This window comes from Pseudomonas sp. NFR16, assembly GCF_900108875.1.
Lineage (GTDB): Bacteria > Pseudomonadota > Gammaproteobacteria > Pseudomonadales > Pseudomonadaceae > Aquipseudomonas.
Genome location: NZ_FNYJ01000002.1, coordinates 57,672 through 103,920, shown reverse-complemented (window position 1 = coordinate 103,920; position 46,249 = coordinate 57,672). Strand labels below are relative to the sequence as shown.

The 46,249-nt window shown below is 59.8% G+C and carries 38 protein-coding genes and 3 tRNA genes (1 of these 41 running past the window's edge); 24 read left to right on the top strand and 17 right to left on the bottom strand.

From position 1 onward, the window contains the following. Positions 1-688: 688 nt before the first annotated feature. Together BMZ10_RS09130 and BMZ10_RS09125 are read right to left on the bottom strand one after the other, a co-directional pair. Positions 689-2,269: a rhodanese-related sulfurtransferase gene (locus tag BMZ10_RS09130; RefSeq protein ID WP_093460434.1), complete on the bottom strand. Its 1,581-nt coding sequence runs from the start codon at positions 2,267-2,269 to the stop codon at positions 689-691. Next, entirely contained in the window at positions 2,266-2,874 is a 609-nt protein-coding gene (locus BMZ10_RS09125) for a cysteine dioxygenase family protein (RefSeq protein WP_093460431.1), read from the bottom strand. The genes BMZ10_RS09130 and BMZ10_RS09125 overlap by 4 nt, the downstream gene beginning before the upstream one ends. A 201-nt stretch (positions 2,875-3,075) precedes the next feature. On the opposite strand from BMZ10_RS09125, the gene BMZ10_RS09120 reads away from it, so the two are divergent. Together BMZ10_RS09120 and BMZ10_RS09115 are read left to right on the top strand one after the other, a co-directional pair. Then, complete coding sequence (locus BMZ10_RS09120) at positions 3,076-3,981, top strand: LysR family transcriptional regulator (protein WP_093460428.1); 906 nt, start codon at positions 3,076-3,078, stop codon at positions 3,979-3,981. A 140-nt stretch (positions 3,982-4,121) separates the two neighbouring features. Next, the gene (locus BMZ10_RS09115) at positions 4,122-4,922 is read left to right on the top strand and encodes a class II aldolase/adducin family protein (protein WP_093460425.1); all 801 of its coding nucleotides are present in this window, start codon (positions 4,122-4,124) and stop codon (positions 4,920-4,922) included. Positions 4,923-5,023: 101 nt separating this feature from the next. On the opposite strand, the gene BMZ10_RS09110 is transcribed toward BMZ10_RS09115, so the two are convergent. Further along, entirely contained in the window at positions 5,024-6,109 is a 1,086-nt protein-coding gene (locus BMZ10_RS09110) for an LLM class flavin-dependent oxidoreductase (RefSeq protein WP_093460422.1), read from the bottom strand. 296 nt (positions 6,110-6,405) lie between these two features. Between BMZ10_RS09110 and BMZ10_RS09105 the strand changes: the two genes are divergently transcribed. Then, positions 6,406-7,455 (top strand): ABC transporter substrate-binding protein, encoded by a 1,050-nt coding sequence (locus BMZ10_RS09105; RefSeq protein WP_093460419.1) that lies wholly within the window; start codon positions 6,406-6,408, stop codon positions 7,453-7,455. A gap of 45 nt (positions 7,456-7,500) precedes the next feature. Here the strand turns inward: BMZ10_RS09105 and BMZ10_RS09100 are convergent, their stop codons facing one another. The 4 genes from BMZ10_RS09100 to BMZ10_RS09085 all read right to left on the bottom strand — a co-directional run bounded on the left by BMZ10_RS09100 (position 7,501) and on the right by BMZ10_RS09085 (position 9,622). Beyond that, entirely contained in the window at positions 7,501-7,911 is a 411-nt protein-coding gene (locus tag BMZ10_RS09100; protein WP_093460416.1) for a PA2817 family protein, read from the bottom strand. Positions 7,912-7,975: 64 nt separating this feature from the next. Then, positions 7,976-8,179, bottom strand: coding sequence for a hypothetical protein (locus tag BMZ10_RS09095; RefSeq protein ID WP_093460413.1), 204 nt, complete (start codon positions 8,177-8,179; stop codon positions 7,976-7,978). 190 nt (positions 8,180-8,369) lie between these two features. Continuing rightward, entirely contained in the window at positions 8,370-9,122 is a 753-nt protein-coding gene (gene lpxH / locus BMZ10_RS09090) for a UDP-2,3-diacylglucosamine diphosphatase (RefSeq protein ID WP_093460410.1), read from the bottom strand. Next, positions 9,119-9,622, bottom strand: coding sequence for a peptidylprolyl isomerase (locus BMZ10_RS09085; RefSeq protein WP_093460407.1), 504 nt, complete (start codon positions 9,620-9,622; stop codon positions 9,119-9,121). Before BMZ10_RS09085 ends, lpxH begins: the two co-directional genes overlap by 4 nt. Positions 9,623-9,906: 284 nt before the next feature. On the opposite strand from BMZ10_RS09085, the gene BMZ10_RS09080 reads away from it, so the two are divergent. Continuing rightward, a complete protein-coding gene (locus BMZ10_RS09080; RefSeq protein WP_093460404.1) occupies positions 9,907-11,604 on the top strand; it encodes a glutamine--tRNA ligase/YqeY domain fusion protein in 1,698 nt (565 codons plus the stop codon). Between the two features lie 24 nt (positions 11,605-11,628). After that, positions 11,629-13,011, top strand: coding sequence for a cysteine--tRNA ligase (gene cysS / locus BMZ10_RS09075; RefSeq protein WP_093460400.1), 1,383 nt, complete (start codon positions 11,629-11,631; stop codon positions 13,009-13,011). 245 nt (positions 13,012-13,256) lie between these two features. Here cysS and BMZ10_RS09070 read toward each other — a convergent pair whose 3' ends face one another. After that, on the bottom strand, positions 13,257-15,098 hold the full coding sequence (locus BMZ10_RS09070) for a sigma-54-dependent Fis family transcriptional regulator (RefSeq protein ID WP_093460397.1): 1,842 nt from the start codon (positions 15,096-15,098) through the stop codon (positions 13,257-13,259). 344 nt (positions 15,099-15,442) lie between these two features. On the opposite strand from BMZ10_RS09070, the gene BMZ10_RS09065 reads away from it, so the two are divergent. The 6 genes from BMZ10_RS09065 to BMZ10_RS09040 all read left to right on the top strand — a co-directional run bounded on the left by BMZ10_RS09065 (position 15,443) and on the right by BMZ10_RS09040 (position 21,584). Further along, the gene (locus tag BMZ10_RS09065) at positions 15,443-16,537 is read left to right on the top strand and encodes an ABC transporter ATP-binding protein (RefSeq protein ID WP_093460394.1); all 1,095 of its coding nucleotides are present in this window, start codon (positions 15,443-15,445) and stop codon (positions 16,535-16,537) included. Then, the gene (locus tag BMZ10_RS09060; RefSeq protein WP_093460391.1) at positions 16,537-17,667 is read left to right on the top strand and encodes an ABC transporter ATP-binding protein; all 1,131 of its coding nucleotides are present in this window, start codon (positions 16,537-16,539) and stop codon (positions 17,665-17,667) included. The genes BMZ10_RS09065 and BMZ10_RS09060 overlap by 1 nt, the downstream gene beginning before the upstream one ends. Continuing rightward, positions 17,660-18,526 (top strand): carbohydrate ABC transporter permease, encoded by an 867-nt coding sequence (locus BMZ10_RS09055; RefSeq protein ID WP_093460387.1) that lies wholly within the window; start codon positions 17,660-17,662, stop codon positions 18,524-18,526. Before BMZ10_RS09060 ends, BMZ10_RS09055 begins: the two co-directional genes overlap by 8 nt. Positions 18,527-18,554: 28 nt before the next feature. Beyond that, entirely contained in the window at positions 18,555-19,355 is an 801-nt protein-coding gene (locus BMZ10_RS09050; RefSeq protein WP_093462481.1) for a carbohydrate ABC transporter permease, read from the top strand. A 12-nt stretch (positions 19,356-19,367) separates the two neighbouring features. After that, on the top strand, positions 19,368-19,640 hold the full coding sequence (locus tag BMZ10_RS09045) for a DUF2160 domain-containing protein (protein WP_093460384.1): 273 nt from the start codon (positions 19,368-19,370) through the stop codon (positions 19,638-19,640). A gap of 171 nt (positions 19,641-19,811) precedes the next feature. Then, a complete protein-coding gene (locus tag BMZ10_RS09040; protein ID WP_093460381.1) occupies positions 19,812-21,584 on the top strand; it encodes an ABC transporter substrate-binding protein in 1,773 nt (590 codons plus the stop codon). Positions 21,585-21,659: 75 nt separating this feature from the next. Here the strand turns inward: BMZ10_RS09040 and folD are convergent, their stop codons facing one another. Next, the gene (folD, locus tag BMZ10_RS09035) at positions 21,660-22,514 is read right to left on the bottom strand and encodes a bifunctional methylenetetrahydrofolate dehydrogenase/methenyltetrahydrofolate cyclohydrolase FolD (RefSeq protein ID WP_093460378.1); all 855 of its coding nucleotides are present in this window, start codon (positions 22,512-22,514) and stop codon (positions 21,660-21,662) included. Between the two features lie 308 nt (positions 22,515-22,822). On the opposite strand from folD, the gene BMZ10_RS09030 reads away from it, so the two are divergent. From BMZ10_RS09030 to BMZ10_RS08990, 9 genes are all read left to right on the top strand, one after another. Then, a tRNA-Arg gene (locus tag BMZ10_RS09030) sits at positions 22,823-22,899 on the top strand. A gap of 61 nt (positions 22,900-22,960) precedes the next feature. Continuing rightward, positions 22,961-23,036, top strand: a tRNA-His gene (locus BMZ10_RS09025). Between the two features lie 57 nt (positions 23,037-23,093). After that, positions 23,094-23,178 (top strand) — tRNA-Leu (locus BMZ10_RS09020). A gap of 376 nt (positions 23,179-23,554) precedes the next feature. Further along, positions 23,555-24,865, top strand: coding sequence for a trigger factor (tig, locus tag BMZ10_RS09015; protein WP_093460375.1), 1,311 nt, complete (start codon positions 23,555-23,557; stop codon positions 24,863-24,865). Between the two features lie 90 nt (positions 24,866-24,955). Then, on the top strand, positions 24,956-25,597 hold the full coding sequence (clpP, locus tag BMZ10_RS09010; RefSeq protein ID WP_093462477.1) for an ATP-dependent Clp endopeptidase proteolytic subunit ClpP: 642 nt from the start codon (positions 24,956-24,958) through the stop codon (positions 25,595-25,597). Between the two features lie 106 nt (positions 25,598-25,703). After that, positions 25,704-26,987, top strand: a complete 1,284-nt coding sequence (gene clpX / locus BMZ10_RS09005) for an ATP-dependent Clp protease ATP-binding subunit ClpX (RefSeq protein ID WP_093460373.1) — start codon at positions 25,704-25,706, stop codon at positions 26,985-26,987. Positions 26,988-27,170: 183 nt separating this feature from the next. Next, on the top strand, positions 27,171-29,567 hold the full coding sequence (lon, locus tag BMZ10_RS09000; protein ID WP_093460370.1) for an endopeptidase La: 2,397 nt from the start codon (positions 27,171-27,173) through the stop codon (positions 29,565-29,567). 139 nt (positions 29,568-29,706) lie between these two features. Next, positions 29,707-29,979, top strand: coding sequence for an HU family DNA-binding protein (locus tag BMZ10_RS08995; RefSeq protein WP_003183171.1), 273 nt, complete (start codon positions 29,707-29,709; stop codon positions 29,977-29,979). 243 nt (positions 29,980-30,222) lie between these two features. Further along, positions 30,223-32,097: a SurA N-terminal domain-containing protein gene (locus tag BMZ10_RS08990; RefSeq protein ID WP_093460367.1), complete on the top strand. Its 1,875-nt coding sequence runs from the start codon at positions 30,223-30,225 to the stop codon at positions 32,095-32,097. A 273-nt stretch (positions 32,098-32,370) separates the two neighbouring features. Here BMZ10_RS08990 and fabI read toward each other — a convergent pair whose 3' ends face one another. The 8 genes from fabI to gloB all read right to left on the bottom strand — a co-directional run bounded on the left by fabI (position 32,371) and on the right by gloB (position 43,315). Beyond that, the gene (fabI, locus tag BMZ10_RS08985; RefSeq protein ID WP_093460364.1) at positions 32,371-33,165 is read right to left on the bottom strand and encodes an enoyl-ACP reductase FabI; all 795 of its coding nucleotides are present in this window, start codon (positions 33,163-33,165) and stop codon (positions 32,371-32,373) included. A gap of 18 nt (positions 33,166-33,183) precedes the next feature. After that, on the bottom strand, positions 33,184-34,794 hold the full coding sequence (locus tag BMZ10_RS08980) for an ABC transporter ATP-binding protein (protein ID WP_093460361.1): 1,611 nt from the start codon (positions 34,792-34,794) through the stop codon (positions 33,184-33,186). A gap of 1 nt (position 34,795) precedes the next feature. Continuing rightward, positions 34,796-35,815, bottom strand: coding sequence for an ABC transporter permease (locus BMZ10_RS08975; protein WP_093460358.1), 1,020 nt, complete (start codon positions 35,813-35,815; stop codon positions 34,796-34,798). A 1-nt stretch (position 35,816) separates the two neighbouring features. Further along, positions 35,817-36,890, bottom strand: a complete 1,074-nt coding sequence (locus BMZ10_RS08970; RefSeq protein WP_093460355.1) for a microcin C ABC transporter permease YejB — start codon at positions 36,888-36,890, stop codon at positions 35,817-35,819. A gap of 1 nt (position 36,891) precedes the next feature. Then, positions 36,892-38,772 (bottom strand): extracellular solute-binding protein, encoded by a 1,881-nt coding sequence (locus tag BMZ10_RS08965; RefSeq protein ID WP_093460352.1) that lies wholly within the window; start codon positions 38,770-38,772, stop codon positions 36,892-36,894. Beyond that, complete coding sequence (locus BMZ10_RS08960; protein WP_093460349.1) at positions 38,769-40,598, bottom strand: extracellular solute-binding protein; 1,830 nt, start codon at positions 40,596-40,598, stop codon at positions 38,769-38,771. The genes BMZ10_RS08965 and BMZ10_RS08960 overlap by 4 nt, the downstream gene beginning before the upstream one ends. 221 nt (positions 40,599-40,819) lie before the next feature. After that, a complete protein-coding gene (locus tag BMZ10_RS08955) occupies positions 40,820-42,436 on the bottom strand; it encodes a LysM peptidoglycan-binding domain-containing protein (RefSeq protein WP_093460346.1) in 1,617 nt (538 codons plus the stop codon). A gap of 99 nt (positions 42,437-42,535) precedes the next feature. Then, positions 42,536-43,315 carry a hydroxyacylglutathione hydrolase gene (gene gloB, locus BMZ10_RS08950; protein WP_093462473.1) on the bottom strand — a complete coding sequence of 260 codons (780 nt, stop codon included), beginning with the start codon at positions 43,313-43,315 and terminating at the stop codon, positions 42,536-42,538. A gap of 111 nt (positions 43,316-43,426) precedes the next feature. On the opposite strand from gloB, the gene BMZ10_RS08945 reads away from it, so the two are divergent. From BMZ10_RS08945 to BMZ10_RS08930, 4 genes are all read left to right on the top strand, one after another. Then, a complete protein-coding gene (locus BMZ10_RS08945) occupies positions 43,427-44,185 on the top strand; it encodes a class I SAM-dependent methyltransferase (RefSeq protein WP_093460343.1) in 759 nt (252 codons plus the stop codon). Between the two features lie 41 nt (positions 44,186-44,226). Beyond that, positions 44,227-44,679 carry a ribonuclease HI gene (gene rnhA / locus BMZ10_RS08940; protein WP_093460340.1) on the top strand — a complete coding sequence of 151 codons (453 nt, stop codon included), beginning with the start codon at positions 44,227-44,229 and terminating at the stop codon, positions 44,677-44,679. A gap of 237 nt (positions 44,680-44,916) precedes the next feature. Next, positions 44,917-45,678: a DNA polymerase III subunit epsilon gene (dnaQ, locus tag BMZ10_RS08935; protein ID WP_093460338.1), complete on the top strand. Its 762-nt coding sequence runs from the start codon at positions 44,917-44,919 to the stop codon at positions 45,676-45,678. A gap of 77 nt (positions 45,679-45,755) precedes the next feature. Then, positions 45,756-46,249 carry the 5' portion of a GNAT family N-acetyltransferase gene (locus BMZ10_RS08930; protein WP_093460335.1) on the top strand. The gene runs 73 nt beyond the window's last position, so 494 of the gene's 567 nt are visible here — the first part of the coding sequence; it begins with the start codon at positions 45,756-45,758; its stop codon lies beyond the right edge, outside the window.

Genomic DNA, 46,249 nt, shown 5'->3' with positions numbered 1-46,249 from the left:
GGGCCAGCTTCAGCCGGGAAGAGGTCGGTGCATGCTGTAGAGATGTAGCGTCTGGAAGTCAGCGTTCATGAGCAAGCTTGCCCCACAGGTTTGTGGCCTGGCTCGATACCCCGTCAGCCCCGAGTACCCCCGTAGGAGCGCGCTTGCCCGCGATTGGCCGGTGTGTCCGCCGGACATGCTTCGGCTGTAAACCAGTCTTCGCGGGCAAGCGCGCTCCTACGGGAGTGGAGCGTGCCCGGAGCGTTCGGGAATACCCGGAGATCTCTGTGGGAGTGAACCAACTGTCTTTAACAGCCCCTCGATCAATGGCGTGACGCCCGACGCTTCCCGGCTGAAGCCGGTCCTACGAAAAGCTCGCAGCGTCTGTAGGACCGGCTTCAGCCGGGAAGAGGTCGGTGCATGCTGTAGAGATGTAGCGTCTGGAAGTCAGCGTTCATGAGCAAGCTTGCCCCACAGGTTTGTGCCCTGGCTCGATACCCGTCAGCCCCGAGTACCCCCGTAGGAGCGCGCTTGCCCGCGATTGGCCGGTGTGCCCGCCGGAGATGCTTCGGCTGGAAACCAGTCTTCGCGGGCAAGCGCGCTCCTACAGGAGTTGGGCGTGGCCGGAGCGTTCGGGAATACCCGGAGATCTCTGTGGGAGTGAGCCTTACATCGCGGCAGGCGCTCATGCAGCCTTCTGCTCAGAGCGTCAGATCACGTGGAAACCGTGTGTGCCGTCTCGACCCAACTGCTCGACCAGACCGAACTCCCAGTCCAGATACGCCTGCATGGCTTCGCGGGGTGCCTCAGTGCCTTCATAGGGCCGACGATAGCGGTCGATGCGCGGGGAGGCCAGATGGGTTTCACCTTGTTCGAGCTCGTACCCGGCAGCCATCCAGCTGGCGGTACCGTCCTTGAGTAAAAATACCGGCTTGCCCGTCAGCGCCTCGACTTCGGGCACCGCCAGACGCGCCAGCTTGCTGCTCCCGCACGTCAGGACGTAGCGCTCGGCCGCAGGAATTTTACGCAGGGCATTGGACAGGTCGGCGCGCAAGGTCCACCAGGCGCCGGGGATGTGCTGCTTCACGTAGTTGGCGCTGGCGGTGAAGTCGAGCACGGCCACACCGGCATGCTGCTGCCATTGGCGCAGGGTGTCGGCGGTGATTTCTTCCACTTGCCAAGGTGTGGGGACGGGCGCATTCCAGGCGCCTTTTTCGCTGAAGTCGCCTGCTCGCAGGTCATCGATCACGAACACTTCCCAGCCCAGTTGGGCCAGCCATGAGGCCGACATGTTCGCCCGCACGCCGTCGTCATCCACCAACACGATACGTGCGCCGCGCACGCTGGCGTAGTGATCGGTCTCCTGCACCAGCTGCCCGCCCGGTGTCGAGCGCGCGCCCGGCACGTGACCGGCTTCATATTCCTCCGGCGTGCGCACATCGAACAGGTACGTGGTGCGCGCGGTATCAGCCTGCCAGGCTTTCAGTTCGGCGCGTCTGGCGCGCTTGACGCCGGCACGGTCGGCGACATGACGCGCATCGGAACGCGCGGTTTGCCGGGTTGCCTCTTTGACCTCGGGAAAGCGGCGCGACTGGCCATGATCCAGTGTCTGGCCTGCCAGCAGCCAGCCGATGGTGCCATTGCGCAGCGCCGAGATCGGGTTGGGCAGGCCCGCGTTGACCAGCGACTGGGTGCCAATGATGCTGCGGGTGCGACCTGCGCAATTGACGATGATCCGGGTCTTGGGATCCGGCGCCAGCTCGCGCGCGCGCAGGACCAGTTCGGCGCCGGGCACGCTGACACCGGTGGGAATGCTCATGGTCTGGTATTCATCGAACCGGCGCGCGTCCAGCACTACCACATCGGCCTTGGCATCGAGCAGCTGTTTGACTTCTTCGGCCGCCAGCGACGGCGTGTGCCGGTGATGCTCGACCAGCTCGCCGAACGCCTTGCTTGGCACGTTGACGTCGATGAACAGCTCGCCGCCGGCGTCGCCCCAGCCCTGCAGTCCGCCTTCGAGCAGCTTCACGTTGCTGTAGCCCAGCGATGTCAGCCGCTCCAGCGCCACCTCGGCCAGGCCTTCGCCATTGTCATAGAGCGTGACGGCCGTGTCGCGACGTGGGATGCGGGAAAAGACCTCCAGTTCCAGTTTGGAGAGGGGAATGTTGGCGGCGAACAGCGGGTGAGATTCGGCGAAAGGCGCCTCCTCGCGCACATCCACCAGCGCGACTTCCTCCCGCGCCAACAGGGCTTTACGGATGTCGCTGAACGATCTTGTGCTTTGAGTCATTGGGCTTGGTTCTCTTTGGACAGATCCCAGATGTTCGGGAGATAGGCGTTGGAATAGCCGGAAATAAACAGTTTTTCGCTGCCGTCGGGTTGGTAGACGGCACGCTTCACGGCGCCGATGTTGGCGCCATAGACGTGGATGCTGACGGACACCTGGTCGTCGAACGCGTTGCTCACCTGATGAATGTCATTGCTGCGAGGCGAGAGGGCTTCGACGTGGCCGGGTTCAAGGCGGATCGGCGCCCCTTGCTGTTCGAGCCGGCCATCGGCGCTGCGCGCGAATCCTTGAGAATACTCGGCGCCGCGCAACATACCGATCAGGCCCCAGACGCGATGGTCGTGAATCGGCGTGCTTTGACCCGGTCCCCAGACGAAACTGACGATGGAGAAACGTTGGCGCGAGTCGGCGTGCAGCAGAAATTGTTGGTAGCGCACAGGGTCAGGCACGGCGAACTCGTCCGGCAGCCAGTCGTCGTGGCTGACCAGTTGCCCGAGCAGTTTGCCGCCGCGATGCAGCAGATCACCCTCGCGGGGATTGCCATCGATCAATTCAGCCAGAGCGCCAATGAAGGCCCTGAGTCGTTCAGGGTGTCGAGGGTGAGTCATGTCGGCTCCGGGCAGTTGAGGATGATCAATATAAGCATAATCCGCGTGCTTAATATGCTAATTATTGATGATTAGGTTATAACGAAAAGGCATTTGATAACCCTTGGGCAGGGTGTTCAGGGCGGGCCGCACTATCCAGAGGCCGCAATTGGAATTATGCTTTTTGCCTATCTCCTTCCTATTTTTCCATGTGCGATCTGAATGAAAATTGATGATATCGATGCCTTCGTGGCTGTGATTCGCTGCCAGTCGATCAGCCATGCCGCCGAGTTGCTGGACCTGACCCAGCCTGCGATCACCCGTCGCGTGCAGAACTTCGAGCAAGCGTTGGGCGTCGAGCTGTTCGACCGCAACACCAAGCCGCTGAAGCCGACCCCCATGGGCACGCAGGTGTATCAGAAGTGTCTGGCGATCCTGCGGGAAATGGATTCATTGCGTGAGCTGGTGGCCAGTGACACGCCGCCCAGCGGCCTGTTGCGTCTTGGTGTGCCGCAGACCATCGGCGACGTGGTGCTGCTTGACGCCCTCAAACACCTGCGTGGGCAATTTCCCGACCTGCGTGCGCAAGTGGTCACCGGCTGGGGCAGCCATTTGATCGGCAAGATCGAGAACGGTGAGCTGGACGCCGCTGCGGCGCTGTTCCCGGCCGGCAAGATTTTCCCTGAGGGCATCATCGGCGAATCCATCGGCAAGATGGAGCTGGTGGTCGTTTGCGAAAGGAGCGCCGTGCCGAAGAAGCCGGTCAAGTTGGCCGACTGTTACGAACAGGGCTGGGTACTCAATCCCGATGGCTGCGGATTTCGCGCAGGCCTGCAACGCACCCTGACCGATCAGGGGCTGAGTCTGAAGGTCAATCTGGAGACCTTCGGCACCGAATTGCAGTTGGGGCTGGTGGCCGACGGCATGGGCCTGGGGCTGGTGCCGCGTCCCTTGCTGGAGCGTAGCGTCCATCGCGATCTGCTGGCGGTCCTGCCGCTCAAGGACTTCAAACCGGTCATGGATCTGTGGCTGATGTATCCCCGGTTTCTGGGCAACCTGCAAGGGCCGGTCGCCTCGTTCGGCAGTCTGGTGGCTGGCTCGCTGAAGCAATCGCAAAACGCAGCGTGACAATCTGCAGACGGGTGAAGGACTGGCCGCATAATAAAAAATATTGATAATTAGCTTAGACTAAAATGTGATTTTAAAAGATTTTTCCAAGCGCTTAGGCTCCTTTGATACATCTGTATCGGATCATCAGGGAGTCATGCATGAGCAACGTCAGTAGTTTGCCCGTCCAAACCGGTTCAACCCATGTGCGCGACCGGGTCAGTGCCGAAGAGTGGGAGGTGCGTGTCAAGCTGGCCGCGGCCTACCGCATCGCTGCGCTTAAACGATGGACCGACCACATCTATACGCATTTTTCGGCGCGGGTTCCGGGGCCGGACGAGCATTTCCTGATCAACGCATTCGGCCTGCTGTTCGACGAAATCACAGCCTCCAATCTGGTCAAGGTGGACATCGACGGCACCATCGTCGATGACCCGACCGGTCTGGGCATCAACCACGCAGGCTATGTGATTCACAGTGCCATTCACGCAGCGCGTCCTGATCTGCAAGCGGTCTTGCACACCCACACACGGGATGGCGTTGCGGTGTCTGCCCAGAAAGACGGGCTGTTACTGATCTCGCAGCACTCGCTCGGTTTTTCGGGGCGTGTGGCGTATCACGGCTACGAAGGCATTGCGCAAGATCTGGGCGAGCGCCAGCGCCTGGTGGCCGACCTGGGCGACAAGAACGTTATGATTCTGCGCAACCACGGTCTGCTCACGGCAGGCCTGAGTGTGGAGCATGCGTTTCAGCTGCTGCATAACCTGGAATACGCCTGCAACATACAGATTGCCGCCCAATCGGCCGGCAATGCCGAGCTGATTTTCCCGCCGGAAGACGTGGTCAGGAAAGTCGAAGAACAAGCCAAAGTCTTTAAAAGCGGCACGGGCCCCGGCGTGGCACGCCACTGGAATGCCTTGATCCGCGAGCTGGATCGGCACGGCACCGCGTACCAGGAGTGAGCGTGGCGGGGCAGGCGACGAAAACTCCATCGCCTGACCTTCCAATTCGCGAATGTGTTGGCGCCAGAAACGATCAGGGTCAGGCGAGGGCGTGAATGCGGTCAAGCCACCTTCTCGTTCTCCCGGTCACGCCTGGCCACCAGTTCGCGGGTCAGCGGAATGAGCTTCTTGCCGTAGTCGATGGCATCGTCGAGCGGGTCGAAGCCGCGGATCAGGAACGTCGTGATGCCCAGGTCGTAGTAATCGAGCAGCGCCTCGGCGACCTGTTCCGGCGTCCCGACCAGCGAGGTGGAGTTACCTTTGGCGCCCAGCAGTCCGGCGATTCCTGTCCACAGGCGCTTGTCGAGTCGCGCTCCTTTGGCGGCGGCGTCCAGCAACCGGCGCGATCCTTCGTTGGCCGGCTCGCGGCGTTGAAAACCGGACGCTTGAGCCAAGGCTTTCGCCCGTTCGAGGATACCGTCGGCGCGGGCCCAGGCTTTTTCCTCGGTGTCAGCCAGAATGGGGCGCAGTGACAGGCTGAAACGTACCGTGCGGCCGTGCTTGGCAGCCTCTGCGCGAACCTGTTTGACGATGTCTCTGACTTGCTCGTACGTTTCGCCCCACAACGCGTAGACATCGGCATGCTTGCCCGCGACTTCGATCGCCGCTTGCGATGCGCCGCCGAAATACACCGGGATGTGCGGCTTCTGCGGGGATTTGACCAGCGAGTGCGCACCCTCGAACTGATAATAAGTGCCTTTGTGGTCAAACGGCTTTTCCGCTGTCCATTCCTGCCGCACCACGCTCAGGTATTCGTCGGTACGCGCATAGCGCTCATCCTTGCCGATAAAGCTGCCGTCGGCGCGCAATTCCTGATCGTCACCGCCCGTGATGATATGCACCGCGATGCGTCCGCTGTTGAACACGTCCAGCGTGGCGAATTGCCGGGCAGCGACGGTGGGCGAAATGAAACCGGGGCGGTGAGCGATGAGAAACTTCAGTTTTCGCGTCACGCTCGCGGCATGCGCTGCGACAAATGCGCTGTCGGGGCTGTTGGAGTGATAGGCGACCAGTGCGCGATCGAATCCCGCTTCTTCGTGGGCCCGCGCAACCTTCTCCACGTATTCGGGTTGAATCGTCTCGCCACTGCGGGGGTGGATTTCCGATCCCGGTTGAGTGGCTATGTAGCCAATGAATTCGACGCTCATGAACGATTCCTTGTGCTGTGTTGGATTGACTGATGGCCGCACGCGCGGGCGTTCGCGCGTGAGCATCCACGCAACATAGGGGCATGAGGCAGCGGTGTGAAATTCGATTTGGCACTAAGCTAATTATAAAAATAACGCATTAAAACTGGTCATAAGATCAAAATAATTAAGCATTAGCTTATCTCCAAGAGGAATTTCACTTGGCTTTCTTATGCCATTACGCTGGCATTCCTCAACAGGGTTGGCGACGTCTTGCGCCAGTCCTGCCTCTCCGCTGTCTGCAAGGAAGTCGATTCATGGGACGTTTCAACAGGGGGCAAGCCCGTCGCGTCATCGCCGTGCTGTGTTCTATCGCGCTCACGCTGCTGGCCGGATGCGACGAGCCCGGGCCACGGCAGGCCTCCGCCGCACAGGCCACTGACTGGTCGAAGGTCGAGCTGATCCTGGGCGATCAGGCCAAAGGCTTGCGCACCATCGTTGAAGCGTCGAAGGCCTTTGACGGAGCGCCGTACCAGATCGAATGGGCCAATTTTCAGGGCGCTGCGCCCTTGTTCGAAGCCTTGCGCGCAGGCGCCGTCGATCTGGCTCCGGCTGGCGACACGCCGGTTCTGGCTGCGGCCACGGGCGGCACGCCGTTGCGGATCGTCGCGGTCAGGCGTGGACAGGGTCGCAGCATCGGCATCCTCGTGCCGCAGGATTCAGACATCAAAACGATCGCGGACCTAAAAGGCCGTAGCGTGTCGATCTCGTCTGCGCGAGGCAGTATTTCCCAGTACCTGCTGATTCGCGCGCTGGAAAATGCCGGGGTCAAGGAATCGGACGTGAACATCGGTTTCGTCATGCCCACCGACGCGCTGTCGGCGTTCCATGCCGGCAAGATCGATGCATGGGCGACGTTCGGCATTTATCAGGCGTTCGCCGAGGAAAGCGGTGCGCGGCTCTTGATGAGCGGAGAGGGGATCAACACCGGACTGACGTTCATCACCGCGTCGGACGCCGCTTTGGCCGATAAGGTCAAGCGTCAGGCGCTCAACGATGTGTTGCAACGCCTGGCCAAGGCATTCGAGTGGGCCAAGGCCAATCCCGAGCAATACGCCCAGGTCTTTTCCACGGCCAACAACGTACCGTTGGCTGTGTCGCAACGACTGCAGAGTTGGGGGATCGAATCACTGTTGCCGCTGGAACAGTCGGATATCACCGCGCTGCAGGGCGTGGACGATCTGTTCGTCGAAAAGAAACTGTTCCCCAAGCCGGTGCAGGTGTCCGAGCTGGTGGACCGAGAGGTGTTTCCGAGTGCGCATGGGGTGCTGTTGAAGCAGGTTGCGGAAGGAGCAGGATCGCGTTGACCTCTCAGGTCAACGCGATCCTGCCGGTATTCCCGGCGTTACGGATCAGTGTTTCGGCGCGTCCTGACCCATCGCCAGTAGTTGTTTTTCCTGATTCCAGTCGAACGGCTCTTCGTTCTGCTCGGCCTCGTAGCGACGCTCTTCCAGGGCCGTGTACAGGTCGATTTCTTCGTCAGGCATGAAATGCAGGCAGTCGCCGCCGAAATACCAAAGCAGGTCGCGGGGCACCAGATGCGCGATCTGCGGGTAGCGCTGGATCACCTGGCAGAGCAGGTCCTGACCCAGATACTGGCTTTCGATCGGCTCTTGCGGCAGCAGGCTGATCAATTCGTCATAGCGCTCCAGAAACAGCGCATGACTTTCCTCGGGAACCTGTTCGGCTTCTCCCAGCGCGACCAGGATGCCGCGCAGGTGCGTCAGCAGGTTCAGAGTGTGGTCGAGATTGGCGTCGGCCATGGTGAGGTCCTCAGAGACAAAAACAGGCGCGGGAGTATAGATCCCTGAGGAGCCTGCCGCTATCTCAATGCCACAACCCGGCCAGATATCGATGACCGGCTTCGGTCAGGGCAAGGTGGGCGAAGGTCCGGTCGCGGCTCGGTTGCCGAGTGACAAAACCGACGAGCAGAAGTGTCTGCAGGGTCTGGGTCGGTCTGCCGCTCTGAATGTCCTCCCCCGAGGCGATTTCAGCGAGCATGCAGCGATGAGTCATACGTTGATCGATCATGATGCGTCCCCTTTGTGTTTTCTTGTTGTTACCTGGGAGTGTAGGGCAATTCTTTGTGAAGTGCAGGCTAGAGCGTCTTTTTTGAGGTGCCGCTAATCGCCAAATTGACCGATCGGCATCGGCGTTCAAGCAAGCCACCGGCCTGACCGGCTGCAGGCCGGATCAGAAGTGCGGTGCGATGGGGTGCTGATCAGCTTGCTGGCAAGGCCAGCGGCTGTTGCGGCGCGAAGGCGAACGAGGTCAGCTGGAAGCCCTGCTCATCGACTTGCAGCGCCCATCCTTCACGATCCCAGTCGCCGAGCACGATGCGCTGGGCGGTCTCGTCACCGATCTGCAGCTTGTGAATGGCAGGGCGATGAGTGTGGCCGTGAATCAACGTTTTCACGCCGGATTCGCTCATGATTCGCGGGACTTCTTCAGGCGTCACGTCGACGATGTCATTGGCTTTCATGCGGGTCTGCGCGCGGCTTTCGCTGCGCAGCTTGCGCGCCAGCTTGTGGCGGGTGGCGAGCGGCAGGTGGCGCAGGATCCACAGCGTCAGCGGATTGCGCAGATAGCGGCGCATGCGCATGTACGCTTCATCGCGCGTACACAGGCTGTCGCCATGCATCAGTAACACCGGCTCGCCGTTCAACTGTACCACGCTGGGATCGGGCAGCAACGTGCAGCCGGCGGCCTTGCAAAATGCTTTGCCGATCATGAAATCGCGATTGCCGTGCATCAGGAACACCTGCGTGCCGCTGTCGCTCAGGGCGCGCAAGGCTTCGCAGATCGAGCGCTGGAAGGGTGACATGGCGTCGTCGCCGATCCAGGCTTCGAAGAAGTCGCCGAGGATATAAAGCGCCTCGGCGCCACGCGCGCGATCAGCCAGCAGATCCAGAAACGCCCGGGTGATGTCCGGGCGTTCTTCTTCCAGATGCAGATCGGAGATCAGCAGTATCACTCAACGGTCTCGGCTTTCTCGATGATCACGTCCTCAGCCGGCACGTCCTGATGACCCGCTTTGGATGTGGTAGCGACACCTTTGATGGCATCGACGACATCCTGGCCTTCGATCACTTCGCCGAAGACGGCATAGCCCCAGCCCTGAACTGTCTTGCCGCTGTGGTTGAGGAAACTGTTGTCGGCGACGTTGATGAAGAACTGCGCCGATGCCGAATGTGGCTCCATGGTGCGGGCCATGGCCACCGAGTACTTCTTGTTCGGCAGGCCGTTGTCGGCCTCGTTCTGGATGCTCGGGCGCTTGTCTTTCTTTTCTTTCATGCCGGGCTCGAAACCACCGCCCTGGATCATGAAGTTACCGATGACGCGGTGAAAGACCGTGTTGGTGTAGTGACCGGCGTTCACGTACTCAAGGAAGTTGGCGACCGTCAACGGCGCTTTTTCAGCGTTCAGTTGCAGGACGATCTCGCCCTTATTGGTGGTCAGTCTGACTTTGGACATGTTCGAAATCGCTCTTGTCTGATTCGTGGTGGACGTGTCGATCGTGGCGTCGGGCTACTTGAGCGTGGTTGCAGGTGCCGCCGATTCGACTCAGGCGCGCAGTTTACAGAGGGTAGCCGCTTGCCGGGTAGTCGCGATTGCGTCCGGCGGCCCGCACGGGCCGGGCGCCCCTCCCGGCAGTTTTGTCACAGCATGCTGTCAGGCTCTTGACAGGTTCGGCTATGATAAGCGCTTTGATTTATTCGGCCTACCCTGGCCAAGACAGTTAGGTTTTCAAGGATCCTATGAGCAAGCCCACTCAAGACGCCGCTGCGAATTCAAAGGCAGGCCCTGCAATTCCAACCAACTTCCTGCGCCCGATCGTGCAGGCGGACCTGGATTCGGGCAAGCACACCAAGATCGTGACCCGCTTTCCGCCTGAGCCCAACGGGTATCTGCACATCGGTCATGCCAAGTCGATCTGCGTGAACTTCGGTCTGGCTCAGGAGTTCGGCGGTGTCACGCATTTGCGCTTCGATGACACCAACCCGGCCAAGGAAGACCAGGAATACATCGACGCCATCGAGAGCGACGTCAAATGGCTGGGTTTCGAGTGGGCTGGCGAAGTGCGTTACGCCTCCCAGTATTTCGATCAATTGCACGACTGGGCTGTCGAGCTGATCAAGGCTGGCAAGGCGTACGTCGATGACCTGACGCCCGAGCAGGCCCGCGAGTACCGCGGCACGCTGACCGAGCCGGGCAAGAACAGCCCGTTCCGCGAGCGCAGCGTCGAGGAAAACCTGGACCTGTTCGCCCGCATGAAGGCCGGTGAGTTCGAAGACGGCGCCCGCGTGCTGCGTGCCAAGATCGACATGGCCTCGCCGAACATGAACCTGCGCGATCCGATCCTGTATCGCATTCGCCATGCTCACCACCACCAGACCGGTGACAAGTGGTGCATCTACCCGATCTACGACTTCACCCATGGTCAGTCGGACGCCATCGAGGGCATCACTCACTCGATCTGCACCCTGGAATTCGAAAGCCATCGTCCGCTGTACGACTGGTTCCTCGACAACCTGCCGGTGCCGTGCAAGCCGCGTCAGTACGAATTCTCGCGCCTGAACCTGAACTACACCATCACCAGCAAGCGCAAGCTCAAGCAACTGGTCGACGAGAAACACGTCAACGGCTGGGACGACCCGCGCATGTCGACCCTGTCGGGCTTCCGCCGTCGCGGCTACACACCGGCGTCGATCCGCAATTTCTGCGAAATGATCGGCACCAACCGTTCCGACGGCGTGGTGGACTTCGGCATGCTCGAATTCAGCATCCGTCAGGACCTGGACGCCAACGCTCCGCGCGCCATGTGCGTGCTGCGTCCGTTGAAGGTCGTGATCACCAACTACCCGGAAGACAAGGTCGATCACCTCGAACTGCCACGTCATCCGCAGAAAGAAGAGCTGGGCGTGCGCAAACTGCCGTTCGGTCGTGAAATCTACATCGACCGCGATGACTTCATGGAAGAGCCGCCAAAAGGCTACAAGCGTCTGGAGCCCAATGGCGAAGTGCGCCTGCGTGGCAGCTATGTGATCCGCGCTGACGAAGCGATCAAGGACGTCGACGGCAACATCGTCGAACTGCGCTGCTCGTATGACCCGGACACGCTGGGCAAGAACCCGGAAGGTCGCAAGGTCAAGGGCGTGATCCACTGGGTCCCGGCCGCTGAAAGCATCGAGTGCGAAGTGCGTCTGTACGATCGCCTGTTCCGCTCCGCGAACCCGGAAAAGGCTGAGGACGGCCAGACGTTCCTGGACAACATCAACCCGGATTCCCTGCAGGTCCTGACCGGTTGTCGGGCTGAGCCGTCGCTGGGCGAAGCCGCGCCGGAAGACCGTTTCCAGTTCGAACGCGAAGGTTATTTCTGCGCGGACATCAAGGACTCGAAACCGGGCAAGCCGGTATTCAATCGCACAGTGACCCTGCGCGATTCCTGGACCTGATGCTGTACTTGTAAGGGGCACAACGTGCTGTCGATCTACAACACGCTCACCAAGAGCAAAGAAGTCTTCAAGCCGCTGGATGGCAACAAGGTCCGCATGTACGTCTGCGGCATGACCGTCTACGACTACTGCCATCTGGGCCACGGTCGCAGCATGGTGGCGTTCGATCTGGTGACCCGCTGGCTGCGTTTCAGCGGTTACGACCTGACTTACGTGCGCAACATCACTGACATAGACGACAAGATCATCAATCGCGCCCGCGACAACGGCGAGGCGTTCGACGCCTTGACCGCGCGCATGATCGATGCGATGCACGAGGACGAAGCGCGCCTGAATATCCTCAAGCCGGACATGGAGCCGCGTGCCACCGACTACATCGGCGGTATGCACGACATGATCCAGAGCCTGATCGACAAGGGCTACGCCTACGCGCCGGGCAATGGCGACGTGTACTACCGCGTCGGAAAATTCCTCGGTTACGGCAAGCTGTCGCGCAAGAAGATCGAAGACCTGCGCATCGGTGCGCGGATCGAAGTCGACGAAGCGAAAGACGACCCGCTGGATTTCGTCCTGTGGAAAGGCGTCAAGCCGGGCGAGCCCAGCTGGGAATCGCCATGGGGCCCCGGCCGTCCGGGCTGGCACATCGAGTGCTCGGTGATGTCCACCTGCTGCCTGGGTGAGACGTTCGACATTCATGGCGGCGGCAGCGATCTGGAGTTTCCGCACCACGAAAACGAAATCGCCCAGAGCGAAGCGGCCACCGGCAAGACTTACGCCAATGCCTGGATGCATTGCGGCATGATCCGCATCAATGGCGAGAAGATGTCCAAGTCCTTGAACAATTTCTTCACCATTCGCGACGTGCTGGATAAATACCATCCGGAAGTGGTGCGCTACCTGCTGGTGTCGAGCCATTACCGCAGCGCGATCAACTATTCCGAAGACAGCCTAAAAGAATCCAAGGGTGCGCTGGAGCGGTTTTACCACGCACTCAAGGGTCTTCCGGCTGCCGAACCTGCCGGCGGCGAAGCCTTTGTGGAGCGTTTCTCGGCGGCGATGGACGATGACTTCGGCACGCCCGAAGCGTGTGCGGTGCTGTTCGAAATGGTCCGCGAGATCAACCGCCTGCGCGACAGTGATGTCAACGCGGCGGCAGGTCTCGCGGCACGCTTGAAGCAACTGGCAAGCGTGCTGGGCGTGTTGCAGCTCGAAGCCGACGACTTCCTGCGTGCGGGTGCGGAAGGTCGCGTCGATGCCGCCGAGGTGGAAGCCTTGATCGCCGCGCGCCTGCAGGCTCGTGTCGACAAGAACTGGGCCGAATCCGACCGCATCCGCGATCAGCTCACCGCCATGGGCGTGGTGCTGGAAGACGGGAAGGGCGCAACGACCTGGCGATTGGCGGATTGATCTTCAGGGTCTGATATAAAGCCATCGCGGGCAAGCGCGCTCGTACAGGTATCACATGCCAACTGTAGGCGTGTGCTTGCCCGCGGTCGCGTCGGGTCTGCTCATTCCCACGCTTCGCGTTGATCATTCCCACGCTCCGCGTGGGAATGCATCTTCTGACGCTCCGCGTCACATTCGACGCAGAACGCCCAGGTGGCGTACCACGGCAAGCGTATGAACGATCAGGAAACGCTGCGCCCCCCGAATCAGAATCCCTGCTCCCGAAGCCGCTTGTAGAGCGTATTCCGGCTCACCCCCAGCCGCTTGGCCAGCTGCGAAATATTCCCGCCCGCGGCCTGCAACAACTCGCTCAACTCCTCCGGCGTGTTCAGCACGGCCTTGCGGTTGAAGGCTGTCTGCGCCTCGTCGCTGTCGCTTTCCAGCTCCAGATCAGCAAAGAAATCCTCTGGCAGATGCTCGGTCGAAATCGGCTGATCGTCAGCGAGCGCCAGTGCGACCTGGATCACGTTACTCAACTGGCGCAGATTGCCTGGCCAAGGGTGTCGTTCAAACAACGCCAGCACGGACGGCTCAAAGCCCGCGGTCTGTTGAGGCTCGCGATGCTGCTCCCAGATTGCCTGCACCAGCGCGACCTTGTCGGTGCGTTCGCGAAGGGGCGGCAACTCCAGGTTCAGCCCGCTGATGCGGTAGTACAGATCCTGCCGGAAGCGCCCGCTCTGTACCTGTTCGCGCAATGAGCAATGGGTTGCGGAAATGATCCGGATGTCCACGGGGAACAGTTCGCTGCTGCCCAGCGGCTGCACGCATCGTTCCTGCAACACCCGCAGCAAACGTGCTTGCACGGGTAGGGGCATGTCACCGATTTCATCCAGAAACAACGTACCTTTGTCCGCCTTGCGGATCAGACCGATGCTGCCTTTATGGTGCGCGCCGGTGAACGCGCCTTTTTCGTAGCCAAACAGCTCGGCTTCCACCAGCTCCGACGGGATCGCCGCGCAGTTCACGGCAATGAACGGCTGAGCGGCCCGGGAGCTTGCGCGGTGCAGCGCCTTGACGAACACCTCCTTGCCTGCGCCGGTCTCTCCCAAGATCAGCAGCGGGACATTCTTTTCCAGCAGGCGCTGGGCCTGGCTCGCAGCCTTCGCCACTTTCTCATCGCCGAAACCGGGCGTGCCGACGTCTTTAGCGTCAGGTTTTTTCGGGGTCGGCACCGGGCGAAGTTTCAGCACGGGGGCCTTCGGACGCTTGAGCAGGCAGTGAAAGCGGTTGTGCCCGGACGCTTGCAGCGCGAAGGGCTGGCCTTCCGACTGATCGAGCAAGTGCGTGATGGGTGCCTTGAACAGGTTTTCGATGTTGGCCTGCAACAGGCTCACGCCCAGCAGCGTATCGGCCCGGCGGTTGGCGCACAGGATGCGGCCGGTCTCGTCGAAGACCAGCAGCCCGGCCCACTGGCTGTCCAGGTTGTTCAGGCCGGTGTTGAACGTCAGCTGAAAATGGCTGTGCTGAAACTGATCGAGGATCAGCCGGTTTTCGATGGTCTGGCTCATCATCTTCACCATCCCCAGCGTATGGGACGGCGGCAGGAAGCTGTCGCTGGACACATCGAGCACGGCGATCATCCGCCGTGAAGCATCGAAGATCGGCGCGGCGGAACCGGTCATGAAGCGGTTGGCCTTGAGGAAGTGTTCATCGTGTTCAATGTGAACGGCCTGCTCACACGCCAGCGCGGTGCCGATCGCATTGGTGCCCACGCCCTGTTCCAGCCAGCTGGCGCCTGCGACGAAGCCCATTTGTTGGTCGGCCTCGACGAAACGCTTGGTGCCCCACGAATTGAGCACCTGGCCTTGCTGGTCTGCCAGCAGAATCAGGCAATTGGAGTTGCTGAGGATGTTCTCGTAAAACGGCAGCACCTGTTGATGAGTGGTCTGCACCAGCGAGTGATGACGCTCCAGCAACTGGGAAACCTGATGCTGTGCAAGGCCGCCGAAAGCGGGACGGGACTGATGGTCGAGGCCGAACTGACGGCAGCGGGCCCAGGAGTCCTGAATGATGGTGTCGTGAGCGAGGGATGCGCCTGGTGTGGCCATGTAGATGGCTCCGTCCGAGTACTTTTATTGTTTTTGGGATACGGCGTTCATGCCGAGCATCCGTGCCCGAAACGTCCCTCCATTGTTGTTCACGATTGTTCAAAGTCAATGTTCATTTTGTTCAAGTGTTCAGTATTTTCTGTTCACTTATGTTCACCAACGAATCCCGGTATCGGGCGTTTTGCGCGGCGAAGGCTCTAGATCGATGGTTTCGCTGTCTGGCGCGTTTGCGAACCTGGATTGGCACGATTGTCGCTATCCAACAAGCGGTCGACGAATGTCACGACCCGGCCAGCGGCCGAACCAGCTACACCCCTGAACAAGACAAATAAAAAGGGCACGCCATGTCTCTCACGCTTGAGCACGTCAGCCGAGCCGTCGACGGTCAGATCTGGATCGACGATGCCTCGCTGAGCTTCGAACCCGGCTCATTCAACGTATTGCTGGGGCGCACCTTATCAGGCAAAACCAGCCTGATGCGCTTGATGGCCGGTCTGGACAAGCCAGACAGCGGCCGAGTACTGATGAATGGCAAAGATGTCACCCAGGTCGCGGTGCGTCATCGCAATGTCTCGATGGTTTATCAGCAGTTCATCAACTACCCGAGCATGACCGTGTTCGACAACATCGCCTCGCCGTTGCGTCAGGCGAAGATGTCGAAGGACGAAATCGACAGCCGCGTACGCGAAACCGCAAAGATGCTGCGCATTGAAAAATTCCTCGCGCGCTACCCCCTCGAACTCTCCGGCGGTCAGCAACAGCGCACGGCAATGGCCCGCGCGCTGGTCAAGGACGCCGAACTGATCCTGTTCGACGAGCCGCTGGTCAACCTCGATTACAAGCTGCGCGAAGAGCTGCGCCAGGAAATGCGTCAGCTGTTCGAGACCCGCAACACCATCGCCGTCTACGCCACCACGGAACCCAACGAAGCGCTGGCGCTGGGCGGGACCACGACCATCCTCCACGAAGGTCGGCTCATCCAGCACGGCAAGACGCCCGAGGTCTATCACCAGCCCAAGACCGTACTGGCTGCCGAACTGTTCTCCGAGCCGCCGATCAACCTGATGCCGGGGCGTATTGACGGTAACGAAGTCAGCTTCGCCAACTTCGTGCATTTCCCGCTCAACGTGGACCTGCGCAAGATCGGTGACGGTGAATACCGTTTCGGCGTGCGCCCGAGCCATCTGAGTCTGGTGCCGTCCAACGATGACGATCTGGAGCTGGCAGTCACGGTCGAACTGGCTGAAATCAGCGGCTCGGAAACCTTTCTTCACGTGCGCAACGAGCACTTCTCGCTGGTGCTGCATCTGCCGGGCGTGCACGAGTATGACGTCGACACGCCGATTCGCGTGTACATCCCGACTCACAAATTGTTCGTTTTCGATCAGCAGGGCGGCCTCATCCAGGCGCCGGGCCTGCGCATGGCGAGGGTTGCCTGATGGCCGAGATCCGCTTGCAACAACTCGCGCACAGTTACAGCGCTGCGCCTTCGGGCCCGGAAGACTACGCCATCCGTGAGATGACCCACATCTGGGAGCAGGGCGGCGCGTATGCACTGCTCGGGCCGTCCGGTTGCGGCAAATCGACTTTGCTCAACATCATTTCCGGCCTGCTCAGCCCGTCGGAAGGCAAAGTGATGTTCGACTCCACGGTGGTCAACGACATGTCGCCGGAGCAGCGCAACATTGCTCAGGTTTTCCAGTTTCCGGTGGTCTACGACACCATGACGGTGTTCGACAATCTGGCATTCCCGTTGCGCAATCAGGGCATGGCAGAAACGAAAATTCAGGCCAAAGTGCAGGAAATCGCCGACGTCCTCGATCTGCAACCGCTGTTGAAGAAAAAGGCCAAGGGCCTGACTGCGGACGAAAAGCAGAAGGTGTCGATGGGCCGCGGTCTGGTGCGTGATGACGTCTCGGCGATTCTGTTCGACGAACCGCTGACCGTGATCGACCCGCACCTGAAGTGGAAGCTGCGGCGCAAGCTCAAGCAGATTCACGAGCAGTTCAACATCACCATGGTCTACGTCACCCACGATCAGCTGGAGGCGTCGACGTTCGCCGACAAGATCGCTGTGATGTACGGCGGCCAGATCGTGCAGTTCGGCACCCCCCGCGAGCTGTTCGAAAAACCCCATCACACCTTCGTGGGCTATTTCATCGGCAGCCCTGGCATGAACCTCATCGAGGTCAGGCCCGAGGCGGGCGGCGTCGGTTTTGGCGGCATCCATCTGCCCTTGCCCGACGCGCTGCAGCAAAAGCTGGCGGCGACCCGGTGGAGCACGCTCAAGGTCGGCATTCGTCCGGAGTTCGTCCACGTGTGGGACGGCCCGTTCGATGACGCGATGTGCGCCGACGTGACTTACGTCGAGGACCTGGGGACCTACAAGATCCTCACCCTCAACCTGGCCGGTCAGTCACTCAAGGTGCGTCTGCAGGAGGACAAACCGGTGCCGCAAGGCCAGGCCTGGATCAGCTTCCCGGCGCAGTGGCTGATGCTCTACGCCGATGAATTTTTGCTGGAAGTCGCCGCGACTCACGCGCAGGCCAGCGAGGTGCCCCATGAGTAAGGTACAGAACAACAAAGCCTGGTGGCTGGTACTGCCGGTATTCCTGCTGGTGGCGTTCAGCGCCATCATTCCGATGATGACCGTGGTCAACTATTCGGTGCAGGACATCTTCGATCAGTCCAGTCGCTATTTCGTCGGCGCCGACTGGTTCAAGCAGGTGCTGCAGGATCCGCGTCTGCATGATTCGCTGCTGCGCCAGTTCATCTATTCGGGCTGTGTGCTGCTGATCGAGATTCCGCTCGGCATCGCCATCGCCCTGACCATGCCGACCAAAGGCCGCTGGTCGTCGGTGTGCCTGATCGTGATGACCATCCCGCTGCTGATTCCCTGGAACGTGGTCGGCACCATCTGGCAGATCTTCGGCCGTGGCGACATCGGTCTGCTGGGCTGGTTTCTGAACAACATTCTGCACATCAACTACAACTATGCAGCCAACGCGTCGGACGCCTGGGTAACGGTGCTGGTGATCGACGTCTGGCACTGGACCTCGCTGGTGGCACTGCTGTGCTACTCGGGTCTGCGGGCCATTCCGGACGTGTACTACCAGGCGGCGCGTATCGATCGGGCTTCGAATTGGGCAGTGTTCCGACACATTCAGTTGCCGAAGATGAAGAGCGTGCTGCTGATCGCGGTGATGTTGCGCTTCATGGACAGCTTCATGATCTACACCGAGCCTTTCGTGCTGACCGGGGGCGGGCCAGGCAACTCGACCACTTTCCTCAGCCAGACGCTGACCACCATGGCGCTGGGCCAGTTCGACCTGGGGCCGGCGGCGGCATTCTCGCTGGTGTATTTCCTGATCATTCTGTTGGTGTCGTGGGTGTTCTACACCGCCATGACCCACGGCGAAAAGAACTGAGGAGCGGCCCGTGAACAAGCGCGAAAAGCTGCCATTGAGAAAAATCATCCCGCTGTGGATCTACCTGCTGTTTCTGCTGGTGCCGATCTACTGGCTGGTGAACATGTCCTTCAAGACCAACACCGAAATCCTCGGCGGTCTGACCCTTTTTCCGCAGGATTTCACCTGGGCCAACTACAAGGTGATTTTCACCGACGAAAGCTGGTATAGCGGCTACATCAACTCGCTCTACTACGTATGCCTGAATACCGTGATCTCGCTCAGCGTTGCGCTGCCAGCGGCCTACGCATTTTCACGCTATCGTTTCCTCGGCGACAAACACCTGTTCTTCTGGCTGCTGACCAACCGCATGGCGCCACCGGCAGTGTTTCTGCTGCCGTTTTTCCAGCTGTATTCGTCCATCGGCCTGTTCGACACGCACATTGCCGTTGCACTTGCGCACTGCCTGTTCAACGTGCCATTGGCGGTGTGGATTCTCGAAGGTTTCATGTCCGGTGTACCGAAGGAGATCGACGAAACCGCCTACATCGACGGCTATAGCTTTCCCAAGTTCTTCGGCAAGATTTTCATCCCGCTGATTGGCTCGGGGATCGGTGTGACAGCGTTCTTCTGCTTCATGTTTTCCTGGGTCGAGCTGTTGCTGGCGCGGACCCTGACATCGGTCAACGCCAAACCGATCGCGGCGGTCATGACCCGCACCGTATCGGCGTCGGGGATCGACTGGGGCGTGCTTGCGGCAGCGGGGGTGTTGACCATCCTGCCGGGCATGCTGGTGATCTGGTTCGTTCGCAATCACGTGGTCAAGGGTTTTGCCCTTGGCCGTGTCTGAGGAGTCGGAAAAATGGAGTGGATGTCCTGGACCTTGCCGACCGCGATCTTCTTCGGTTCCATCGCCGCCATTCTGGTTGCGATGACCGCCTGGGAGCTGCGCTCGGCAAGCATCGAACGTCGTGGTTTCCTGCCGATCGCCACCACCCGTGGCGACCGGCTGTTCATCGGTCTTCTCGGCAGCGCCTACCTGCACTTGCTGGTGATCGGCGCGACCGACTGGAGCATCTGGGTCGCCTCCGGGCTGTCCCTGGTCTGGCTGTTGGTGGTAATGCGTTGGGGTTAGAGAGCAATTGCACCGACCGTAGGGGCGCGCTTGGTCTGGGCCGCATTCGGACGAACGCGATTTGTCCGCAAAAGGTGTGTGGCCTGACACGCCGCAATCGCGGGCAAGCGCGCTCCTGCAAAGGTAAATGCGAGAAGCGGGACTACATAAGATTCAACACTGGAGGTGTCTATGTTCAATAAGAAAAACAAGCTGCGACATAGTGTGACGGTAGCGACGATGGTCATGCTCAGCGGTCTGAGCGTGTCGGCGTGGGCGGATCAGTACGAGGATGCCGCGAAGAAATGGGCGGCCAGCGAGTTCAAGCCGACAACCCTGTCCGATGCTGACCAGCTCAAGGAACTGGAGTGGTTCATCAAGGCTGCCGAGCCGTTTCGCGGCATGGACATCAAGGTCGTTTCCGAAACCTTGACCACCCATGAGTACGAATCCAAGACCCTGGCCAAGGCTTTCACCGAAATCACCGGCATCAAAGTCACCCACGACTTGCTGCAGGAAGGTGACGTGATCGAGAAGCTGCAGACGGCGATGCAGTCGGACAAAAGTATCTATGACGGCTGGGTCAACGACTCCGACCTGATCGGTACCCATTTCCGCTACGGCAAGGCGCTGTCGCTGACCGATCTGATGAACAGCCCTGAAGGCGCGAAAGTCACGTCGCCTACGCTCGACATCAAAGACTTCATCGGCACCTCGTTCACCACGGCGCCGGACGGCAAGCTGTATCAGCTGCCCGATCAACAGTTCGCCAACCTGTACTGGTTCCGTGCCGACTGGTTCGAGCGTCCCGACCTGAAGGAGAAGTTCAAGGCCAAGTACGGCTATGACCTCGGTGTGCCGGTCAACTGGTCGGCGTACGAAGACATCGCCAAATTCTTCAGCGAAGACGTCAAGGAAATCGACGGCAAGAAGGTCTATGGCCACATGGACTACGGCAAGAAAGACCCGTCGCTGGGCTGGCGCTTCACGGACGCCTGGTTCTCCATGGCCGGCAGCGGCGACAAAGGCCTGCCCAACGGTCTGCCGGTGGACGAGTGGGGTATTCGCGTCGAGGACTGCCATCCGGTCGGTTCGAGCATCACCCGCGGCGGCGACACCAACGGCCCGGCGGCTGTTTACGCGACTCAGAAATACATCGATTGGCTCAAGGCCTACGCGCCGCCTGAAGCAGCGGGCATGACCTTCTCCGAATCGGGCCCGGTCCCGTCTCAGGGCAATGTCGCGCAACAGATCTTCTGGTACACCGCGTTTACCGCCGACATGACCAAGCCTGGCCTGCCGGTAATGAATGCCGACGGCACGCCGAAGTGGCGGATGGCGCCATCGCCTAAAGGTCCGTACTGGAAGGATGGCATGAAGCTGGGCTACCAGGACGTGGGTTCGTGGACCTTCCTCAAGTCTTCCGACGAGAAGAAGCGCAATGCGGCGTGGCTGTACGCGCAGTTCGTGACCTCCAAATCGGTCTCGCTGAAGAAAACCATCGTCGGCCTGACGCCGATTCGTGAGTCGGACATCAACTCCAAGGAGATGACCGCGCTGGCGCCGAAGCTCGGTGGTCTGGTCGAGTTCTATCGCAGCCCGGCGCGCGTGCAATGGTCGCCGACCGGCACCAACGTCCCGGATTATCCGAAACTGGCGCAGCTGTGGTGGAGCCATGTGGCCGAAGCCGTGACCGGCGAGAAAACCGCACAGGCGGCGCTCGACGGTCTGGCCAAGGATCAGGACGCGATCATGACCCGCATCGAGCGCTCCAAGGTTCAGGACGCCAGCGGTTGTGCGCCGAAGATGAACCCGGAAACCTCGGCTGAAGAGTGGTACAGCAAGGCCGAGAAGAGCGGCGGCAAGTTCCTCGCGCCACAACGCAAACTGGCCAACGAGAAACCGAAGGGCGAAACCATCGCGTATTCGGACCTGCTGAAGAGCTGGGAAGCAGCCAAGAAGTAAGCGGGTATGCGGCTTATCTGCAGCAATAAGAAAACGGCACCTTCGGGTGCCGTTTTCTTGTGCGCAGTGCGTCGATCAGCCGTGCAGCGTTTCCGCTGCATAGAGAGTGTTCTCCAGCAGGCAAGCGCGGGTCATCGGGCCAACGCCGCCCGGGACCGGCGTGATCCAGCCGGCGCGGGGCAGGGCGGTCTCGTAGACCACGTCGCCCACCAGCTTGCCGTCATCCTGGCGATTGATGCCGACGTCGATGACGATGGCGCCTTCCTTGATCCATTCCCCTTTGACCAGGCCCGGCTTGCCGGCGGCGACGACCACCAGATCGGCGCGGCTGACGTGGCCGGCCAGGTCCTGAGTGAAGCGGTGGGTCACGGTCACGGTGCAACCGGCCAGCAGCAATTCCATGGCCATCGGGCGCCCAACGATGTTGGAAGCGCCGACGACCACTGCATCCTTGCCGTACAGATCGACGCCGGTGCTTTCCAGCAGCGTCATGATGCCTTTGGGTGTGCAAGGCCGCAGCAGGGGAATGCGTTGCGCCAGACGACCGACGTTATAAGGATGGAAACCGTCGACGTCCTTGTCCGGGCGAATGCGCTCCAGCAAGCTGCTCGATTCCAGATGCTCGGGAAGTGGCAATTGCAGCAGGATGCCGTCGATGGCCGGATCGTCATTGAGGCTGTCGATCAGATCGGTCAGTTCGGTCTGGGTGGTTTCGCTGGGCAGGTCGTAAGCGCGGGAGATGAAGCCGACCTCTTCGCAGTCTTTGCGTTTGTGCGAGACGTAAACCTGAGAGGCGGGGTCGCTGCCGACCAGAATCACCGCGAGGCCTGGCGTGCGCAGGCCTTGCTCGCGACGCTCGGCGACTCGTTGGGCGATCTGCTGGCGCAGGTTGGCTGCGATCGCTTTGCCGTCTATTAGTTTTGCAGTCATTACGCGTGATTAACCATCGGAAGGGAGGGAAAAAGAGCGCGCATTCTCGCATGACCTGACGCAAGGGCAAAGGCGATTGGTCCGCTTAATAAGCTAAGCCCTTTAATTAACTGAATTTTTTAGAAAAAAGTGTTGACGACCCCCGGGACCGTCTATAAGATTCGTCGCACTTGTCGGGCACAACCCCAGACACGATAAGCCGGAAGCGGTGAATCAGGTCGAAAGGTTGATTAAGTCAGGTAGAGTTCAGATCGGCTCAGCGTGATTGAAAGCTCTTAATTTGTACTCGCAAGATGCAAATTAAATAAGCGCCCGTAGCTCAGCTGGATAGAGCATCCGCCTTCTAAGCGGATGGTCGCAGGTTCGAGTCCTGCCGGGTGCGCCATTAACGGCAGCTTTGGCACAAGTAGCACTCTGATGGAGTGTGTCGGTTACAACGCAATATGGTGGGCGTAGCTCAGTTGGTAGAGCACAGGATTGTGACTCCTGTTGTCGTGGGTTCGATCCCCATCGTCCACCCCATATTCGAAGAAGGCGCCAGATGCATAATCTGGCGCCTTTGCTTTAAGCGCTTCACACGCGGACGTGGTGGAATTGGTAGACACACTGGATTTAGGTTCCAGCGCCGCGAGGCGTAAGAGTTCGAGTCTCTTCGTCCGCACCAGCTACAGACCTTGAAGGCGCCTCCAGTGTCCCAAGGTAAAGAAAAAGCCGCCTCGTGCGGCTTTTTTTGTTTCGAAGTATTGGTTTCATCGCTGTGCGGGTCCGTCTTTTTCTGTCGATAGCGGGCTCGTCCGGTATGTTTCCAGGGACTGGATCGATGTCCGGCCGCGCTTTCGCTTCCTTTATATAGGTGTGCATCAGCCGCGTTCCAGACAGCTCGTGAGGGCGGAATTCTCCGCCTGTACTTCTCTGGTTGCATTCCGCTGTATTTACCCTCCTTCGGTAGGGTGACTTCTTGAGTTTGACCCACTAGAATGCTTGCCCTTGATTCTGGGGTCGGAAACGGCCGGCTAACGTCTGTGCAACGAGGAATATCCATGCAAGTTTCTGTTGAAAACACTTCCGCTCTCGAGCGCCGCATGACCATTGGCGTGCCAGCTGAGCGCATCGAGACCGAAGTCAACAAGCGTCTGCAGCAGACCGCACGTAAAGCCAAGATCCCGGGCTTCCGCCCAGGCAAAGTGCCTATGAGCGTGATCCGCCAGCGTTACGAAGACGGCGCTCGCCAGGAAGCACTGGGCGACCTGATCCAGGCGACCTTCTACGAAGCTGTCGTTGAGCAAAAGCTGAACCCGGCCGGCGCACCTTCCGTCGAGCCAAAATCCTTCGAAAAAGGCAAGGACCTCGAGTACGTCGCCACTTTCGAAGTGTTCCCTGAATTCTCCGTTGCCGGTTTCGAATCCGTTTCCGTCGAGCGTCTGTCGGCTGAAGTTGCCGATTCCGATCTGGACAACATGCTGGAAATCCTGCGCAAGCAGAACGTCAGCTTCGAAGCGGTCGACCGCGCTGCGCAGAACGAAGACCAGCTGAACATCGACTTCGTCGGCAAGATCGACGGCGAAGCGTTCGCTGGCGGTTCGGCCACCGGCACTCAGCTGGTGCTGGGTTCGGGTCGCATGATCCCTGGTTTCGAAGACGGCCTGGTCGGTGCAAAAGCCGGTGAAGAGCGTGTTCTGAATCTGACCTTCCCTGAGGACTATCAGAACCTGGAACTGGCTGGCAAAACTGCCGAGTTCACCGTGACCGTCAACACCGTTTCGGCGCCGACCCTGCCTGAGCTGAACGAAGCATTCTTCAATCAGTTCGGCATCAAGGAAACCGGCATCGAAGGCTTCCGCACCGAAGTTCGCAAGAACATGGAGCGCGAGCTGCGTCAGGCCATCAAGTCCAAGGTCAAGAATCAGGTAATGGACGGTCTGCTGGCCGCCAACCCGATCGAAGTGCCGAAGGCGCTGCTGGAAAACGAAGTGAACCGTCTGCGCGTTCAGGCCGTTCAGCAGTTTGGCGGCAACATCAAGCCGGACCAGCTGCCAGCCGAGCTGTTCGAAGAGCAGGCCAAGCGCCGCGTCGAGCTGGGTCTGATCGTTGCTGAAGTGGTCAAGCAGTTCGACCTCAAGCCTGACGAAGCCCGCGTTCGCGAGCTGATTCAGGAAATGGCTTCCGCTTACCAGGAGCCAGAGCAAGTCGTCGCCTGGTACTACAAGAACGAACAGCAGATGAACGAAGTGCGTTCGGTTGTGCTGGAAGAACAAGTTGTGGATACTGTTTTGCAGAAAGCGAGCGTGACCGACAAAGCGGTCTCGTACGAAGAAGCTGTCAAGCCGGTAGAAGCTCCACAAGCCGACTGATCTTTTCTCTCGTTCGAAAACACCATAAGCCAGCCTTCGAGCTGGCTTATGCGTATTCAAGACATGACTATTTGGGAGTGAATGCAGGACATGTCCGGCAATTCTTATATTCAGCAGAACTCTGACATCCAGGCCGCTGGCGGCCTGGTCCCGATGGTTATCGAGCAGTCCGCCCGTGGCGAACGCGCCTATGACATCTACTCTCGCCTGCTCAAGGAGCGAGTGATCTTTCTGGTAGGCCCTGTAGAGGATTACATGGCCAACCTGATCTCGGCGCAACTGCTGTTCCTTGAAGCGGAAAACCCGGACAAGGACATCCATCTCTACATCAACTCCCCTGGCGGTTCGGTGACGGCGGGCATGGCGATCTATGACACCATGCAATTCATCAAGCCGGACGTTTCCACCACCGTAATGGGTCAGGCCTGCAGCATGGGCGCTTTCCTGCTGGCCGGCGGCGCCAAGGGCAAGCGTTTCGCATTGCCCAACTCGCGCGTGATGATTCACCAGCCGCTGGGTGGTTTCCAGGGGCAGGCGTCGGACATCGACATTCACGCCAAGGAAATCCTCTACATTCGCCAGCGCCTGAACGAGCTGCTGGCTCACCACACGGGCCAATCGCTGGAAAACATCGAGCGTGACACCAACCGTGACAACTTCATGAGCGCCGAACGCGCTGCTGAATACGGTCTGGTTGACGCTGTTCTCGACAAACGGCAAATGACCGCCTGACGGGCACTTATCCCGGGTGGCAGGATTTACCCGCCACCTGCGGACTTGAAAAATCCAGCAATTGCCTTCATCTTGTGTTGCAAGCCTACCGGATTGGATCGATCGAATGACTGACACCCGCAACGGCGAGGACAACGGCAAACTGCTTTATTGCTCCTTCTGTGGCAAAAGCCAGCATGAAGTACGCAAGTTGATTGCCGGCCCCTCGGTATTTGTTTGTGACGAGTGCGTCGACCTGTGCAATGACATCATCCGCGAGGAGGTGCAGGAAGCACAGGCAGAAAGCAGCGCGCATAAATTGCCATCGCCGAAAGAAATCAGCGCCATCCTTGACCAGTACGTGATTGGTCAGGAACGTGCGAAGAAGGTTCTCGCAGTAGCGGTGTACAACCACTACAAGCGTCTGAACCAGCGCGACAAAAAAAATGACGATGTCGAACTGGGCAAGAGCAACATCCTGCTGATTGGCCCTACGGGCTCCGGCAAGACCCTGCTGGCGGAAACGCTGGCGCGTTTGCTCAACGTACCGTTCACCATCGCCGACGCCACGACTCTGACCGAAGCCGGTTATGTCGGTGAAGACGTGGAAAACATCATCCAGAAGTTGTTGCAGAAGTGCGACTACGATGTGGAAAAAGCCCAGATGGGCATCGTCTACATCGACGAAATTGACAAGATTTCGCGTAAATCCGACAACCCTTCGATTACGCGTGACGTGTCGGGCGAGGGCGTGCAGCAAGCTCTGCTCAAGTTGATCGAGGGCACTGTGGCTTCCGTTCCGCCGCAAGGTGGTCGCAAGCATCCCCAGCAGGAATTCCTGCAGGTGGACACCCGTAATATCCTCTTCATCTGCGGCGGCGCGTTCTCCGGCCTGGAAAAGGTCATCCAGAATCGCTCTACCAAAGGCGGCATCGGCTTCAACGCCGAAGTTCGCAGCAAGGAAGAGGGCAAGAAGGTGGGCGAGTCCCTGCGTGAGGTCGAACCTGACGATCTGGTCAAGTTCGGTCTGATTCCGGAATTCGTTGGCCGTCTGCCAGTACTGGCCACGCTCGACGAGCTGGACGAAGCTGCGCTGATGCAGATTCTGACCGAGCCGAAGAACGCGCTGACCAAGCAATACGGCAAGCTGTTCGAGATGGAAGGTGTGGATCTGGAATTCCGCACTGATGCGCTGAAATCGGTTGCTCGTCGTGCGCTTGAGCGCAAGACCGGTGCCCGTGGCCTGCGCTCCATCCTCGAGGGCGTGTTGCTCGACACCATGTACGAGATCCCGTCGCAAACCGACGTGAGCAAGGTGGTGATCGACGAAAGCGTGATCGAAGGAACCTCCAAGCCGCTGTTGATCTACGAAAACAGCGAGCCACCTGCCAAGGCGGCTCCTGACGCGTAAGCCTTAGGGCAGCGCATCGGGCGACTGGAACAGAAAAGGGGCCCACGGGTCCCTTTTTGCATTTCAACGCCTCTTTCGCATTAACGCCAATAGACGCTTGTTTTTTTGGGTAGCTACCCCCATCTTGGTTTTCAGCTCATTTCTATCTGTCCATGGCCTTATGGCCGCCGTAGAGGCGAAATCATGAAGACGACCATTGAATTGCCTCTTTTGCCATTGCGCGATGTCGTGGTGTATCCGCATATGGTTATCCCACTGTTCGTGGGGCGCGAGAAGTCCATTGAGGCCCTTGAGGCTGCGATGACCGGTGACAAGCAGATCCTGCTGCTCGCGCAAAGAAATCCTGCAGACGATGATCCTGGTGAAGACGCTCTTTATAGCGTGGGTACGATTGCAACCGTATTGCAGTTGCTCAAACTGCCTGACGGCACTGTGAAAGTGCTGGTCGAGGGCGAGCAACGTGGCTCTGTCGAACGTTTCATCGAGGTCGACGGCCATTGCCGCGCCGAAGTGGCGCTGATTGACGAAGTCGATGCCCCGGACCGTGAATCCGAAGTGTTCGTGCGCAGCCTGTTGGCACAGTTCGAACAATATGTGCAGCTGGGCAAAAAAGTCCCGGCCGAAGTCCTGTCTTCGCTCAACAGCATCGATGAGCCGGGCCGTCTGGTCGATACCATGGCCGCCCACATGGCGCTGAAGATCGAGCAAAAGCAGGAAATCCTCGAGATCATCGATTTGCCAGCCCGTGTCGAGCACGTGCTGGCGTTGCTGGATGCCGAGATCGACCTGCTCCAGGTCGAGAAGCGCATTCGTGGCCGGGTCAAAAAGCAAATGGAGCGCAGTCAGCGCGAGTACTACCTGAATGAGCAGATGAAGGCCATTCAGAAAGAACTCGGCGACAGCGACGAAGGCCACAACGAGATCGAGGAGCTGAAGAAGCGTATCGATGCCGCTGGCCTGCCAAAAGATGCCATGACCAAGGCCACTGCCGAGCTGAACAAGCTCAAGCAGATGTCGCCCATGTCCGCGGAAGCGACGGTCGTTCGTTCGTACATCGACTGGCTGGTCCAGGTGCCGTGGAAAGCGCAGAGCAAGGTGCGTCTGGACCTGGCGCGCGCTGAAGACATCCTCGACGCCGACCACTACGGTCTGGAAGAAGTCAAAGAACGCATCCTCGAATACCTCGCCGTGCAGAAGCGCGTGAAGAAAATTCGTGGCCCGGTGCTGTGCCTTGTCGGTCCTCCGGGCGTGGGTAAGACCTCGCTGGCCGAGTCGATTGCCCACGCGACCAATCGCAAATTCGTGCGCATGGCGCTCGGTGGTGTGCGTGACGAGGCCGAGATTCGCGGTCATCGCCGCACCTACATCGGTTCGATGCCGGGTCGTCTGATTCAGAAGATGACCAAGGTGGGCGTGCGCAACCCGCTGTTCCTGCTGGACGAAATCGACAAGATGGGCAGCGACATGCGCGGTGATCCGGCGTCTGCGTTGCTGGAAGTGCTTGATCCCGAGCAGAACCACAACTTCAACGATCACTATCTGGAAGTCGATTACGACCTGTCCGATGTGATGTTCCTCTGCACCGCGAACTCGATGAATATTCCTGCGGCCCTGCTGGACCGTATGGAAGTGATCCGTCTGCCCGGCTACACCGAAGACGAGAAAATCAACATCGCCACCAAGTACCTCTCGCCCAAGCAGATCGCTGCCAACGGCTTGAAGAAAGGCGAAATCGAGTTCGAAGAAGAGGCCATACGCGACATTATCCGGTATTACACGCGTGAAGCCGGCGTGCGTAGCCTGGAGCGTCAGATTGCCAAGGTCTGCCGCAAGGCGGTCAAGGAGCACGCCCACGAGAAGCGTTTCACCGTCGTGGTCACTGCCGCGATGCTGGAAAACTTCCTCGGGGTGCGCAAGTTCCGCTACGGTCTGGCTGAACAGCAGGATCAGATCGGTCAGGTCACGGGTCTTGCCTGGACTCAGGTCGGGGGTGAATTGCTGACGATCGAAGCGGCCGTCGTGCCGGGTAAAGGTCAGTTGATCAAGACCGGTTCGCTGGGCGATGTGATGGTCGAATCGATCACTGCTGCGCTCACCGTCGTACGCAGTCGTGCCAAAAGCCTGGGCATTCCTCTGGACTTCCATGAGAAGCGCGACACGCACATCCACATGCCGGAAGGCGCGACGCCTAAAGACGGCCCTAGCGCCGGTGTAGGCATGTGCACGGCACTGGTTTCAGCGCTGACGCAGATCCCGGTACGTGCAGACGTCGCAATGACAGGTGAAATTACCCTGCGTGGTCAGGTTCTGGCGATTGGCGGTTTGAAGGAAAAACTGCTGGCCGCTCACCGGGGTGGAATTAAAACGGTGATCATCCCGGAAGAAAACGTTCGGGATTTGAAAGAAATTCCTGACAATATCAAGCAGGATCTGCAGATCAAACCGGTTAAATGGATTGACGAAGTCCTGCAAATTGCGCTGCAATACGCGCCGGAGCCCTTGCCGGATGTGGCTCCGGAGATGGTTGCAAAGGATGAAAAACGCGAGTCCGATTCCAAGGAAAGAATTAGCACGCATTAGTCTGGGGGGCCTTCCTTGACAGCTTTTTAGAGCCCTTGTTATAAAGCGGCTCTTCAAGCCTCATCAGGCCATACAGTGTTCGTTTGGCTACACCAAAAAACTTAGAAATATACTCAATATAGATATAAGGGGACTTAGAGTGAACAAGTCGGAACTGATTGATGCTATCGCCGCATCCGCTGACATCCCGAAAGCTGCTGCTGGCCGTGCGCTGGACGCAGTAATCGAATCCGTCACTGGCGCTCTTAAGGCTGGCGACTCTGTTGTACTGGTTGGCTTCGGCACTTTCTCCGTGACTGATCGTCCTGCTCGTACCGGCCGTAACCCACAGACCGGTAAGACTCTGGAAATCCCGGCTGCCAAGAAACCAGGCTTCAAAGCCGGTAAAGCTCTGAAAGAAGCCGTCAACTAAGTTTCTTTTTTACCTTTGCCCACCCGGAACGGCGTTATTCTGTTCGGGTTGTGAAGCGGCAAGTGCGGTTGGTCAAGCGCTGGCCTGTCACCTCAGGGGACGCAATTGCGAACCCTGTCCGCTTTACACGTAAGTTACGAGAAGGCGCATCCTCGGATGCGCCTTTCTTCTATCCGGATTTCACCCACGCTCCGCTCCGTGTGTCGCAGCTTTGAGAGTCGAGTACAACCCTCTGGGGGACGCATGCTGCAGAATATCAGGGACAATTCACAAGGCTGGATTGCCAAGACTATTATCGGGGTCATCATGGCCCTGATGGCGCTGACGGGTTTCGATGCCATTTTCAGGGCCACTGGCCATTCTCAGGATGCCGCTAAGGTCAATGGCGACGAGATCACTCAGGTCGAGTTGGGCCAGGCCGTTGAAATGCAACGCCGTCAGCTGATGCAACAATTGGGCAAGGATTTTGATCCGGCGATGCTCAACGAGCAGATGCTGCGCGATTCGGCCCTCAAAGGCCTGATCGATCGCAAGTTGCTGCTGCAGGGTGCAGCCGATGCCAAGTTCGGCTTCTCCGAGGCCGCGCTGGATCAGCAGATCCTGTTGACGCCCGAGTTTCAGGTCGACGGGAAATTCAACGCCGATCGTTTCGACCAGGTCGTGCGTCAGTTGGGATACAGCCGCATGCAGTTCCGCGAGATCCTCGGTCAGGAAATGCTGATCGGTCAGGTGCGCGCCGGCATCGGCGGCAGTGCCTTCGTCACCGACGCTCAGGTGGATGCTTTCGCGCGTCTGGAGAAGCAAACGCGCGACTTCGCCACGCTGACGCTGCCTGCCGACCCGTCGAATGTGAAAGTCACCGACGAAGAGGTCAAGGCGCACTACGACCAGCACGCCAAAGAGTTTCTGAGCCCTGAACAGGTCGTCCTCGATTACATCGAGCTGAAGAAATCCTCGTTCTTCGACAAGGTGTCGGTGAAGGACGAAGACCTGCAAGCGGCCTATCAGAAAGAAATCTCCAACCTGGCCGAACAGCGTCGCGCAGCGCACATCCTGATTGAAGTCAACGACAAGACCAGCGATGCGCAGGCGAAGGCCAAGATCGAAGAGATTCAGCAGCGTCTGGCCAAAGGTGAGGATTTCGCCGCGCTGGCCAAGGAGTTTTCGCAGGACCCGGGCTCGTCGAGCAAAGGCGGTGACCTGGGTTACGCCGGCAAGGGCGTTTACGATCCGGCCTTCGAAGACGCACTGTACGCGCTGAACAAAAATCAGGTATCGACCCCGGTTCGCAGCCAGTTCGGCTGGCACCTGATCAAGTTGCTGGGTGTCGAGGCGCCATCGGTTCCGTCCTTTGCCAGTCTGAAAGACAAACTGACTCACGATCTGAAGTCGCTGCAGGTTGAGCAGAAGTACGTCGATGCCAGCAAGAAATTGCAGGACGCCGCGTACGAAGCTTCGGACCTGGTTCAGCCCGCTCAGGACCTGGGCCTGAAGGTTCAGACCACTGCGCCGTTTGGCCGTGAAGGCGGGGAAGGTATTGCAGCCAACCGTGCCGTGATCCAGGCCGCGTTCAGTCAGGAAGTGATGGAAGAGGGTTCCAACAGTTCTGCGCTGGAGCTTGACCCTGAGACGGTGGTTGTCGTGCACGTGAAGGAGCATCGTCAGCCTGAGCAATTGCCACTGGAGGCGGTCGCTGCGCCTATCCGCGCGCAATTGACCAAAGACCACGCCAGCGAGGCCGTGAAGGCCAAGGGCGAGGCGCTGCTGGCAGGTCTGCGTGACGGCAAGGTGCCGTATGCGGCGACCAGGCAGGAAGGTCAGAGCTGGAAGGTCGTGGAAGCGGCTTCGCGCAGTCAGGAGGGCGTTGATCCTCAGGTCTTGCAGGCGCTGTTCCGTATGCCCAAGCCTGAAGGCAAGGACAAGCCGGTCTATGGCAGTCTGACGGCCGCTGATGGAAGCTTCGTGATTGTGCGCCTCAATGGCGTGAATCAGGCAGCGCCGGCGACCGATGCCGAGAAGACGCAGTACCGCCGTTTCCTCGCGTCCCGCGAGGGCCGTCAGGACTTCGAGTCGTATCAGGCTCAGTTGCAATCGGCGGCAAAGATCGAGAAGTATTGATCGTCGCGTTCCGCTGAAAATGAAAAGCCCCGGCTCGTGAGCGTCGGGGCTTTTTGTTTACAGGTGATTGCAGTGGCCTTGCGACGATGCAGGACCGTTCATCCGAAGCCAGTTCCAGTGAGCACTGCCAACAAGCCGTAGCACCGGCTTCAGCCGGGAGCCACCGATTCTGACGTCCAAAAAAAAACGGCAGGCCATTCAGCACATCGCTGACTGACCCACCGTCACCGCCAGCAAGCTGGCGTCTACAGGAACGGCATTGACGCTAACGCCTCAACCTTCCAGATCACCCATCGCCGTGGTGTTGAAGCCACCGTCGACGTACATGATTTCACCGCTGACACCGGACGCCAGGTCCGAGCACAGGAATGCGCCGGCGTTGCCGACTTCATCGATGGTCACGTTACGACGCAGAGGCGTCTGCGCTTCGTTGGCGTCGAGCATTTTGCGGAAGTTCTTGATGCCGGAAGCGGCAAGGGTACGGATCGGACCTGCCGAAACCGCGTTGACCCGAGTACCGTCCGGGCCCAGGCTGCGTGCCAGGTAACGTACGCCCGCTTCCAGGCTGGCCTTGGCCATGCCCATCACGTTGTAGTTCGGCATGGTGCGCTCGGCGCCCAGGTAAGACAGGGTCAACAGGCTGCCATTGCGGCCTTTCATCAGTTCGCGGCCAGCCTTGGCCAGGGCCACGAAGCTGTAGGCGCTGATGTCGTGAGCGATACGGAAGCCATCACGGGTGGTGGCTTCGGTGAAGTCGCCATCCAGCTGGTCGCCCGGCGCGAAGCCGACCGAGTGCACGATGCAGTCCAGGCCGTCCCACTTCTTGCTCAACTCTTCGAAGACCTTGGCGATTTCTTCATCGCTGGCCACGTCGCAAGGGAAGCACAGTTCAGCGCTCGAACCCCAGCCTGCGGCGAATTCTTCCACGCGGCCTTTGAGTTTTTCGTTCTGGTAGGTGAAGGCAAGCTCAGCGCCCTCGCGATGCATGGCGGCAGCGATGCCGGATGCGATGGACAGTTTGCTGGCGACACCGACGATCAGGACGCGCTTACCGGCGAGAAAACCCATGGTTTGTTCCTCTTCAGGTTAATCGACAGCTGCCGGCGCCAGGAAGGCGGCCTCCAGCAGCTGCTGTGTATAAGGATGTTGCGGTGCGGCGAAGATGTCCTCTGCCACACCCTGTTCGACCACTTGGCCTTGTTTGACCACCATCAGTTGGTGGCTCAACGCTTTGACTACCGCCAGGTCATGGCTGATAAACAAATACGTCAGGTTGTACTTGGTTTGCAGGGAGCGCAAAAGCTCCACCACTTGACGCTGAACGGTGCGGTCGAGGGCCGAAGTCGGCTCGTCCAGCAAAATCAGCGCCGGTTTTAACACTAATGCCCGGGCTATGGCGATCCTTTGCCGTTGCCCACCGGAAAACTCGTGGGGATAGCGGTGCCGGGTTTCCGGGTCCAGACCGACCTCCTTGAGCGCTGCAACCACCGCCGCCTCCTGCTCCACCGGCGTGCCGATCTTGTGAATGCGCAGGCCCTCGCCAACGATGTCACACACCGACATGCGCGGGCTCAGGCTGCCGAACGGGTCCTGAAACACCACCTGCATCTGCCGCCGCAGCGGTCGAACCTGATGCTGATTGAGCGTCGACAGCGACTGACCGTGAAAGCGTATCTCGCCCTCACTGCGAATCAACCGAAGAATCGCCAGACCCAGCGTCGATTTGCCCGAGCCGCTTTCACCGACAATCCCCAGCGTCTGACCCTTGGGCAGACTGAAGCGGATGCCGTCGACCGCTTTGACGTGATCGACGGTCCGCTTGAACACGCCTTTCTTGATCGGGAACCAGACTTTCAGGTCCTCGACTTCCAGCATCGGCGCGCCCGGCGCATTGTCCGAAGGGCCGCCTTTAGGCTCGGCGCTGAGCAACTCGACGGTGTACGGATGCTGCGGTGCGCGGAACAGCTCCTCGCACGATGCCTGTTCGACGATGCAACCGCGCTGCATGACACATACTCGGTCGGCTATTTGTCGAACCACGTTCAAATCGTGACTGATCAGCAACAGCGCCATGCCCAGTCGGCCCTGTAACTCTTTCAGCAGCTTGAGGATCTTCAACTGAACGGTGACGTCCAGCGCCGTCGTCGGCTCGTCGGCGATCAGCAGCTCAGGCTCATTGGCCAGCGCCATGGCAATCATCACGCGCTGTCGCTGGCCACCGGACAATTCGTGAGGCAGCGCCTTGAGCCGCTTCAGCGGTTCGGGAATACCGACCAGTTCAAGCAGTTCAAGGGTGCGACGCGTCGCGGCCTTGCCGGTCAGGCCTTTGTGCAGGCCGAGGACCTCGTTGATCTGCTTTTCGATGGACTGCAGCGGGTTGAGCGACGTCATCGGCTCCTGGAAGATCATCGCAATGCGATTGCCGCGAATCGCCCGCATGCGTTTCTCGCTGGCGGTCAGCAGGTCGTGGCCACCATACCGGATCGTGCCGGACGGGTGCCGGGCCAGCGGGTAGGGCAGAAGTCGCAGAATCGAATGGGCAGTGACCGACTTGCCCGAACCGCTTTCGCCGACGAGCGCCAGGGTCTCGCCCTTACGGATATCGAAGCTGATGCCTTCTACCACGCGCTGGGTGTTGTGGCCTGCGACGAACTCGACGGCCAGATCGCGGATTTCGATCAGATTGTCCTGATTCATCTCATTTCCTCGGATCGAATGCGTCACGGGCAGATTCGCCGATGAACACCAGCAGACTCAACATGATCGCCAGCACGGCAAAGGCACTGATGCCCAGCCACGGCGCCTGCAGGTTGGATTTGCCCTGCGCGACCAGTTCGCCCAGCGAGGGTGAACCGGCGGGCAGGCCGAAGCCCAGAAAGTCCAGCGCGGTCAGCGTGCCGATCGCGCCGGTGAGAATGAAGGGCATGAAGGTCATGGTCGAGACCATGGCGTTGGGCAGGATGTGGCGGAACATGATCGCGCCGTTCTGCATCCCCAGCGCTCGCGCCGCGCGCACGTACTCCAGGTTGCGACCACGCAGGAATTCGGCGCGCACCACATCCACCAGGCTCATCCAGGAGAACAGCAGCATGATACCCAGCAGCCACCAGAAATTGGGCTGCACGAAGCTGGCCAGGATGATCAGCAGGTAAAGCACGGGCAGGCCGGACCAGATCTCCAGAAAGCGCTGCCCGACCAGATCGACCCAGCCACCGTAGAATCCCTGCAGGGCGCCGGCGATGACGCCGATGATGGAGCTGAGCACGGTCAGCGTCAGGGCGAACAGCACCGACACCCGGAAGCCATAGATCACCCGCGCGAGCACGTCACGTCCTTGATCATCGGTGCCGAGCAGGTTATCCCGCGAGGGAGGCGCAGGCGCCGGCACTTTCAGGTCGTAGTTGATGCTTTGGTAACTGAACGGGATCGGCGCCCACAGCGTCCAGCCGCCCTTGGCCGCGAGCAGCTCCTTGATGTACGGGCTCTTGTAGTTGGCTTCCAGCGGGAATTCCCCGCCGAACGTGGTTTCCGGATAGCGCTCGAACACCGGGAAATACCATTGACCGTCGTAACGTACGGCGAGCGGCTTGTCGTTGGCGATCAACTCGGCGCCCAGACTTGCGCCGAACAGGATCAGGAACAGCCACAGCGACCACCAGCCGCGTTTGTTGGCCTTGAAGCGTTCGAAACGGCGTCGATTGAGAGGGGACAACGTCATATCAATGATCCCTGCGGTCGAAGTCGATACGTGGGTCAACCAGCGTGTAGGTCAGGTCGCCGATCAGCTTCACCACCAGGCCCAGCAAAGTGAAGATGAACAGGGTGCCGAACACTACCGGATAGTCGCGGTTGATCGCGGCTTCAAAGCTCATCAGGCCCAGGCCGTCGAGGGAAAAGATCACTTCGACCAGCAACGAGCCGGTGAAGAAAATGCCAATGAATGCCGAAGGGAAACCGGCGATCACCAGCAGCATCGCGTTGCGGAATACATGCCCGTAAAGCACGCGGCGCTGGGTCAGCCCTTTGGCTTTGGCGGTGATCACGTACTGCTTGCCGATTTCATCGAGGAAGCTGTTCTTGGTCAGCAGGGTCATGGTGGCGAAGTTACCGATCACCAGCGCCGTGATCGGCAGCACCAGGTGCCAGAAGTAGTCGCCCACCTTGCCCAGCCAGCTTAATTCGTCGAAGTTGCTGGAGGTCAGGCCGCGCAGCGGGAACCAGTCAAAATAGCTGCCGCCGGCAAATACCACGATCAACAGGATGGCGAACAGAAACGCCGGAATCGCGTAGCCGACGATGATTGCCGAACTGGTCCAGACGTCAAAGTGGCTGCCGTGACGCGTGGCCTTGGCGATACCCAGCGGAATCGACACCAGGTACATGATCAGCGTGCTCCACAGCCCCAGTGAGATCGAGACCGGCATCTTTTCGACGATCAGATCGATGACCTTGGCGTCGCGAAAGAAGCTGTCGCCGAAGTCCAGGCGGGCGTAGTTCTTGACCATGATCCACAAGCGTTCCGGCGCCGACTTGTCGAAGCCGTACATGTGCTCGATCTCCTTGATCAGCGCCGGGTCCAGCCCCTGTGCGCCGCGATAGGTCGAGCCCGCCACCGAGACCTCGGCGCCGCCGCCGGCGATGCGGCTGGTGGCGCCCTCGAAGCCTTCGAGCTTGGCGATCATCTGTTCCACCGGGCCGCCGGGCGCGGCCTGGATGATCACGAAGTTGATCAACAGAATGCCGAACAGGGTCGGCACGATCAGCAGCAAGCGCCGCAGAATGTACGCCAGCATGTTATTGCTCCGTGTCCTTGGGGGAGTCCGCTTCAGGCGTGGTCGGCCCGGCGTCGGTCTGCACCGGAATGGCCGGCGTCGCATCCGGCTTGACCCACCAGGTCATGGTGCCGATGTCGTACAGCGGCGACTTGGCCGGATGGCCCAGATGGTCCCAGTAAGCCAGACGCCAGGTCTTGATGTGCCAGTTGGGGATCACGTAGTAGCCCCACAGCAGCGCGCGATCCAGTGCGCGGGCGTGGTCGATCAGGCTTTGCCGGGAGTCGGCGTTGATCAGGCCGCTGACCAGCGTGTCGACTGCCGGATCCTTGAGTCCGATCAGGTTATAGCTGCCCGGCCGGTCCGCCGCCGACGAGTCCCAGTATTCGCGCTGTTCGTTGCCGGGCGAACTGGACTGCGGGAAGCTGCCGACAATCATGTCGTAGTCGCGCGAGCGTCGGCGGGTGATGTACTGCGACACGTCGACGCGACGGATTTCCAGATTGATGCCGATGTCCGCCAGGTTGCGCTTGAACGGCAGCAGCACACGCTCGAATTCGGTCTGGGCCAGCAGGAACTCGATGCTGACCGGCTTGCCCTCGGTGTCGACCATCTTGTCGCCGACGATCTTCCAGCCTGCGTCCTTGAGCAGGGCGAACGCCTTGCGCTGCTGCTCGCGAATGATCCCGCTGCCGTCGGTGACCGGCAACTTGAATTCATCGGTAAACAGCGCCGCAGGCAGTTTGTCGCGCAGGGGTTCGAGGATCTTCAGCTCGGCGGGCGAAGGCAGGCCGCCGGAAGCCATGTCGGAGTTGTCGAAATAGCTTTTCGTGCGCGTGTAGGTGCCGAAAAACAGCTGTTTGTTGGTCCATTCGAAGTCCAGCAACAGGCTCAGCGCCTGACGCACGCGGACATCCTGAAACATTGGTTTGCGCAGGTTGAAGATGAAGCCCTGCATGCCTTGCGGGTTGCCGTTGGGGATCTCTTCCTTGACCAGTCGGCCTTCTTTGACCGCCGGTACGTCGTAGGCGGTCGCCCAGTTCTTGGCGGTCATCTCCTGCCAGAAGTCGAAGGCACCTGCCTTCAGCGCTTCGAGGGCAACCGTGTTGTCGCGGTAATAGTCGGTGGACAGCCTGTCGAAGTTGTAGAAGCCCTTGTTGACCGGGAGGTCCTTGCCCCAGTAATCCTTGACCCGCTCGTAGCGCACCGAGCGTCCGGCCTTGACCTCTGCGACCTTGTACGGCCCGCTGCCCAGGGGGATTTCAAGATTGCCTTTGCTGAAATCACGGGTGGCCCACCAATGCTTAGGCAGCACCGGCAACTGGCCAATGATCAACGGCAGCTCGCGATTATCGGTGTGTTTGAATTTGAACAGCACCGTCAGCGGATTTTCCGCGACGGCCTGATCGACATCGGCGTAATAGCTGCGGTAGAGCGGGGAGCCATCCTTGATCAGGGTTTCGAAACTGAACACCACGTCTTCGGCGCGCACCGGGTGGCCGTCGTTGAATTTCGCCTGAGGCCGCAGATAGAAACGTACCCAGCTGTTATCGGGGGCTTTCTCGATTTTCTCGGCGATCAGGCCGTATTCAGTGAAAGGTTCATCCAGGCCCTGGCGCATCAGCGTGTCGTAGATCAGGCCAATGTCATCGGCGGGCACGCCTTTGCTGATGAACGGGTTGAGACTGTCGAAACCACCGAAGCCTGCGCTGCGCAGAATCCCGCCCTTGGGCGCATCGGGATTCACATAGTCGAAGTGTTTGAAGTCGGCCGGGTATTTAGGCGCTTCGTTGTAAAGCGTGATGGCGTGCTGCGGCGCCGCCTGCGATGGGCAGGCCACGCCGAGCAACAGCGGGGCGAGCAGACACAGGCCGCCAGCCCGCAGTGAGCGCAAGGCAGTCATGGTTTTTTCTCCGAAGGCTTGAGCCACCACGCGCGCAGCCCCAGTGTATAGGGCGGGGTGGTGACCATGGCGAACCGGTTGCGGTAGGCCAGGCGATGATTGTTGAGGTACCAGTTGGGGATCATGTAGTGCTGCCAGAGCAACACCCGGTCCAGGGCTTTGGTCGCCGCCACCTGGTCGTCACGGGTTTTTGCGGCCAGCAGCCGGTTGAGCAGGTTGTCCACCACAGGATTGGCGACGCCGGCGTAGTTCTTGCTGCCTTTGACATTGGCCTGACTGGAATGGAAATACTGCCATTGCTCCAGGCCCGGACTGAGCGTCTGATTCAAGGTCATCAGAATCATGTCGAAATCGAACTGGTCCAGGCGCTGTTTGTATTGAGCGCGATCGACCGTGCGCAGATGCGCATCCACGCCGATTCGCGTGAGGTCTTCGATGTAGGGCTGCAGGATTCGTTCTAGATTCGGATTGACCAGAAGTATTTCGAAACGCAACGGCTGGCCATCGCGGTTGGTCAGGCCTCGGTCGGTGAAATGCCAGCCGGCCTCAGCGAGCAGACCCAGAGCTCTGCGAATGGTGTCGCGCGGCACGCCGCCGCCGTCGGTTTTCGAGACTAAGAATGGCTGCGTGAACAATTTGGGCGGCAGTTCCTCGCGATAGGGCGCAAGTTCCAGAAACTCGCGACCGGCCGGCACATCGGTCGCGGAGAATTCACTGTTGGGGTAGTAACTGATCGAGCGCTGGTAGGCGTTGTTGAACAGCGTGCGGTTGGTCCACTCGAAGTTGAACATCAGCCCCAACGCCTCACGTACCCTGATATCGGCGAAGTTGCCGCGTCGAGTGTTCATGAACAGACCCTGGGTCTGGGTCGGAATCTGATGGGGGATCTGCGCCTTGATCACGCTGCCGTTGGCCACCGCCGGAAAATCGTAGCCGGTGAACCAGTTCTTGGCCTGATGCTCGATGTAGATGTCGAATTCACCTGCCTTGAACGCCTCGAAGGCGACGTCCGCGTCGCGGTAGAACTCGACCTCGACCCGGTTGAAGTTGTACTTGCCGCGGTTAACCGGCAAGTCTTTACCCCAATAATCCTTGACCCGCTCGAATACCAGGCTGCGGCCCGGACGCACCTGAGTGATGCGATAGGGGCCGCTGCCCAGCGGCCGTTCGAAGGTGGTCGCCTTGAAATCGCGATTCTTCCAGTAATGCTGCGGCAGCACGGGCAGCTCGCCGAGGCGCAGAATCAGCAATGGATTGCCGGACCGCTTGAACACGAAACGGATACGGTGACGGTTGAGAATGTCCACCCGCTGCACTTCCTGAAGCGCCGTGCGGTATTGAGGGTGACCGTCTTTCAGCAGGGTCCTGTAGGAAAAGGCGACGTCGTAGGCCGTAATCGGCTTGCCGTCATGGAAGCGCGCCTCAGGCCGCAGGTTGAAGACGACCCAGCTACGGTCCTCGCTGTACTCGACTGACCTGGCGATCAGGCCGTAACTGGATGTCGGCTCGTCGCCGGACGGGTCGTACTGGCCGGTGCCGACCATCAGCGGTTCGTTCAGCTCGTTGACCCCATACTGGCCGAAGTTCGGCGTCGAGATCGGGCTGCTGCCCTTGAAGGTGTAGGGGTTGAGCGTGTCGAACGTACCGTTCGCCATGATTCGCAAGGTGCCAGCCTTCGGCGCCTCGGGATTGACCCAGTCGAAGTGGGTGAAGCTGGCCGGATACTTGAGAACGCCGAACTGTGCATAACCATGGCTTTCGCTGATGGTCGCGGCGGCTGTCGTGCTCAAGACCAGGCTGAAAATCAGCAGCAGGGTGCGTATCAAGTCGGCGTTCGATCCAGGCAGCGGTCGGTCACAGTAACAGCTTGTATGGGCTGGAAAAAGGGGAGTCTTGGATGCTCACCTGCAGGAGCGCGTTTGCCCGCGAACACGGTATGCCTGTGACACGTCTACCGTTTGACACGCCGCCATCGCGGGCAAGCGCGCGCCTGCAAAGAGACCGATCTGCGCAGGCAATCGGTAACTGCTGTTCGGTTTTGCGTCAATCAATGCGGCAGATACACCGTCAGCGTCTGGCCCGGCTTCAGCGCCTGTCCGCTGCGTGGGTTCCAGCGCTTGAGGTGCTGCATTTCGACGTTGAAACGCTTGGCCACCAGATACAGCGAATCCCCTTTCTGGATCTTGTACTGCATGGATTTCTTGTCGGCGTCCTCGCCCTTGGCAGTGCCGGTGTCGGCTTTGGCGACCGCGCGGGTGCTGGCCTTGGCCGGCTTGCTGTTGTCCTGCATCACCAGCGTCTGGCCGACTTTCAGGTTGTAGCCGGACAGCTTGTTCCAGTGCTGCAGATCCTTGACTTCAACCTTGTTGATCCGGGCGATCTGCCCGAGGTTGTCGCCCTTTTTCACTTTATAGGTGCGGGTGCGCGCAGGCTTTTCGTCGACTTCGGCGACTTCTTCGAACACGGGCAGCGTGGTTTTCATGCCCGGCTGGACCGGAATGGTCAACGCCATGCCACGCTTGAGGTGGTTGCTGGACAGCTTGTTCAGGTCCTTCAACGTGCCGGTCGAGACTTTATAGCGACTGGCGATGCTCGCCAGGCTGTCGCCCGGACGTACGCGGTATTGCTGCCAGTCCACCAGCTCTTCGGGTTTCATGTTCGACAGGCTGGCGGTCAACAGTTGCGATTTTGACGTCGGCACCAGCAAATGCTGCGGGCCGTCGATGGTCAGGCGTTTCTTGAAGGCCGGATTGAGCTGCATCAGCTCGTCTTCGTCGATGTCGGCCATTTGCGCGACCTTGGTCAGGTCCATGCGCTGGTTCAGCTCGACGACTTCGAAGTAAGGCTTGTTGTCGATGGGGTTCAGGTTGACCCCGTAGGCCTGCGGCGACATCACCACCTGCGACAGCGCCAGCAGTTTAGGCACGTAGTCACGGGTTTCCTGCGGCAGCGGCAGGTTCCAGTAATCGGTGGGCAGGTTGAGCCGTTCATTGCGCTCGATGGCGCGGCTGACCGTGCCTTCACCGGCGTTGTAGGCCGCAAGGGCCAGCAGCCAGTCGCCGTTGAACATGTCATGCAGCTTGGTCAGGTAGTCCAGCGCCGCAGTGGTGGATGCCGTGATATCACGACGGCCATCGTAGAAGTTGGTCTGGCGCAGGTTGAAATAGCGGCCGGTGGACGGGATGAACTGCCAGATCCCGGCGGCATCGCTGCGCGACAGGGCCATCGGGTTGTAGGCGCTCTCGATCACCGGCAGCAGTGCCAGCTCCAGCGGCATGTTGCGTTCTTCCAGGCGCTCGACGATGTAGTGCATGTACAGGCTGCCACGCTCACCGGCTGTTTCGAGAAACGACGGGTTGTTGGCAAACCAAAGACGCTGCTGGTCGATACGCGGGTTGAGGTCGTTGCCGTCCTGCAATTGGAAGCCCTGCCGCATGCGTTCCCAGACGTCGTGCGGCGGGGCGAGTGGTGCAGGCTTGCGCGCCACGAAAACCGGTTTTGGTTTCGTTACGGCAGAGGAGTGGGAAGCATTCGTGGAGCCGGCAGGCTCCAGGCTGCTGGTGGTCTGGCAGCCCGCCAGAGTGGCGCTCGCGATCACCGCGATCGCCTGCGCTAACCGAGTCAATGCGTCGGAATTAAAGGTTCTGCGTATAGATGACGACATTGGCTGGGGGATAGTTCCAGTCGAAAATGTCGGGCGATTCTAGAAAGCGTCTTGAGAACGGTCAACCTTTCAGAATTTTCGTACCGATTCGCCATCCGTTTAGAACTTATCTTTCCACGCGCGCAGGGCCGCAAAAACCGCTGCAGGCGATGCGTTGTCTGTACCGGTCCGTTCGTCTGCTTTTTGTTTCACAGCGTCGATCGACACGCGTAGAAACGGATTGGTCTTGCGCTCGAGGGCGAGGTTGGAAGGCAGCGTGATGCGATTTTGTTCACGCAGCCGCATGACCTCCTCGAAACGCCCCGTGATGTCGGGGTTTTCTGGCTCGACCGCGACGGCGAAACGCAGGTTGCTCAGCGTGTATTCGTGGGCGCAGTACACCAGGGTGCTGTCGGGCAGCGCGCCCAGACGGCCGAGAGAGTGGTGCATTTGCTGCGGCGTGCCCTCGAACAGGCGGCCGCAACCGGCAGCGAACAATGTGTCGCCACTGAACAGCAACGGCTGTCGTGGATCGTCGTGATAGAAAGCGATGTGGCCCAGGGTGTGGCCAGGAACCGCATGGACGACGAAGGTCAGGCCGAGTACGGTGAGATGATCGTTGTCGGACAGCGCGACATCCCAGGCAGGGATTTTCTCGTTGGCCGGACCCCAAACGGTGGCGCCCGTCAGGCTCTTCAGCTGTTCGACACCGCCGGTATGGTCGGCGTGATGATGGGTGATCAGAATGTCGCTCAAATGCCACTCCGGATTGCGCTGCAGCCAGGCCTGCACGGGCGCTGCATCACCGGGATCGACCACCGCGCAATGCTTGCTGGCATTGTCTTGTAACAACCAGATGTAGTTATCGTTGAAAGCGGGCAGGGCATCGATCTGTATCATGGCGCGGTTCGCTCGGCTGGAAACAATGAAAGGCATCTTAGAGTCTGAACAGATTCCAGGCGAGCATCTCGCACGGGATCAACTTGCGGGACTACCTCATGGAGACCGGAAATGACCGATGAAGCGTTCGCCCAGGCCGACCCTGAATGGCTTGAGTTGATCAGCGCCGCCCGTGAATGGTTGTCCGGGCCGTTGGGGCAACTGTTGCTGGAAGAAGAGCGGCGGGTTCTGGAAGAAGAGCTCGAGCGATTCTTTGGCGGCTACCTCGTGCATTACGGGCCTTCGGCGCAGACGCCGCCCGCCGCCAAACAGGTTCAGCGCAACGTGCGCCTCGGCGCTCCGTTGCCGGGCGTCGAGATCGTTTGTGAAGAGCAGGCCTGGCCGTTGAGTGAACATGCCGCCGACGTGGTGGTGATGCAACACGGGCTGGATTTCTGCCTGTCCCCACACGGTCTGTTGCGCGAGGCGGCCAGCAGCGTGCGCCCGGGTGGACATCTGCTGATCATCGGAATCAACCCTTGGAGCACGTGGGGTGTGCGCCACTTTTTCACCAATGATGCCTTGCGCCGGGCACGTTGCATCTCGCCGTCCCGGGTCGGCGACTGGCTGAATCTGCTGGGCTTCGCGCTGGAGAAACGCCGCTTCGGGTGCTATCGTCCGCCGCTTGCTTCGCCCAAGTGGCAGTCCCGGCTGTCCGGTCTGGAGCGCCTTGCCGATGGCTGGCAGAGCCCGGGCGGCGGCTTCTATTTATTGGTAGCGCGCAAGCTGGTGGTCGGTCTTCGCCCCGTGCGCATGCCCCGTCGCGAACCGATGGGCAAGTTGTTGCCGCTGCCGATGGCCAAGGTCAACCGGCGCAGTCCCGAGCCGTAGCCTGGCGCTGCGCGCGCTTTCTCACATCTGGAAAATCCGTAATGAGCGATACCGTAGAACTCTTCTCCGACGGCGCCTGCAAGGGCAACCCCGGTCCCGGCGGCTGGGGCGCCTTGCTGGTATGCAAAGGGGTGGAAAAGGAACTCTGGGGGGGTGAAGCCAACACCACCAACAACCGCATGGAGCTGCTCGGCGCGATTCGTGGCCTGGAAGAGTTGAAACGCCCGTGTGAGGTGACGCTGGTGACGGACTCGCAGTACGTCATGAAGGGCATCACCGAGTGGATGCCCAACTGGAAGAAGCGTGGCTGGAAGACGGCGGCCAAGGAGCCAGTGAAAAACGCCGACCTCTGGATGCAACTGGACGAACAGGTCAATCGCCACAACGTCACGTGGAAATGGGTCCGCGGTCATATCGGCCATCCGGGCAACGAGCGCGCCGACCAACTGGCCAACCGTGGCGTGGACGAGGTTCGCGGGATCAGGCACGGTTGATAGCCAGCCCCGATGCGTGGGCTGCGCCGGGATGTCTGCTGTCGCCGGCCATCACGCGCCGGCTGCTGTGCGAATGAGCTGGCTCACGAAAATGCCACTCGCGCCCACGGACCTACGGCGTTAAGTCCAGCCTTCGCGGGCAAGCGCGCCCACAGGTCCTGCGTCAATCGAACGCTGGCGCGCACATCCCGAAAACTCCCATGTTAATATCCGCGCCTGAAGCTGAGGCGGTAGGCAATGACTGTACAAAATATCATCACTGAACGGCGGGTCGTCCTCGATACCGAAACCACCGGTATGCCTGTCACTGACGGCCATCGCGTGATCGAGATCGGCTGCGTCGAGGTTATCGGCCGGCGTCTGACCGGGCGGCATTTCCACGTGTACTTGCAGCCGGACCGGGAAAGTGACGAGGGCGCGATCGGCGTTCACGGCATCACTGACCAGTTCCTGATCGGCAAGCCTCGTTTCGGCGAAGTGGCTGACGAATTCTATGAGTTCATCAAAGGCGCGCAGCTGATCATCCACAACGCGGCGTTCGACGTCGGCTTCCTCAACAACGAGTTTGCCCTGATCGGCCAGCATGATCGCGCTGACCTGGCCAGTTATTGCTCCATCCTCGACACCCTGGCGATGGCCCGCGAACGGCACCCGGGGCAACGCAATAGCCTGGATGCGCTGTGCAAGCGTTACGATGTCGACAACTCAGGTCGCGAACTGCACGGCGCATTGCTCGACTCCGAGATCCTCGCGGATGTCTATCTGGCGATGACCGGCGGCCAGACGACGCTGTCGCTGGCAGGGAATAACGATGGGGAGGGTGGAGCGGACCGGCCGACGGAAGTGCGCCGCATCCTCAATCGCGCGCCGGGCCGGATTGTCGTGGCGAGCGAAGCGGAGCTGGCCGAGCATGAAGCGCGTCTGGCCGTGATCGCCAAGTCGGCGGGCGCTCCGGCGTTGTGGACGCAGTTGCTCGAGGCTCAGAGCCCGGCCCAGTGATCTGGAGACGGCGGACGGCATGCGGGTCGTTCGGCGCGCAATGATGTGATCTTTCATCGATGGCGCAGGAGCGCATGATGACGATGTCGACGCCGACCCTCAGCATTCGTGTCGCTGACGAATGTTTCGAGGATTACATCCTCAACAGCGAATTCACCTTCATGGTCAGCGGCTACGCTCAAGTGCAGCTCGGGAAGCCCGTGGCGCAATGGCGCATCGACCCGGTCGAACCCTATCTGAAGAATTACGGCATCGATTCCGAAGAGTTCTGCAACTACCGCGACGCCGCCGACAGCACCGTTCTGGTCGCCTGGCTCGATGAAGAGCCGGTGGGGCACATTGTCATCAGCAAACACTGGAACGGTTTCGCTCACATCGACGAGCTGGCAGTGGACGCGACCGCGCGGCGTAACGGCATCGCGCGCAAGTTGCTCGACGTGGCGCAGTTCTGGGGCCGCAAGCACCATTTGCCGGGGATCATGCTGGAAACCCAGAACAACAATCTGGCCGCTTGCAAGCTGTATGAGGGATATGGATTCGTGGCGGGAGGTGTGGATTATCTGCGGTACCG

Coding starts and splice junctions, on each gene's coding strand:
- BMZ10_RS09130 (WP_093460434.1), bottom strand. CDS start 2,269: ATGACTCAAAGCACAAGATCGTTCAGCGACATCCGTAAAGCCCTGTTG.
- BMZ10_RS09125 (WP_093460431.1), bottom strand. CDS start 2,874: ATGACTCACCCTCGACACCCTGAACGACTCAGGGCCTTCATTGGCGCT.
- BMZ10_RS09120 (WP_093460428.1), top strand. CDS start 3,076: ATGAAAATTGATGATATCGATGCCTTCGTGGCTGTGATTCGCTGCCAG.
- BMZ10_RS09115 (WP_093460425.1), top strand. CDS start 4,122: ATGAGCAACGTCAGTAGTTTGCCCGTCCAAACCGGTTCAACCCATGTG.
- BMZ10_RS09110 (WP_093460422.1), bottom strand. CDS start 6,109: ATGAGCGTCGAATTCATTGGCTACATAGCCACTCAACCGGGATCGGAA.
- BMZ10_RS09105 (WP_093460419.1), top strand. CDS start 6,406: ATGGGACGTTTCAACAGGGGGCAAGCCCGTCGCGTCATCGCCGTGCTG.
- BMZ10_RS09100 (WP_093460416.1), bottom strand. CDS start 7,911: ATGGCCGACGCCAATCTCGACCACACTCTGAACCTGCTGACGCACCTG.
- BMZ10_RS09095 (WP_093460413.1), bottom strand. CDS start 8,179: ATGATCGATCAACGTATGACTCATCGCTGCATGCTCGCTGAAATCGCC.
- BMZ10_RS09085 (WP_093460407.1), bottom strand. CDS start 9,622: ATGTCCAAAGTCAGACTGACCACCAATAAGGGCGAGATCGTCCTGCAA.
- BMZ10_RS09080 (WP_093460404.1), top strand. CDS start 9,907: ATGAGCAAGCCCACTCAAGACGCCGCTGCGAATTCAAAGGCAGGCCCT.
- BMZ10_RS09070 (WP_093460397.1), bottom strand. CDS start 15,098: ATGGCCACACCAGGCGCATCCCTCGCTCACGACACCATCATTCAGGAC.
- BMZ10_RS09065 (WP_093460394.1), top strand. CDS start 15,443: ATGTCTCTCACGCTTGAGCACGTCAGCCGAGCCGTCGACGGTCAGATC.
- BMZ10_RS09060 (WP_093460391.1), top strand. CDS start 16,537: ATGGCCGAGATCCGCTTGCAACAACTCGCGCACAGTTACAGCGCTGCG.
- BMZ10_RS09055 (WP_093460387.1), top strand. CDS start 17,660: ATGAGTAAGGTACAGAACAACAAAGCCTGGTGGCTGGTACTGCCGGTA.
- BMZ10_RS09045 (WP_093460384.1), top strand. CDS start 19,368: ATGGAGTGGATGTCCTGGACCTTGCCGACCGCGATCTTCTTCGGTTCC.
- BMZ10_RS09040 (WP_093460381.1), top strand. CDS start 19,812: ATGTTCAATAAGAAAAACAAGCTGCGACATAGTGTGACGGTAGCGACG.
- folD (WP_093460378.1), bottom strand. CDS start 22,514: ATGACTGCAAAACTAATAGACGGCAAAGCGATCGCAGCCAACCTGCGC.
- tig (WP_093460375.1), top strand. CDS start 23,555: ATGCAAGTTTCTGTTGAAAACACTTCCGCTCTCGAGCGCCGCATGACC.
- clpP (WP_093462477.1), top strand. CDS start 24,956: ATGTCCGGCAATTCTTATATTCAGCAGAACTCTGACATCCAGGCCGCT.
- clpX (WP_093460373.1), top strand. CDS start 25,704: ATGACTGACACCCGCAACGGCGAGGACAACGGCAAACTGCTTTATTGC.
- lon (WP_093460370.1), top strand. CDS start 27,171: ATGAAGACGACCATTGAATTGCCTCTTTTGCCATTGCGCGATGTCGTG.
- BMZ10_RS08990 (WP_093460367.1), top strand. CDS start 30,223: ATGCTGCAGAATATCAGGGACAATTCACAAGGCTGGATTGCCAAGACT.
- fabI (WP_093460364.1), bottom strand. CDS start 33,165: ATGGGTTTTCTCGCCGGTAAGCGCGTCCTGATCGTCGGTGTCGCCAGC.
- BMZ10_RS08980 (WP_093460361.1), bottom strand. CDS start 34,794: ATGAATCAGGACAATCTGATCGAAATCCGCGATCTGGCCGTCGAGTTC.
- BMZ10_RS08975 (WP_093460358.1), bottom strand. CDS start 35,815: ATGACGTTGTCCCCTCTCAATCGACGCCGTTTCGAACGCTTCAAGGCC.
- BMZ10_RS08970 (WP_093460355.1), bottom strand. CDS start 36,890: ATGCTGGCGTACATTCTGCGGCGCTTGCTGCTGATCGTGCCGACCCTG.
- BMZ10_RS08965 (WP_093460352.1), bottom strand. CDS start 38,772: ATGACTGCCTTGCGCTCACTGCGGGCTGGCGGCCTGTGTCTGCTCGCC.
- BMZ10_RS08955 (WP_093460346.1), bottom strand. CDS start 42,436: ATGTCGTCATCTATACGCAGAACCTTTAATTCCGACGCATTGACTCGG.
- gloB (WP_093462473.1), bottom strand. CDS start 43,315: ATGATACAGATCGATGCCCTGCCCGCTTTCAACGATAACTACATCTGG.
- BMZ10_RS08945 (WP_093460343.1), top strand. CDS start 43,427: ATGACCGATGAAGCGTTCGCCCAGGCCGACCCTGAATGGCTTGAGTTG.
- rnhA (WP_093460340.1), top strand. CDS start 44,227: ATGAGCGATACCGTAGAACTCTTCTCCGACGGCGCCTGCAAGGGCAAC.
- dnaQ (WP_093460338.1), top strand. CDS start 44,917: ATGACTGTACAAAATATCATCACTGAACGGCGGGTCGTCCTCGATACC.